Origin of the sequence: Paenibacillus sp. FSL H8-0537 (assembly GCF_038051995.1) — a bacterium.
GTDB lineage: Bacteria > Bacillota > Bacilli > Paenibacillales > Paenibacillaceae > Pristimantibacillus.
In genome coordinates this window covers 5,503,035-5,560,705 of sequence record NZ_CP150290.1, presented here as the reverse complement: position 1 = coordinate 5,560,705, position 57,671 = coordinate 5,503,035, and the positions used below count along the sequence as shown (strand labels likewise).

The following is a 57,671-nucleotide window of genomic DNA, read 5'->3' as shown; positions in this document are numbered from 1 at the left end:
TCCTCGGGTCATGCATCCTCATCGTATTAATGAAACGGCGAAGCGTTACATGCTGCACGAGCCTGTGCTCAATGTGCTGAGAGATTTATATGAAGAGGAGCCGATCGCCGCGCAAAGCATGTTCTACTACAAGCCGCCGGGCTCGCGGGGACAGGCGCTGCATCAGGACAATTTTTATTTGAAGGTGGAGCCGGGCAATTGCATTGCAGCATGGACTGCCATTGATGCGGCCGATGAGGAAAATGGAGGGATGCTGGTTGTGCCAAAGACGCATGATTATGAACTGTCCTGTCCGGAGGAGGCGGATGTGACGGAGTCGTTTACGAAGCATTTCGTCAAGCCGCCGAAAGACAATAAGCCGGTTCCGGCGCGAATGGAGCGGGGAGATACGTTGTTTTTTAACGGCAATCTCATTCATGGCTCTTACCGCAACAAAACGAAGGATCGATTCCGGCGCGCCTTTATCTGCCATTATGCCAATGAATCTGCGACGCATATTAGCCATTTTTACCACCCGCTGTTTCGTGCAGACGGCAGTGTCATAGAACTTGAGAACAATCCAGACGGGGGGCCATGCGGCATTGAATATGAAGCCAATTACCCGCATTGACCGTAAGCTCAGCGTTCATATGTCCTGGTGGGGCATGGAGCAGGTGCCTGATTTTGCTGCCGATACGACAGCGGAAAAAATAAAGCAGATCGCGGTCGCAGGATTTGATGGTATTAATGGCTTTATTCCTCAGCCGAAGCATGAAGCGGAGTGGAAGGAACAGCTGGCGCAGCATCAGCTTGAGCTGAGTGTCAATGCGTATCCTGCAAGCGCAGCGGATATGGCAGCCTTTTTGGAAAAAGCGGTACGCTTCGGCGGCATTCCTTTCATTAATGCACAGGTTATGACGCCATTCGTAACAGGAACAGAAGCCGAGAGCTTGCTTGGAGCGATTAAGGAGCTGTCCCGCCAAGCGGGTATTCCGGTTTATGTCGAGACTCATCGGGGAACGATTACACAGGATTTAATACGGACTGCCCGCTATGTGCGAAATTTGGAGCAGCTGGATCTGACGATCGATTTTTCCCATTATGTGCTGGCTGGAGAAATGCGGAGTATTCGGCCTGAGGCCGAGGAGCTGCTCCAGCAGCTGCTCGTGCATACGAGCAGTATTCATGCCCGCGTATCAAACGGGGAGCAAATTCAGATTGGCATGGAGTATGAAGAGGCCAAGGCGATGCTGCCGCATTTTGAACGCTGGTGGCGCAAGGGGATGGAGCATTGGCTTCTGCGTTCGCAGCCAGAGGACAGCTTTCCATTCGTCTGCGAGCTGGGACCACCTCCTTATGCGATGACCCGCGTTACAGTTGAGGACACAGGTGAGGGGACAATGGTTGAGTTAAGCGACCGCTGGCGTGAGTCGCTGCTGTATGCCGAGCGGGCACGTAGGTTGTGGGATTGTTTAGATTGAGTCTAGAATGCAGCGTGTTGATGAAATAGTGGAGTGAAAAAACGAGCGTCGGTACAAGTAGAGATACTTGCTGTACTGACGCTTGTTTGTGTGCTTATTCGGGGGATTTCCTGAATGGATAGATAGGTTTCCAAAAGCAGATTTTCGCTTCGGCGATGCGCAGCTGCGTAATATACTCAAGGGGTGGATCAATTTTTTGTTAATGTGTCACTCTGAAATGTGTTCGAGGACTGTAGAGGCGCTATTTCAGCGATTTTGATCATTTGAGCGCGCAAGCGGACAGGAAAGCCGTTATTGCCTTAATAATCAAGTCAATGCAGGTATCTTGCATCTATTAACGTCATCTGAGTCCGCAGGCACCCTAATAAACCGTCGATTGTAATAATTAACGCCTCCTGAGTCCGCCAAGTCAAGATGATATTGCTTCCTAGTTATTTTGTAATTCATATCGAAGTCTATAGGTACGGGCGCGCAGTTGCCCGCTCGCTATTTCTATTATTTGAAGCTCAACTAGTTCATGCAATATACGTCTGGCCTGTCGGTCACTTACCCTAAGATGGCTCGTGAGTTCCAAGGGGGATATTGGACGCAAAAGGCGGCGGGCAAACCGAACGGTTTCAGCTTCAAGCCAGGATAATGAGTAAGATACGTCAGATGCAATAAATTTTCCGATAAATGCTAGAACGAGCTGCTGACACTGCTTTGGCTCGTCGACGATTGAAGGATAGGCAATGGGGAGAAATGTCCATCCATCTAGTGACAATAAGCAATGGCGTCGACATAAATCCTTAAAGCGCCTTACATCAAGATCTCTGGCATGAGGGCCATACCCTTGGATTTCTATCCCGCCCTTTGCTCCGCCTGGAGGCATATAGGCAAGATCCAGATAACGGTAGCCATTACTGAAATCACGCACCTCCCACTCAGGCAGCAGGTGGTTAAAATGACCGACGGCGGGAAACCACACGGACCTAAGGAATTCTTCCGTTCCATGGCCGAGTCCTTTATGAAGGAGCTCCAGCCTGCGAGGATTCTTTTCATTAATAAGATTGTTCTGCATCCATTCATGATATTGCTGCTCAAAGCGTGACATTGTGCTTCTCCTCCTTCTGCAATTGATTAGATTTGTCTACTTGTAACCCATAACACCGCATTAAAAACAAAAGCCGCTTCCGCACATTGACACCCTAATTACTCGATCAGGATGTTCAATATGTGGAAGCGGCGTGTTCTTCACGACCTTTATGCTGTTATTATAGCTTGTATATTTCAAATGAACAATAAATCATTTCTTCTCAATGGATACACCTGGCGCAGCACGATTCCATCGCGCTCAAACTCGCGCAGCTTATATTCTACATTCCAAAATGCTGCTTCAGCAGCCTTTCGTAACTCCCCATATCGATTTGCTCTTTTGTTAAGACGCCATCCTTCCATACCGTAAGGGATGTATTTGTTAAAGTTACGCTCCCACCATCAGTTATTTGTGTAATCAACGGATGCTTATTAAATCGGGATTCCGGATGCTCGAATACGATTTTGCGAATGGCATTGCATTCCGTTAGGTCGGTCAGCTGCTTTTGAGAATCGAAGGCGTAGCCGATTTTCCAATCGCTATCCTTATGCATGAGCTTCATCTCAAAAAGGTAGTCTCCATGCTCGCTGTCTTCTTTTTTAATGCGAAATTGTCCATTGCTCGACGTTACCGTTTCGCCTGATAAAGGAACAGGCTTTAAGGGCAAATTTCCTCCAAAGCCCGAATCCAGCAGATAGATTTGCCCTTCGTGAGTGAGCAGAATCGTTAAATGCGTTCTTCCCAGCGTGAAATACGCTTTTGTATCATGATTGTAGACAACCCCACGCGTTAGAACAGCGTTAAAGCCATTTTCGATTAAAAAAAGGTAAAGAAGCGCGTTTATTTCATAGCAAAGCCCGCCTTCTTGATCCCTCAATATTTTTTGAACGATATATTCTTTAGTAATGACAGCGGCGGTCTTGCTAATGATATTAAAATTTTCAAAAGGCACGGCTTTTGCCGTTCTCTCGAGTACATCGGCTAAGCGATCGAAAGGGATAGCTTCGCTTTCCGCGAGTCCTACTCTTTTGCGAAATAAAGCGTTAAGTGCATTCATCGTCCATGCCTCCAAAAGATTTCTCAAGCGCTGGCGCAGCTTGGAAGTGGGGGATTATGTTCACGAGTCTTAATCCGTTATTTGAAGGATAAACCTAAATCGCGGCCAGAACAATATGGAATGCTGCAAACTGTATGAATACAGTTTTTCTGGATTCGCATTGTGCCGGGAATGTCCCTATACTTATAGATTAATAGACGGGTTAGAGCAGAGGAGGGAAAGCAGATGAATATTCGTAAACTGCAATACTTTATTGCAGTAGCGGAGGAGCTTCATTTCAGTCGTGCCGCACAAAAGTTGAATATGACGCAGCCGCCGCTAAGTCAGCAAATGAAGGAGCTGGAAGAGGAAATAGGCGTAAAGCTGCTGGAACGCAATAAGAGACAGGTCCGACTTACGCCAGCGGGAGCTGTCTTTCTAGAGGAAGCCAAAATGATTTTAGCCCAATTGGAGCAGTCTATTAAAACGACCCAGCTGACCAGCCAAGGCATTATCGGACAGCTAGTCATTGGCTTTGTGGATTCAGCAGCGGGAGATAGCTTGGTGCATATATTGAAAGTGTTCAGGAGCCAATACCCGAGAATCAAGCTTACTTTACGCGAAATGACGTCCGCTGAGCAATGGCTGGCACTGCGTGACGGAACGATTCATATCGGCTTTCTTCGTTTTATCGAACCGGCTCAGCATATAAGCTATCGTACGCTAGCAAGCGAGTCGCTTGTTGCCGTATTGCCCGAAGAGCATCCATTAGCGAAGCTTCCGGAAATGACTATCCACGCCTTGGAATTAGAGCCATTTATTTTGTTTCCGCGACAGCTCGGCGCTGCTTTTTATGATTTGATTCATGAATTTTGTGCAAAGCATGGCGTTTATCCGAATGTTGTACAGGAAGCTACTCAGATGTACACGATCGTCAATTTAGTGGCTGCGAATTTGGGTATTTCCATCGTTCCGTCTTCTGTTTCTGTCTTTCAGCGCAGTGGTGTCGTATACCGCTCCTTCAAGGAAAGTGTGCCGCCGATTCCCCTCTATACCGCTTGGAGAACCGACGTGAACAAGGCTGCCTTATCGGCCTTTCATCGAACAATGGAAGAAGTGGCCCCGATAGAAAATGAATCGATATAAGTGGAACAAAAGGTTGGAAAACGGTAGCAAGGATCTCGTTTTAAGGATGCTCACTCCACCAAAAGAAACCTATCTGAGCTAATGGCTAAATATGATTAAAGGAAGTCAACCCGTTTTTGACGGATCGCGCTCAATTAGCCCCTCTAGTATCTCGTCGATTTGCTTGAGTAAATCAGGGGCTAGACGGATGCCGGCGGCCTTGACGTTTTCTTTGATCTGTCCCGGATTCGATGCTCCAATAATCGCGGCGGATACTTGCGGATTTTGCAGCACCCAAGCGATGGCAAGCTGCGGCAATGTCAGTCCGGCCTCTTGTGCAGTAGTGGAGAGCTTGGAAACTGCCTGTAATACTTCGGTGCGCAGCCATTGACCTGCTAATTTATCGAAAAAGGGAGCACCCGCCGATGTCGCTGCACGCGACCCTTGCGGCAATGGCTCACCCGGTGAATATTTCCCCGTAAGAATGCCTTGGGCAAGAGGAGACCAGACGACCTGTCCAATACCTTCCCGTTCGCAGGCTTGAACGACTTCCGCTTCGATAACGCGCCATAACATGGAATATTGGGGCTGGCTGGCCACCAATGGAACGCGCAGCTCCCTAGCGAGTGCAGCACCTTTGCTAATCTGCTCGGCTGTCCACTCGCTGACGCCTACATATAACACTTTGCCTTGGCGCACCAAGTCCGAAAAAGCAAGAAACGTTTCTTCAAGAGATACTTCCGAATCAAAGCGATGGGCGTAATAGACATCGATGTAATCCGTCTGCAAACGGTTTAGAGAAGCGTTACAAGCCTCCATCATATGTTTACGGGACAGTCCTCTGTCGTTAGGGCCCGTTCCTGTCGGATGGTACACCTTGGTGCATAGCTCGATGCTTTCTCGGCGAATGCCTTTCAGAGCTTGCCCGAGTACCGTTTCCGCCCTCGTCTCCGAATAAACATCCGCTGTGTCAAACGTCGTAATTCCCGCATCCCATGCGGCATGAACACAGGCGCTAGCCGTCTCATTATCTACTTGCGCTCCATGAGTGATCCAGTTTCCTAAAGCCATTTCACTTACGACTAGGCCGCTTGCGCCTAATTTTCGATAGTTCATTTTTCATGCCTCCTTTACATCATGCTGCAATCGTAGCAGACCTGAATAAATAGGTGAAATATGACTTTCCCTTGCTTTTGATTCGAAAAAAATATAACAGGATCGTTGCGTTCCAGCAGGAGCAGCTTACGGGATAGACACAGCAAACATCCATCATCTAATGGATTGACGACGCAGGAAGGTGATTATTATAATTGAGCTATGATAACCCCAATAATAGCTACAAAATTATATATTCCTGCGCTGCGCTCCAATGCCGTGCTGCGCCCCCGCCTCATTAAATGGTTGAATCAAGGCCTGCACCGCAAGCTGACGGTCATCTCAGCCGCTGCCGGCTTTGGCAAAACAACGCTGGCTAGCGAATGGATTAGAAGCTGCGGAAGGCCTTCATGCTGGCTATCGTTGGATGAAGGCGACGACGATCCGGCCGCTTTTATGATTTATTTGCATGCTGCTCTAATGACGGCTGCGCCAAATGCTGGCGTCGGCATGCTAAAGCTGCTCCAAGCTCCCAAGCCTCCGCCAATTGAAACGCTGATTAAGGCACTGCTGAGTGAAATCGCCTCGATTACTCACCCCTTCCTTGTTGTACTTGATGATTTTCACGTGATAGAAAATAAATCGATTCATCAGGCTATTACTCTTCTTATTGAACATTTGCCGCCACAGATGCATCTTGTCATCGTTGCTCGTGAGCTTCAGCAGCTGCCCTTGGCCCAGCTTCGTGTCCGGGATCAATTAACCGAGGTGCGAGCCGCAGATTTGCGTTTTACGCTATCGGAGGCAGCTGAGTTTTTTGAACAGGTTATGAGTCTGAGCCTGACGACTGAGCATGTTGCCATGCTGGAGGAACGAACAGAAGGCTGGATTGCAGGGATGCAGCTCGCGGGGCTGTCCATGCAGGGACACGGCGATACAGCCAGCTTTATCCGCTCATTTACAGGTAGCCATATATTTGTACTGGATTATTTGGTAGAAGAAGTGCTGCAGAAGCAGTCCGCTGACATTCAGGCTTTTTTGCTGAGAACCTCTATGCTCGACCGTTTTTGCGGTCCGCTTTGTGATGCCGTGCTTCACTCAGAAAACGGGCAAGCGACTTTAGAATATTTGGAACGGGCGAATTTGTTTATTGTTCCGCTCGACAATGAGCGTCGGTGGTATCGCTACCATCATCTGTTTGGCGATTTGCTGCGGCAGCGGCTTGCCCAAAAGCAGCAAGTGAGCTCTTCCTTGGATACGGCAGGCGAGGGCTTAAATGAATGGCATCGGCGTGCGAGCCAGTGGTATGAGCAGCATGGCTTTGTGCTGGAAGCCTTTCACCATGCAGCAGCCGCGCAGGATATTGAAGGTGCCGCCAGACTGCTGGAGGGAGAAGATGTCTCCCTTATTTTTCGAGGGATGGTAGCACCTGCGCTGAAATGGCTGAATTCGCTGCCGGAAAAGGAGCTTAAGGCACGTCCTTCGCTATTCGTGCTCCATGCTTCGGCGCTGCTGATGACAGGACAATTAAGCGGTGTTGAGCAGAAGCTGCTAGCTGCAGAACAACTTCTACAAGCGGATGCTTGCCAAGATATAAAGACTCGGGATTTAATCGGCCATACAGCATCGATCCGCGCTACGCTAGCGTTGAGTAAGCATCAGCCAGACATCATTTTGGCTCAGTCGCGGCGTGCGCTGGAGTATTTGCACCCAGATAACCATCCTGTTCGCACAGCTACCATTTGGACGCTCGGATATGCGTATCAGCTTCAGGGAGACAATGGCGCTGCGGGCAAAGCTTATGCCGAAGCTTTGGCAAGCAGCGAGCGAATCGGGCATGTCATCATTTCGTTTATGGCGGCTATAGGTCTTGCTAGCATACAAGAAGCGGATAACCTGCTTGTTACAGCGGCCGAAACTTATCGTTACGCACTAAAGCTTGCAGGGGAGCCGCCGCTGCCCGCAGCAGGTGTTGCCTATTTGGGCTTGGCCCGCATTTATTACCAACGAAATGAGCTGAATGCCGCTGAGCAGTATGCTCAAATAGCTCTCCCCCTTTCGCAGCAGTTGGAACAGACAGACCGTGCCATTGAGGTGGAGGTATTTCTTGCACGCTTAATGCTGGCGAGAGGAGACATAAGCGGCGCGGCCGTGCTGCTGGCAAAGGCGGAGCATGTCGCACGCCAGCAGCAGCATGTTTTGCAAATGCCGACCATTGCAGAAGCACAGGTGCTATTGCTGCTTCGCCAAGGCAGCACTGAAGCGGCCGCGCGGCTAGCGGCAAAAAATGAGCTTGCGATCAGCGGGGCGAAATGTGAATTAGCGCAAGGAAATCCAGCCGCTGCGCTTGTGATTTTGGAGCAATGGCGGGAGCGCGCGGAAGCAAAAGGGTTGCCTTATGAACGGCTTCAGGCATGTGTGGCACAAGCCGTCGCATGGTATGAATACGGCGATAAGGACAAAGCCACGGTCATGTTAACCGAAGCGCTGGTGCTTGCCGAGTCTGGCGGCATCATTCGCATTTTTGTAGATGAAGGGCTGCCGATACGCAAGCTGCTGCGGGAAATCGTTGCCCGAGGAGCAGGGTCGGGCTATCGAGCACAGGTGCTGGCTGCATGTGAAGCCGCGGAGCAAGCGAAGCCTCGGCTTCATCAAGCCAATGAACCGCTTATTGAGCCATTAACTGGAAGAGAGCTTGAGGTGCTGCAGTTGATTGAGCAAGGGCTCTCGAACCGTCAAATTAGCGAGCAGTTACATCTCGCCCTAAGCTCAGTCAAAGGCCATAACCGAAACATATTCGACAAGCTGCAGGTCAAGCGGCGAACTGAAGCAGTAGCCCGCGCCCGCGAGTTAGGACTATTTGAGGTAGAATAGCTGTAATCATTTTACTAGAAAAGAGGTAAACGATGTCTCATGCAACGAGCAAAGCCAAAACACTCGGTCATTATTTGAAGTCGCGGCGCGACCGGATTTTGCCCGAGCAGGCGGGCTTTAGCGAAACACATAATCGGCGCAGAACGCAGGGGCTTCGGCGGGAGGAAGTGGCGATGCTCGCTGGTGTCAGCACCACTTATTATACGTGGCTGGAGCAAGGACGGGACGTTACAGCGTCCAAGGAAATCATCGAAAGTATAGGCAGAGCACTTCAGCTTACCTCGGACGAGGAAACCTATTTGATGGAGCTGTGGAATCCCCATATGCCGGAAGCCGTTTCCTCGCTGACTACGACGCTTAATCCGCAGTGGCAGGATATTATTGGACAGCTGTCGTATCCGTCCTTTATTAGCAATGAGAAAACGCAGGTGCTTGCTTGGAATGAGGCGGCAAGCGTTACGATTGCGGATTTTGCATCATGGCCAGACTCGGAGCGTATTATGCTCCGCTTGATGTTCTTGGATGAAGGCTTTCGACGCCGCTTGGTCAACTGGGAGGAGTTCGCACGCTTCTCTGTGGCTGTGTTTCGAACCTATTATGACAAACATCAAGGCGACCCTTGGTTTAAACAGCTAATAGCGGAGTTGCTGGAGGAGAGTAAGCTGTTTGAGGAGATGTGGGAGGAACACCATATACAGCTCAAAAAAGCAAAACGTGTTACGATCCAGACGCCGGGCGCAAAGTCTCCGATAACCTATGATATCCTTTCGATTGCCAGCATTGCTGATCAGCCTGGACTATTCATGTGTATTTATGCGCCGAATGTGCCAGCTTCCCTTACGTCAACCTAGTATTAATCTTACTAGCATAATCCTACTGTGGTTGCCTCGACTCAGGTTAATTACAATGAGAGCATGTCAAGTCACTCATGCTGTTCATTATGACGAAGAAAAGAGGTTATCGACCGATTATGCAAACAAGAAAACTGGGAAGCGAAGGGCTTGAGGTATCCGCCCTGGGCCTTGGTACGATGATGATGCCGGATAATGAGGAATCTGTAAATACGATTTTGGGAGCACTGGAGCTTGGGGTAACTCTTTTTGACACAGCGGATATTTACGGGCAGTTCGAGCAGCAGCGCTTCGGCGGCAATGAGAAGCTGGTTGGCCGGGCGCTCAAAGGGCGGCGTGATGAGGCTATCATTGCAACCAAGTTTGGGATTACCCATACGCATGGTCCCAAGGGAGATCCGGCTTATATAAAAAAATCCGTGGATGCGAGTCTGTATCAGCTCGGCATTGATTATATCGATCTCTATTATCAGCATCGCGTAGATCCAAATACCCCAATTGAAGAGACGGTGGGTACGATGTCTGAGCTGGTCAAGGAGGGCAAAATCCGTTATATTGGCTTGTCGGAAGCGCCGCCTGAGCTCATTGCCCGTGCCCATGCTGTACATCCGATTACGGCAGTGGAAACGGAATATTCGCTTTGGAGCAGAGAGGTAGAAGGCGAAATACTGCCGCTCGTTAAGGAGCTCGGCATTGGATTTGTTCCGTATAGTCCGCTCGGCCGCGGCTTTCTGACCGGACAAATAAAAAGCCTGGCCGACTTGCCTGCAGGCGATTATCGCCACCACTATCCACGCTTTCAGGGCGACAATTTCGCCAAAAATGTGGAGGTGGTTGCGCTGATTGAGAAGCTGGCTGCGGAAAAAGGCTGCGCTCCGTCCCAACTCGCGCTTGCCTGGCTTCTAGCGCAAGGGGAGCATATTGTGCCGATACCGGGCACGAAGCGGCTCGATCGCGTGAAGGAGAACCAAGGTGCCCTTCATGTTTCCTTGTCGGCCGCTGAGCTTGCGGAAATTGAACGCATTTCGCCAAAAGACATTGCCGCTGGCGGCCGTTTTCCCGGTCAAACGTAACGCTGACTCAGTCGCACCGCAGTACGTGAGCAAGCCCGCGAGAGCCCTCGAATGAAATCGAGGGCTTTTTGTCTTTTGGCGATAAGGCGTTCAAGTCACCCAGCGTTATTTTCACAACCATACTTAAGTAGCTACCTGTCAGGCTCCGCGGCACCTATACTTATGGCAAAAGAATGCGCGGGAGGATGTCTATATGGAACCATTAAACGCTAAGAAAACGATGAAAGCTGTATTTTGCACAAAGTATGGAGCACCGGAGGTTTTACAAGTCAAGGAAGTGAATAAGCCGGCTCCGCAGGACGATGAAATTTTAATCAAGGTGTATGCGACCTCTGTGACATCAGGGGATTGCCGAGTTCGCGGCTTTAAAAGTCCGTTTTTATATCGGCTCCCCATGCGGCTCTTCCTTGGAATAACGCGACCAAGACAGCCGATTTTAGGCGTGGAGCTTGCCGGAGAGGTTGAAGCGGTCGGCAAGCACGTGACAAAATTCAATATCGGCGATACCGTGTACGCGTTCACAGGTATGCGTTTTGGCGCCCATGCGCAATATGTCTGTCTCTCGGAAATGGACCTGGTTACGCATAAGCCAGCCAACATTTCTTATGAGGAAGCTGCTGCTGTCCTATTTGGCGGGTCGACGGCGCTGCATTTTTTTCGCAAGGGGCATTTGCAAAGCGGTCAAAAGGTGCTGATTTATGGTGCTTCCGGAGCGGTAGGTACGTCCGCAGTCCAGCTTGCCAAGCATTTTGGAGCCGAAGTGACAGCAGTATGCAGCACCTCTAATGTGGAATGGGTGCGGGTACTCGGCGCAGATTACGTCATTGATTATGCGTTGCAGGATTTTACAAAAACAGGCGAGCGTTACGATATCATCCTTGATGCGGTGGGCAAAACCTCGAAGACGCATGCCAGAAAAGCGCTGGCGCCGAATGGCAAATTCGTATCGGTAGAAGGTCAGGGAGTTGCGAGGGTGCGTGTGGAGGATTTGCTGTTTCTGAAGGAATTAATTGAAGACGGCGAGCTCAAAGGCGTAGTCGACCGGAGCTACCCGCTGGAGCAAATCGCCGAGGCGCATCGCTATGTGGATCAAGGACATAAAAAAGGCAATGTGGTCATCGCTATGCAGTAGGCGGAGAAAATGGACTAAGTGAGCTAAGCGCAGCAAGGCAGTTGTTTTACTTCCCTATTCCTTGTACATTGGTTAAAAAGGAAGGGGAGGGCTATGGCTATGGAATCCGAGCAAAATGTGCTATATGCGTTTAAATCCATTCAACAGCTGGCTTGTGGTCCGAGCCAGCCCGAGCACTTATTCCAAACCCATTTTCATTGGATGCTGATTGGCATGGCAGGGGCTGGAGCTGTGAGCATGGAGCATGGCCGAATGGAGCTGGCCCCAGGCACGGCTATTTTAGGCAATCCGGGGGATTGCCTTTTGCAAGCCGAAACTAAAAATGGAGACTGCCGTGTCTTTTTTATAGAGTTTATGCCCCTTTCTATTAGGATGTCGGTGCAGGATGGCAGCTTAGTGGAGGCCGGGGCCGTTTATTTGCAGATGTGCAAGCATGCTTCCAATGCAAGCGAGCTTATCGCACTGGCAGAGCAGCTGTTTTCGACTGCAATCACGCATCCTGAAGTGGCACAGCGCAGCTTAACGGCACACACGCTCATTCAGCAGATGATGCTTTGGTGGGAAAGAGATCATCAAGTGGGCCTTGATCGGCGCTGGACAACCGAGCAGTCGGTTTTGGCTGCTTTGCGTTTTATGGAGTCGCATTACACCGAAGCGCTGACGAGAGAGCAATTAGCTGAAAAAGCCGGAATTGCCAGCACCTATTTCTCTGTATTATGCAAAAAAGTGTCGGGACTCAGCCCTTCTGATTATTTGGAGCGGCTTCGCGTGCATCGCGTGTCTGAGCTGCTGCTGCAAGAGCACGGGCATAAAAGCAAGCTTGATGAATTGGCGCATCGTTCCGGCTTTCGTGATGCCTGGTATATGAGCAAGCGGTTTCGCAAGGTGCAAGGGATGAGCCCGACAATGTACAAGCAAGCTTTTGTTCCAGAGCGTATAGCTTCCCTTGAGTATCCCTATACCTACCATTTCATTGCCCTCGGGGTTATGCCCTGCATCGCCCGTTTCAGCAGCAGCAGCCATGAGGTTATCCCGCCTGACGTTCGCGTTAAGGTGACGGAGCTGCCTATACTTGCCTCGATCGAAAGCCAGAAAAAATGGCTGGAACTAAGCAAGCCCCAGCTCATTGTGACCAGCAGCATGGAGAGCGTACAGGAGAGATTTCGCTCGCTGGCCCCAGTTGTTCATATTCCTTGGCTAACGTTGAGCTGGCGGGAGCATTTGAAATGGATTGCACGTCTGGTTGCAAAGGAAGCCGCAGCAATTCGTTATATCGAGTCATTGGATCAGCAGGCCGAGCAGCTTCGCGAAAAGCTGCTCGGCAGGGTTGCTCCAGGTATGACGGTCAGCCTGTTTAAGATCGAAAATAACCGCTGCTACTTATATGGCATAAGGGATGCCGGATGCATTTTTTATGAATTTCTCCGCCTGCTGCCGCATCCGGCCATTCAGCAGCGTTTGGCCCAAAATCCTAACTTTCATAGCATGGAAATTTCGATGCGGCAAATGGCCGATTTTGCTGGCGATATCAATTTTATTATTTTGGTGCCCGATGTGGGCGAGCAAAATGATTTGCTGCGAATGAATGAGCATTGGCGGCAGTTTGAACTGAAAAATGAGAGACCGGTTATTTATTTGGATTACCGCGAGTGGCTGCACTATGATCCCGTTCATATCGCCGATCAACTCACGAAAGTGATGCCATTGTTTCAATGAGCAGCATACTCGTTAACAATATGACCAACAGCTTTTAATAATCGGATATAGCGATGCTCCTTATTCCTCCTTATAATTAATAATGATTATCGATATCACAAGCATAGAGGGGAATATGAGAGATGCGCACAAAAATGATTTTCATCGCCAGCCTGCTGGTGATTATGATGGCAGTATCGGCATGTGGACAGAGCGGGGCGGCTAATCAGAGCAAACCTGTACAAACGGCGGAGACGGCGGCTCCAGTAGAAGAAGCGCAAACCCGCAAGGTGGCCACCGTAAATGGCGAGGTGGAAATACCCGTTAACCCGCAGCGGGTTGTAGCAACCTATTATCTTGGCGAATTGGCAGCACTCGGCATTAAGCCCGTTGGTGCAGTGGAACGCCAGCTTGGGGAAGCAAGTCCCAATCTGGCTCCGTATTCGGAAGGAATTACGGGCATAGGCGATTTTCCGCCGAATTTGGAAGCCATTGCCGCGTTGGAGCCAGATTTAATTATCGCAACGGATTTTGACAATATTGCATATGCGGATTATTCCAAAATCGCTCCTACTATCGTCATCCCATGGAGTACCGATGATGTGGCAACGAAGCTGCGCGTGATTGCCTCATTTTTGGACAAGGATGCCGAGGCAGAGGCCTATATTCAGGAAATGGACGCCAAGGCGGCTAAAGCAAGAGAGGCGATAAAGGATGATATTTCTAAAGAGGAAACAGTAGCCATTGTCCGCTTTTTTGGCAAATCCATTCGAGTATATGGTGGACGCGATATTGGTTATGCTCTGTATCACAGCTTGGAATTGACGCCAACGCCACTAATCAAACAAGCGATGGAACAAAATCCAAACTTCACGAGCACGGAGGATGTATCACTGGAGAAAATCCCGGAATATGCAGCAGATCGTATTTTTGTACTAGTGTCCGATGAAGAGGCCGACAGCCAGTATAATGAATTGCAGAAATCAGCCATCTGGGCTAATCTTCCGGCAGTGAAAAATAACAAAGTATACAAAATTCAAGCTGACAAATGGTTTGCTTATGACCCTATCTCAATAAACGTCGCAGTTGAGGATGCTGTTCGCATATTGACTGGGGAAGGCGATAAAAAATGACAAAGGAACTGGAGTTATATGATGTCACGATTATCGGCGGCGGGCCGGCAGGCTTGTATGCCTCATTTTATAGTGGAATGCGGGATATGAAGACGAAGCTGATTGAGGCGAAGGGGGAGCTTGGCGGAAGGCTGCTGATTTACCCGGAAAAAATGATTTGGGATGTCGGCGGGCTGAAGCCTACCCGTTGCGAGCAATTGATTGCTCAGCTTATCGAGCAAGCACAAACCTTTGATCCAACCATTGTGCTCGGCCAGCAAATTACGAATCTCGAGCGGCTGGAAGACGGGACGATGAGCGTTACTTCGGACACGGGGGAACAGCATCATACGCGTACGCTTATTTTGGCGCTTGGGTATGGAGTAGCGAAAGTGGCAAAGCTGGAACTGGAAGGCGTGAGTCGCTTCGAGGTGACGAATTTGCACTATACGGTGACGGATTTACAAAGCTTTCAAGGCAAACGCGTGCTGCTCTCTGGTGGCGGCGATACAGCGGTGGATTGGGCGATGGAGCTTGAGTCTATCGCTGCCAGCGTTACAGTGGTACATCGGCGCGAGCGTCTCGGCGGACATGAGAAAAATGCGAGATACGTAGAGGAGTCCTCCATTCATGTATTCAAGCCATTTGCTATTGCACAGCTGCATGGCCATGGGGATGCGATTGAAGCGGTCACTATCGCACGTACAGATGCAAATGGCGAGCTGACGGAGGATACGCAGCGCTTAGAAGTCGATGCTGTCATCGTCAATCATGGCCAGCTCAGCGATTTTGGACCAATTGTAGACTGGGGCCTGGATATGGGGCAATGGAGCATTGCGGTCGACGAGAAAATGGGGACGAATTTGCCCGGCATTTTTGCAGCGGGAGATACTGCGAGCTTTCCCAATAAGCTGTATTTAATTGCTGGAGCTTTTAATGATGCGGCGATTGCAGTCAATGGAGCCAAGCTTTATTTGGAGCCGAAAGCGCCTTCTATGGCCTATGTTTCTTCGCATAACGCAAAGTTTAATGAGCGGAATAAAGCGCTTCTGAATAAAGAGTGCGATTAGAAAATAAGGAACGAATCTAAAAAATCGTATGCTCACAGGGGGAGGAACACATCCCTTTTGTGAGCATACGATTTTTTTGAATAAAAGCCGATGATAAGTTTCACCGCTATAATCGGCTTATATTTCACCCTCGAAACGGAAGCTTTGCCACCAAAGGACGGCTACAGCCGTTTACGCTTGGTGCAGACTCTGTTCCGCTGCTAGTAGCTCAACGCACGATCTTTTTTGCCACTCAAAGCAACAAAAGCTGCAAAAAGCAGCAGGACGGCTCCTGTGAACATAAATCCTTGAAGGGTACCAAAGGGCAGCCAGCCCAGCAAGGAAGATCCGACCACGACTCCTAAGGAGAAGCAGGCGTAGAAGTAGCCGTACGCTTTTCCGCGCAGCTCAGCTGGTGTGGCTCTAATAAGCATTGTGTTTATCGATGGAAACAGGAAGGCGAAGCCTACTCCGTATAGGCCGAGCACGCTATAAAGCGTTAGTGTCGTCGTTGATTGGCTAATGAGCAGCTGGCTTATTCCCATTAAGCCAATGCCTAGCGCCATCGTGATGGACGGGGCAACGCGGTCAAAAATACGGTTGGTCGGAAGCACAAAGATAAGTACAGCAATGATGCCAAATGTGCTCATTAATGTGCCGCTTAATCTTGAATCATAGCCTAAGGACTGCACATGCAAAGGCAGCAAGTAAGCGATAACGCCTTGAGAGAACATGAGGAAAAAGGCGCCCCCATACGCTTTGATCACTCCAGCATTCCAAACCGAGCCTGATAACGGAACCGCAGCCTCGCCCTTCTCTTTCTTCGAAATTTTATATTTGCTAAGAAAAATGGCCGACAAAATCGCAAGAGCAAAGCCCAGTACAGCTACGCATGTAAAAACGAAGGGCACGGACGTTTTGCTAGCCATGATGCCGCTGAAAGCAGGGCCGATAATAGCAGCTAGTCCAACAAAGGTACCGGTAAAGGCGACCTTTTTGCCTTGTTGATTGTTGATCGTCGTATTGGCCGAGAAGGTGAAGGCAGCAGGGACGATTAATCCGGCGACAAAGCCGTGAATAATTCGAACGATGATCAGGAATAAGGGTTCTTCTACAAAATGATAAAGCAGCAGTGCACAGCTGGATAACACGAGCCCGGCCATTAATAGCTTGAAGGGCCCAATCCGATCCGTCAAAATGCCCGATAAAATGTTGCCGAGCGTATTGGATAACGAATACAGCCCAATGACGAAGCCTACAATAAACGAGCTGGCTCCGACGGAGGCCGCAAATGTGCTCATGACTGGAAGCTGGGAAAATAAATCGAAGAAGGAAAAAAACACAATGCTGTATACGAGCACAGCGTAGTTAAACGTCCGTAAGCTGTAATTAGCCTGGACCTTCTTCAGTTTCCAGTCGAGCACAAAGTTGCCGAATGGCACAAAAGCGGCGATGACGGCAGCGGCAGACCATAGCAGGCTCCACTTCACCCGAATGGCGGCATAAAGGATAGCTGCTGCATATAAACAGAAAATCCCCCCGTGAATGCTTCCCACTATCGTGACGGCTTTATCGAACCCCCAAATATATTTCAAGGGCATGGCGATGCCTAGCAATACTAATAAAGAAATACCATCTAACAAACCTGTCATACGTAAAAAATAGATTGGATGTGACCGCACTTGTCATACTCCTCATTTATATATTGAACGGAATACTCTATTCTACCACTTTAGGAGGGCAGTAAAATAGGATAGACACTAAAGATTCAAAATTTGGAAAAGAGGAGACGAAGCTGGAAATGAAGCGGATCAATATTGCCTCCTCTCCAAATCATCGACGTAATCTTTGGCTTCCTTGAGGCCGACATTGTGTACTTCCCGATATTCCTTGATTGCCTGAATTCTTTTTCCTGCGGAAATCAGCATAAGCAAGCGTTCATCTATATTTGCAGCGGGACTAACAGGGGGCATAGACGGAGATAATGGGGGCCTTGTCAGGTTTGGCCGCGGTAAATCTGCCATTCCCTCCCGGCTGTTCGACCATTGAAGCTCTAATTTGATTTCATTAAGCTGCCTTTGCAGGCTGACTATTTTTAGTAGAAGCAAGAGTGACAGGATTAAGGCGCTGACAGCGATTATTTCCACAGTCTCCACTTGAAATCCCTCCTTCTCATATGATTATTCATTATAGCACAACATCTGAATGCTCTTTTTAGCAGCAGGATATGACGCAAGGACAGCGACATGACTGGGAGGAGCGCTTCAGTCAAATTCCCGTTTCTATTGAGGGGGAAGTCGATATTCAGGAGTTTGGCACGAGAGGAACGAAGCGAAATTAGAACGTGTTGAAGACTAGGAGAATATAGTCGACAGCGCGGTATTTACATTGCAAGGAATAAAATGAAAAAATATAATTACCCCTCTTACTTTATGGTAGAATTGTCGATAATAATATAATATAGCTTGGTATAATGGTACATAAAGAGCATTAGAATCTATCATTATTTTGAGTGATAAGCTATAGCGATATAATCGAGGGGGATTTTTGTGAAAAGATGGCTTGCTGCAATGATGGTTTTCATTTTATTTGTATATCCGATGCTGCTGCCTCCAAAGGCATATGCAGCCGGCACGATGTTCACATCCGTTGCTTCACAACTGAGCACGACGATGGCACTGGATGCAAACGGCCAAATCTGGGCGTGGGGCAGCAACATTTCTGGTCAATTTGGAGACGGGACAAACGTTTCCACGCGTACTCCCAAAAAGATTACGGTCATGGATAATGGGGCACCTGTGACGTTCAAGGAAGTGAAGCCAGGCTTTAACTCTGCCCTTGCCTTGGACACGGGCGGCCAGTTGTGGTCAACAGGAGATAATGGAAATGGTCAATTGGGACTTGGCGCTGGGACTGCGAGTACGATGGTCTGGACAAAGGTTGAAGTGATGGACGGCGGTACGGCTGTCACCTTTAAGAAAATCGCCTCCTTGCGCTTTACTTCGCTTGCTTTGGACAGCGATGGAACGCTTTGGATATGGGGCTTTAGAACGTCGACGCCTGATCCTTATGTCCCTACTAAAAAGGAATTGACGGACGGCAACGGAGACCCTGTCGTATTTGAAACGCTGGAGGGAAATGAGGAGAACGGAATCGCAATCGATTCGACGCAGCATATTTGGGAGATTTTCCATGTCCAGTACATGCCCGCGAGATTATCGGTGATGGATGGCGCGGTGGAAGCCGAATTTCAATCCATCGCAGCTGGAGCAGGCTTTGGTACGGGTACGTTTCTGATGCTTGCTATCGACAGCATCGGCAGCGTATGGACCTGGGGAGGAAACGATCAAGGGCAGCTTGGTGATGGACAAATCTCCGGCGATAGATGGTTCCCAGAGAAAAATCCGGTGCTAGACAACGGGACCCCGGTCAAGTTCGCACAAGTTTCAGGAGGCAACAAGCATGTTTTGGCACTCGATGAAAACGGTGATATGTGGACATGGGGAATGAATGTAGCAGGGCAGCTTGGAGACGGCACGACAATCAATTCTGCTCCGCAAAAGGTAGCTGTGTCGGATAACGGAACGTCTATTCAATTTGTCTCTCTAACTGCTGGCTTTGATGTATCATATGGTCTTGATCAGGACGGCCGCTTATGGTCGTGGGGAAACCAAAATATGCTTGGTGATGGGGGAAATGGCACCGGGTCGCAAGCAACGCCTAAAAAAATATTTTTGCAGCCTACGGTAACGCTGCAAACGTCGGTAGCATCGTCTACCTATCTCCAGCCCATTACTTTGACCGCTTCCCTTACCGGTGATCTCGACATTCCGACAGGGAACGTTGAGTTCAGAGACGGGGGCTTGCCGCTCGGCTCCTCTTCACTTGCTGCGAACGGAACGGCAACCTTAACGGTTTCGTCACTGCAGCCGAGAACTCATAATTACACTGTACATTATGCAGGTGATGACTATTATCTAGCGAGAACAACGAATAATTTTGCCTTTCAGGTGACGATGCCAGATGCGCCGGTTATTTCTATAATTCCATCAACGACCGCACAGACGAATGATCCGGTAACGCTGAACGTGACCACTTCTACCTACGGCATTGGAAATTCGCTGTACAGCTTGAAATGGCTGCCGGGCGATCATAATGCTTCCGCATTTGCGGGTGCTGGAACCGACATATTGGCTTCCGGAAGCTTTGATGTAGCCATCAATGGCAGCTATACGGTGTATGCCAAGGATTTAGCGGGCAATGAAACGGTGAAAAAAATAGAAGTAGTGAACATTGTTCCACTACCAAATGACAGCCTCATCAGTCCAGTGGTTGCCAGCTTCGATAAATATACGGGAGCGGCGGCGAATGCTGATGTATCAACGGGGCTGACACTGAACGGCAACACGCTTAGCAGCGTTGCTAACGGCGCAGCGGCGCTCGCTCAAGGAACGGATTATACCGTAACAGGCAGCACTGTAACGATTTTGAAATCATACATGATGACGCAGCCAGTTGGTACAACGAGCCTGACGTTTGCGTTCAGTGGAGGAGCAGATCAGACGCTGGCGATAACGGTAGGTGATTCTACTCCAAGCCCGACGCCGACGCCGACACCGACACCGACACCGAGTGCAACACCAAGTCCTACTCCTACGGCAACACCGATTTCGTCACCAAATCCAGCTTCGACTTCTTCTAATGTACAGCCTAACTATCAAATTATAACGGATTCGTCAGGCAGAGTTGTGGTCATCGTTGATCCTACTTTACTGGTAACCGAGAAGAAACCGGATGGAACGAATGTTCAAAAGCTAATGGTCCCGGAAAGTATTTTGAATCAGGCTGCTGGCCAGTTAAAGGACACAGCAAGACCGATTATTATATTTAGAATCGACAATAAGGAAAGCGCCGTTCAGGTGCAGCTTCCGGCTTCATCGCTTGCGGCTATTGGGAAGTCTTTCCCGAATGCTGTCATCGAGGTCGAATTAAAAGGCTCCAGCATGCAGCTTACGGCTAGCGTACTTGATTTGGAGAAGCTGGCGAAGCGGCTTGGCGTTTCCGTATCCGATTTGAAAATCAATTCGACGATGGAGCAAGTCAGCGATACTGTGCGCAATGAGCTTGTACGGGTAGGAAATGACAAAGGGTTCAGTCTGCTAGGCAGTGTCGTTGATTTCAAAGTAACGGCTGAGGCGAACGGGCAAACTATTGATATTGGCGATTTTGGTGGGACGTATATGGTTCAAGCCATTGTGATTGATCAGGCAGTTGCGGGAGATTTGGTTTTTGCCGTTCATTATGATCCTGCGACTAAACAGGTTTCATATATTCCAACCCAATTGGGCGCAAGAAACGATGGCAGCAAGCAGGCCGTCATGAGAACTCCTCATCATAGCATTTATGCTGTAATCAGGAAGGATAATCCTTCTTTTGTCGATATGCAAGAGCACTGGGCGAAAGCAGAGGTTGAGCAGCTTGCTGCGAGGTTCATTGTAATCGGTATTTCCGATGAGCGTTTTGCACCGAATGACAGCATTACGCGGGCTGAATTTGCTTCCTTGCTAGTGCGTTCAATGGGGGTATCTTTAGAGCATGACTCCGCGTATCAAGGTTTTACAGATATAGCCTCGACTGCATGGTACGCTTCTGCGGTAGAAGCAGCAGTGAGAGCGGGGCTTGTTCAGGGACTAACCTCAGAACGCTTTGGACCTAATGAGCAGATCAGCCGGGAACAGATGGCGGTTATGCTTGCCAGAGCATTGACGATTGTCTCCAAAGACAGAACTGAGCCAGTAGATAGCGGGACTGAGGTTGCATTTACCGATCAGGATCAGATATCTCCATGGGCCGAGGCCGCAGTTGCCGAGACAGCTAAAGCTGGAATTATTACCGGAATGGCAGGCCAAACATTCGCGCCTAAAGACTTTGCAACTAGAGCGCAGGCGGCAGTGATGCTGAATCGTTTTTTGCAAGCAGTAGGATTTATTGGCTAGGACCATTCTAAAACGTTTCAGAATAACGACTAGGCAAAGGCACCTGTAACTTACAGGTGTTTTTTGTTGTTTTTTGACTTTTCATAGCTGCCTGGAAAGCGAAATAACGAACTGAAACACCAAATAGGGCAGGAAACAAGCCGAATTATGTCGAACTTTTTAAAATATAAGCATGTATAAGTTTTCCACTCATTACTCCGCTTATATTTAACCGCTAAACGTTAGCTTTACCGCCAGAGAACGGCTTTCGGCCGTTTACGCTTGTGTAGATGGTTTTGTCAAACAAGTATCCTAGTTTCATAGAGGGGCCAATAAACATATGGGAGAAACATCATTATTGGAGTTTAAAAGGCATTTGTCGAATTTGATGCGGGCACGATTTCCGTTTATATACATACCGACATGGGAAGAGGAACGGGCGCTTTCCGTCATAGATTCCGCAGTGAAAAATGAAGCTTTAATTAAAACGGTTCGTAAAGTATTTATATGGAGCATGACCGATGGCCTGGCTGAGGAGGGGCAACGTGGCAGGGAGGAATCCAAATCCCCACTCCGGTGTTTGGAAATGATCGAGGCCTCCGAGGAAGCAGCTGTATTTGTACTTAAAGATTTTCATGTCTTTCTTGGAGGCGGGGGTAAGCCGGCAGATCATCAGATCATCCGTAAAATTCGCGATCTCATTCCGGCATTGAAGAGAAGTATAAATCCGAAAAATGTCATTATCCTTAGCCCAACACTCACCCTGCCTTCGGATTTGCAAAAGGAAATAACGATTGTCGATTTTGAATTGCCAACCTTTGTGGAAATGAAAAGCATGCTGATCGAAATGGTCGAGGCTAATCAGGCCAGCGGACGCATCGTCATCGATTTAACGCCGGAAGACTTGGAACGGCTGGCGAAGGCGGCGCTTGGTTTAACGCTGCATGAGGCGGAAAATGCTTTTGCTCTGGCCATGGTTGAGGATGGCAAGCTCGATAAGCATGATGTGGAAATTATTTTGGAAGAGAAACGCCAAATTATTAAAAAGTCCGAGATATTGGAATTTATCAAATCGGATTTGAAAATCGAGGACGTTGGCGGGCTGGAAAATTTAAAGCGCTGGCTGCTGAAGCGCAATAAATCCTGGCTGGATTCGGCCGCAGAATATGGACTGCCTGCACCGAAGGGCGTGCTCATCACAGGCGTGCCTGGCTGTGGAAAAAGCTTGATTGCCAAAGCCATCAGCGCCATGTGGAAGCTGCCGCTGCTGCGTCTGGATGTAGGTCAAATATTTAGCGGAATTGTTGGCAGCAGTGAGGAAAACATGCGCAAAGCGATCAAAACGGTCGAGGCGATTTCTCCGTCTATTCTATGGATTGATGAAATTGAAAAGGGTTTTAGCGGCATGACTGGAAGCGGCGACAGCGGGACATCGAATCGAGTATTTGGCACCTTTCTAACCTGGATGCAGGAGAAAACAAAGCCGGTGTTCGTCATTGCCACCGCTAACAATATTCACGCACTGCCCGCAGAAATGCTGCGGAAGGGCCGTTTTGACGAAATTTTTTTCGTGGATATTCCGACTTATAAAGAACGGAAAGATATTTTCAGGCTGCATATTGTGAAGAGACTTAAATCTCCTAAATCGGTGGGCGACTTTCAGCTAACGGATGAGCATCTTGACCTTTTAGCCAGCATGACCGAGGGGTATGTCGGTGCGGAAGTGGAGCAGATCGTCATTAGCGCCATGTTTGAGGCTTTTTCAGAGGATCGAAGCATTCAGTTTGAAGATTTCAGGAAATCGATTCAAACGATGGTGCCGTTATCGGTTACGCAAGCAGAACAAATTCAAGGCATACGCGAATGGGCGAACGTCCGCGCTGTTGCTGCAACACCGCAAGAGGATCGGGAGGAATACAGGCTGGAGCTGGACAAGCCGGAAGCGCCTGCACCGAAGGAAGAGGATGTAAAGCTGAAGCGAGGCGGAAGAGCGATAGATTTTTAAGATTAATACGAGAAGGAGGCTGACCGAATGTCATCCAAACAAATTCGCGTTCGCATTTACCCCGACGGTAAAATCGAGGCAGACGTATTGGGAATCAAGGGAAAGGGATGCACCGACTACATTAGCATTCTTGAACAGCTGCTCGATGCGGAAACGGTAGATTCCGAATATACAGCCGAATATTATGAATCGGAGCAGACGATCACTGCGCAAAAGCAAATCCACTCGACAAAGCAAAATAATACGAAATAAGGGGGGAAATAGATGTCAGTTTCTATTGCGCTTATTCCCGTTGCATTAACATTGCGGATTGTCATGGGGAAGAAAAATTTTGAGAATTTTGCAAATTCAATGAAGGTGAAGGAGCCGACCAATTTTCAAAATGAATTGGAAATTGTACGGACTGTACGGAAAGCAGGCTATGATGCGGAGAAGTGGCTTGGTGTCATTAAAACCCATATCGCCGGGGACAAGCAATTTATGACCTGGGAGCATGAGGCTGGAAAATGGACGGCCATATTTTCAAAATTGGATTCAACAGAATTGGTGAAGTCGTTTATGCACAGCATTAACGATGCTGCTGGACGTAACGTGTTTGATTCTACTGATGTTGGTAACACCGCGGGGTCCGTCAAGCAATTGGCTTCAGCAGCACAGCTGCTCTCCTATCCAACGAATTTTCGTGACGGCGAGCTATTGTTTCGTACCCTTAAAGAGTTTGGAGTCAATCCGCTTCGTCAAGGCGGCGCTATTATTTGCAAGGTGGAGCAATCCGTACTAACCTTTCGCCAGTTCGATGACCATCCATTCTTCGTAGAGATTCAAAACGCCCCAGACTTAAAAAAGATATATGAATATTTATCGGATGTGGATGAGGATTACAAGCGCTGTGTGCAGGATATGGTATATCAAAAGCTCATGCAGCGCGCAGCTGAAAAAAAGATGACGGTTGAAAGTGAACAGGTGCTGGAGGACAACTCGATTGTGATCATGCTGAATGTTAGGGGGGAATAGCATGGAGGTAATTAGCATTGAAGATTTGATCGATATTTGTGCAGAATACTCAGGGCCGTACTATTATGTAACGGAAATGATCCCTCCAAAAAAATTGAGAAATGCCCGAGTATATTTTCGGATTCCGGCTAATGAGACTGTGATTGCGCTTGCGGATACGACTATTTTTGGAAGCTGTAAAACAGGCTTTGCTATCGGAGTTAGTGGGGTATACTGGAAAAATGAGTGGCTCGTAAAATCTAGTCAATCGAGTTTAAGCTGGGAAGAGCTTATTCATAGCGATATTAAAAGAATAAGCACGGATGAATTGGAATTTCGCAAGGGAGTTAGTCTAGGTATATATGGCGTTGCAATAAATCTTCTTGCTCCTCTTTTGCAACAATTACAATCGTACTTTAGTGATGAATACGAAGATGAGAACGGGAACGAAAACGAGGTCGAGTCTTATTCCTTGCCAGGTAACGACGTGAATCACTCAACACACTTTGATCAAGAGGAGGTGTGGATGGTTGCTGTCGCTAATCAGCAGTACGGACCCTATAGCGCTCTCGAACTGAAAAATATAATAGAAGAAAAGCAGCTGCGGCTGTCTGAAACGTTTGTATGGAAGCAAGGGATGGAGCAGTGGGTGCCCGTATTGAAACATAAGGAGCTAGTTCATCTATTCGTCCCTGCTCGGATTGCTCCAATGACAAAAACGTTAACTCAAGCTCGAGCTTTGGATGTAGACAAAGAAGTAGCACAGGCGCTGGATACAGGTTCATTGTTAAATGGAAACGATGCCTCAGAATGTATCGATATCAATAGAGCGTCGATGGAGCAACTGCTTAATCTTCCAGCCATTGGCGTTGTAGGTGCGAAACGTATTATACAGGAACGAGAACGGAATGGCGGCTTTGAGAATGTAGAGCAATTAGGCCAACTGCTTGATTTAAAACCGCATCATGTTGAACATATACGTCCAATGGTCCTATTTCGCCCTTTGCAGCAACATACAAGCACAGGTGCGGGACGAATCGTGGATTATTAAAGGGAGGAGCAAGTGAAATGGCGAAGCTTGATTTGATGCAAAAGAAGCCTATCGCCGTTAGCCGCTTGGAGCAGCGCTAATGGTGCTGCGCGTGCATCGTTTTCTTCCCTCGACCGCTGTTGAAGGGCCCGGCATTCGTTCCTGCCTTCAAGTGCAAGGTTGCCCGATTCATTGCCCTGGCTGCGCCGTACCGTTCACATGGCCGGAAGACGGCGGTATGACGATGGAGGTTGAACAGCTGGCGGAGCAAATTTTAAATGGACCCGAAGTCGAGGGAATTACTTTTCTGGGTGGAGAGCCGTTCGAGCAGGCGGGCGATTTAGCGCGGCTTGCCCGTATTTTGCGGGCTTCCGGCTTGTCGGTGATGACGTTTACTGGTTATTTAGTGGAAAACTTACGGAGTGCAGGCAGGGCGGATTGGCTGGAGCTGCTTGCCGTTACCGACTTGCTCATTGACGGACCTTTCGTGCGGGAGCGTCTCGATACGAGCAGGCCGTGGGTTGGCTCGGCCAATCAACGCTACCATTTTCTCACTGATCGCTACAGCGACCTCAAAGAAAAATTAACGGACATTCCAAACCGTCTGGAAGTACGCATTACACCGGATGGCAGAGTGATGATTAACGGCTTGGCCGAGCTGAAGGATTTAAGGGCTTTATTGGATTTGTGAGCGACTTTGCAGCTGGCAAATGACAGTCGCTATTAATATGTGCAACCTCTTAACGCTTGGGCTCCCAAGCGTCTATTTGTGTTCAAAGGCATAAAAGCGGCTCCATGCAGCAACTCTTTTTCATCGTATTAATAAATTTTCAATGCTATAGCTATATTTTTATAATATCGGGATAATAGTGGTTAGCATAGGAAATATACAAATCGATCACATCGGGGGCTGCAAGGATGAATCATGTTGAGTCGGAATGGGCGGAGTCCCATTTTCCACTATATACGGCTGCCAGCATTCATTCGCTGTACAGCACTTCAAATATGCCTGTGTATAAAATACACGAGAACGCAGCCTCGCTTCTGGCGATTGCCAGCGGCAAAGGCACGCTCACAATGAATGATCAGACATATGAGCTGACGGAAGGCAGCATAATATTACTCCCTTCACAGAGCCATGCGGCTTTAGTTACTAGCGCGATGCAGCCGCTGCATGCATATAAGCTGGTAATTGGCACAATGGAGCAGCCGCGCTCTTTGCCTACAGGTGCCATCGTACGAAAAAGCGAGGTGGCTGGAGGCGGAAATAGCCTATTTATTCCTCATGCGCCGGCCATTGTCTCGCAAATGGAGGAGCTGTATGTCCATCGGCTGCCTGCACATGAGGCACGCCATATGCAAAATCAAATTCTTTTTCACCAAATATTGCTCTATCTGCTGGAGCAGCAGGACGCCAAATATATAGCGAGCGATAAACCGTCAATGGAGCGGAGCATCACTTATTTGGAAACCCATTTTAATGAAAAAATAACGCGGGAGCAGCTGGCCGCAATGGCTGGCGTCAGTCCGTCCCATTATTCGACCTTGTTTAAGCAGCTTAACGGCTTTTCTCCTAATGAATATTTGTCGCGGCTGCGAGTTCATCGTGCGAAGGAGCTGCTAATTAGCGGATCGGGCACGCTGCGGGAAATTGCGCTTAAGGTAGGCTACCATGATGAGTTTTATTTGAGCCGACGCTTCAAGCAGCAGACGGGCGCTGCTCCTTCAGGATACAGCCGCGGTTCCTTGCAGCATGTGGCGGTGCTGCTCCATCCCTACGCCAGCCATTTAATGCTGCTTGGGCTGGAGCCTGCTGTTACGATTACGGAAAGCAGCGAATATGTGAGCACCGCAAATATCCAGCCTCCGCAAACGATGCGGTTCATCCATGCCGAGAGCTCGCCTGAACAGGTAAAGTCGGTGCTGCTGGATGCCAATGTTGAGCTGATCATTGCAGCGAAGCAGCATTTGCAGCAGTACGGGTTGAGACCTGAACAGCTGCGGGCGATAGCTCCTGTTATAGAAATTTCGTGGATGGATATCGGGTGGAAGGAGCATTTGCGGCTTATTGCCCAAGCGGTGCAGCGGGAAAGTGTGGCCGAGCAGTGGCTGGAGACGTTTGAGCAGGAGGAGCGGGAAGCGCGTGCTCTCGTTCAGCAAAGCCCTGTCGCGAGCGAGATAGTCACGATATTGGTCATTAAGCCAGAGAGGCTGCTTGTTTATGGCGCACGGAATGTAGGATATGTCATCTATCAATCGCTCGGCCTGCGCCCACCAGCAAGAATAATGGAGGAAATGGATAAGCTGGGAGAGCAATTTCATTCCGTACCAATTGAGCTGACAGAGCTTGCGGATTATGCGGGTGATCGAATCGTAGTCATCGTGTTTCCAGATGAGAAGGGCTCGACGCTCCATGCACAGAGAACCTTCGAATCACCGTATTGGCTGGACCTTCCCGCAGTGAAGCAGAGGAAAGTACATATGCTCGGCAAGGACGAATGGGTGCCGTACAATCCGATTTCCATTCAGCTGCAGCTTGGACGTGCCGTAGCCCTATTTACGGGCAGCGAATAATCCAAGCGATTTTTCAAACAAAAAGGCATGGCTTGGTGCATAGGTGACCTCTATAATGATGAAAGCGAATGCGAATGATTTTCATAATCATAAGGTGAAACGGTCGTCGCCTCCTCAGGCGGAGCGGCGCGTTTCAGTCCGAGAAATATAGAGAAAGGATAGAAAATCATATACATTCCTATATTTTAAAAAGGGAGAGAGTCATCTTATGAAAAAGCTTTTTATACCGCTCATGCTTCTTATGGCGGTTGCACTTAGCGCCTGCGGCGGAAATCAAGCGGGCAATGCCGGGGCTGCCGGAAATGCCAGCAGCAACAGCACCAATACGAGTAATAGCAGTGCGTCAGCTGCCCCTTCTGCAGAGGCGGAGTCCGCCACCTTTACGTATCAATCCGAAAACGGTCCAGTTGAGGTGCCGACAAATCCGCAGCGCGTCGTCGTGCTGACGAGATTTTTGACGGGCAATGTGATGGCTCTGGGCGTGCCTTTGGTTGGTGCGGATGAAATGTCTAAGGCCAACCCGCGGTTTCAAGAACAGCTCAAGGACGTCGAAGCGGTATCCGAAGCAAGCGTAGAAAAAATTCTTGAGCTGCAGCCTGATTTGATTATCGGACTTTCGGATATTAAGAACATTGATAAGTTCAAGCAAATTGCACCTACGGTCACTTATACGTACAACAAGGTCGATTTCTTAACACAGCAGTTGGAAGTTGGGAAGCTGTTGAACAAAGAAAAGGAAGCGCATGCATGGGTCGATGATTTCTCGGCAAGAACGAAAAAAGCCGGCGAGCAGATTAGAGCGAAAATCGGCGACGATACGACGGTATCGGTTATCGAAACGTTCAATAAGCAGCTGTATGTGTATGGCTACAACTTTGGACGCGGCACGGAGCTACTCTATGGTGATCTGAAGCTCGGCATGCCGGAGAAGGTGAAGGAAGGTACGAAAACGGACGGTTATTTCGCCGTGTCGACAGAGGTGTTGAATGACTTTATGGGCGACTATGTCATTTTCAGCAAAGATGCGGATGAAGACAATTCGTTCCAGGATACGGCTGTATACAAAAGCGTCCCTGCTGTGGTCAACAACCGTGTTTATGAGGTGGATGCGAAAAGCTTTTATTTCAACGATCCGCTGAGCTTGGAATATCAGCTGGAATTTTTCCTGCAAAGCTTTCTCGGACAATAACGAGATCCTGTTGATGAGAGACCCTTTAGAAAAATAGAATAGCTTTAGCGCGAAAAGCCCTGCTTCATGTGGAAGTTGTCCACTGGAGCGGGGCTTTTGCTGCATTAATTTAAAGCCAAGCCAAATCCTTATAGCTTCATCCTCAGCACTTCCTCCACGATGATTGCGGGATCGGTGAACATGACCAGATGACCAGACTGAGGCGCTTCGACAAATCTGCCGCCCGGCAAGGAAGCTGCGGTTTCGCGATGGGCAGCTATAATAGCTGTCCTTATTTTTTGTTCCGATCGTATCGGCTTCGTTCCCGAAATGACGCAAACCTCCAAATCTCCAAGCGCTAAGGGCTTGGTTCGAAGTCTGGCCAAATCGTCCAAAAATGGCGTCAGCTCAGCAACCAGCGTGCTCGCAGCCGCAATCGTAAAGTCCTCCTTGCGATGATCCGCTGCTACATCGGCAGGCTGGACGCTGCCGGGGCGGCTGCCAAGCAGACGATATAGACCGAGCCGCGCCAATAGCGGAAAAAGCACCCGGCTCATCGCAAACCGTTTAGCCGCAGATTTGTCAAAATACATCGCACAATTTTCATCCGACTGGTCAACCAAAACAACCCCGCGTATGCGTGATGGGTTTGCCGCAGCTGCGGTGCGAACAATAAGGCCGCCCCAGCTGTGGCCCACGAGAATGAAGGGACCAGGGCCCAGCGCATCGAGCAACAGACCGAGATCCTCAGCAAGTCTGGATAACGTTCATGAAGACCTCCATATAGTGAATCGATTAGTTTGCTTATATTAGCTTGGATAAGCAGCATTAACTGAGCAGCTTCATCTCCTTCGCCTGAGCGACTGCTTTTGTACGCCGGTTGACCTTGAGCTTGGCGAAAATATTTTTCACATGTACCTTTACTGTGCTCAGGGCGATGATGAGATGATCGGCAATCTCTTTATTGGATAAGCCTGCGGCAAGCAGGGCGAGCACCTCCAGTTCGCGTTCCGTAAGCGGCTCAGCGATCATGTCCGGCAGCCCCGTTTAGTCTATGAATTCGGCAGGCTTGTCATTAAATTTATAGCCGACGCCGCGGATCGTGCGGATATAATGCGGCTTTGCCGGATTCTTCTCCAATTTTTTTCGCAAATTATAAATATGTACCATGACCGTATGGGTATCTCCCATATGGACATCATCCCAAAGCAGCGAAAAAAGCTGCTCGTTTTTGTATACCCGGTTTGGATTTTTAGCGAGATGAAACAGCAGCTTGAACTCCTTGGCCGATAGGGAAACGGGTTTGTTGTCCACAAGCACAAGGTGGGTGGCGGGATCAATAAGCAATTGATCAAATTTTAACGTTTTATCGGTTACCTCTTCGTGTTTATGCAGCAAATTGCTTCTTCGGATATGCGCCTTCACTCTGGCAATCAGCTCAATCGGACTAAACGGCTTCGAAATGAAGTCATCCCCTCCAAGGCCAAGCCCCAGCACTTTATCAATATCCTCGTCCTTGCAGCTGACGAACAAAATTGGCACATTGCTCGTTTTGCGAATTTCGCTGCAAATTTGAAAACCGTCCATGCCCGGCAGCAGCACATCCAGCAGCACCAGATCAGGAGCATGCTCCTGCGCCGCTTTAAGTGCATCGACGCCATTGTAGGCCGACAGCGTATGAAACCCTTCCCTTTTCAGAGACATAGTCAGCAATTCATTGATTTCTTGGTCATCATCCACTATTAAAATCGTATTTTTAGAAGACATAGGATAGCCATTCTCCTCTTGTATAGCTTGCTGTAAGAGAGCGAGTAGATTTCCCTTGTCTAGCAGCGGAATACCGTGCCGAAAGTCTCAAAAACGCTCTGCCTTAAGTATCGCATGTTCGCCAAAATAAGTCGATTGGATAAATCAGATTTTAAATGAAATTGAGGTTATCTTGACTTTGAATTGATGGTTTAACATTTTGGGCTATTTTATAATGTAGGGGCAGTAGGACTTGATAGGTATAAAGGTTTAGTAAGGTTTAGTTCTGAAGGGAGATAGCCTAGTGAATGTTATTGGGGGAATACGCCGGAAGGGGCTGCTATGGAAAATCGCACTGCTCGGAATCGCGCTGACGATAAGCGGATGCGCTTCGGCCTCGGGACCCGAGCAGGCTCGGGAACGGGCGCTTAGCAGCTCATCTGGCGAGGTGGTCATTGGAGCGGTATGGCCATTTGAGCAGCAGAACGATCAATTCCATGAAGGTCTTCAATTGGCGCTTGAGCAAATCAATCAGAAAGGCGTTCTGGGCGGGAAGAAAATCCAGCTGATGGAAATGGATGATGAAGCCTCTACGACCAAAGGCATGGCGATAGCACAGCAATTTGCCGATAATCCTGCTGTCAGTGCAGTCATCGGCCATCGTGGTTCTTCCGTCACGGTACCGGCATCACGCATTTATGCGCATGCGGGCATTGTGCTGCTGACGCCGGCATCGACATCACCGAAGCTGACTGATGTGAACAGCTCTTATATTTTCCGCAATATTCCTAATGATAATCAGCTTGGACAGGCGCTTGCCATGTATGCAGGAGGAACGAAGCACCGGAATATAGCGATTTATTATACGGATGACGAGTACGGAAGAGGACTGGCGAATGCGTTTGAAGATCAGGCATCCCAGTCGGGACTTCGCGTCATTGATCGTCTATCAGGCTATAAGGATACGGCTGATATTATGCGTATTGTTGATAAATGGAAAACGCTAGATAGCGATCTTATCATGGTAGCCACGAGGGCAAGCGAAGGAATCGCCTTCGTAAAAGCCATTCGCGCCGCTGGCATGACGATTCCCGTTATTGGCGGAGATGCTCTGGATTCAGCGGAATTTGCTCAAGCGGGCGAAGCGGTAGAAGGAACGATAGTCGCTTCGGTTTACCATGAGCTTGGAGCTTCCGAGGTTAATCAAAGCTTCCGGCAGCAGTATATCGACAAATATGGGAAGGAGCCGGGCAAATGGGCTGCGCAGGCTTACGATTCGCTGAGGCTGCTCGCTGACGGCATCGAGAAAGCAGGCTCCCGCAGTCCGCAAGCAATAGCTTCCGCATTGTCCGAGCTGAAGAACTGGGAAGGGGTTACGGGCCAGCATTCTTTCGATGCTCAGGGCGACGTCCAGGGAATGAGCATTGTCATGAAAAAGCTGGAGGCAGGAACCTTCAAGCGTCTGGATGAGGTGCTTATTCCGAATCCGTTGTAAGGTATGTGGCAACGTTAGGCTTCAACACTTGGGAGGTAGCGATGAATAATCATGTTTTTCGTAAAGTGGCGGTTGAGCGGCTGTCTTCTCCGGAGCAGCTCGACAATTTGGTTAGGGTAACCTCGCCTCGCGGCTGGCTTATGCTCACGGGTGTAGGCTTGCTCATTGTCGCCGCCTTGTATTGGGGGATCTTCGGCACGATGACCGTCAAAGCGGATGGACCGGGTGTACTCATTCGCCCAGGCGGACTGAAGACGGTTCATGCCTCCGCAGCAGGAGCGATATCCGATATTCGCGTTGTCGAAAATGATACGGTGACGCAGGGTGAGGTCATTGGCCGGATGGAGCAGCCTGAGCTGCTGGAGCAGATCAAGCAGACTAAGCTCGCCATAACGAACCTTGAAGGAGCGGCGGCTGAAGACAGGGCGGGCCGCGTAGCGGAGCTTAAAAGCCTGAAGCAGCAGCTCGAGCAGCAGCAGCTTGGCTATGAATACAGTACAAGAGTGATAAGCCAGTACACGGGCAAAGTGAAAGAGGTTTTGGTGAAAACTGGCAATTACATTGGGGATGGCTCCGATATTATCCGGCTGGAAACGTATGGCGTGCAGACGGATGAATTGATTGCTGTGCTGTATGTGCCGGTCAGTCAGGGCAGGCAGCTGCTTCCGGGCATGGAGGTACGCGTTTCGCCAGGCTCCATTAACCGCGAAGAGTTTGGCTCGCTGATTGGCCAGGTCGTCTCGGTATCCGAGTTTCCAGTAACGGTGCAAGGAATGATGTCTACGCTTGGTAATGAAGGTCTTGTACAGCAAATGGCATCGCAGGGCGTATCGCTGGAAATTCGCGTCAATCTCTCCCCTAACTCCGAGATGGCAAGTGGCTACAGTTGGACGACGGAGCAAGGTCCGCCCGTTCGGCTCAACAGCGGCATGATGGTCGATGGTTCCATCACTGTCAGCTCGCAGCGCCCGATCGCAACCGTTATTCCATATTTTAAATAATTAAGAAGGGCGCGGTGAAAAAGGCGTAGCGGAATGAAAAGGTTGAGCTGGAGAAACGCAAGTGCTCGCTTTTAGCCTTGAATTTACCCGTACAACACGGGTTTATTCATAGAAATTCAAGGCTAATGGCGATCGGAAGCTCTATCTTTTCATGCAGCGCAGCCCTTCTTCACCAAGCCTAGCGGAGGAGAGCGGATTCGTGGCCTCAAAAAGAGTAAAGACGCCAACCGTATTGCAAATGGAGGCCGTAGAATGCGGAGCGGCATCACTTGCTATCGTGCTCGGCTATTATAAAAGCTTCATTCCGCTTGAGGAGCTGCGGATTGCCTGCGGTGTCTCCCGGGATGGAAGCAAGGCCAGCAATGTGCTCAAGGCAGCACGCCAATACGGCATGGAAGCGAAAGGTTATCGCAAAAATCCGGAAGATCTAAAAACGATGGAATGGCCGCTGATCATCCATTGGAATTTCAATCATTTCCTTGTGCTGGAGGGCATCCATAACGATCGTGTTTTTTTGAATGATCCGGTCACGGGTCCCCGTGAAATCACATTCGAGGAGTTTGACCAATCCTTTACCGGCGTTGCCATTGCGATTAAGCCATCCCCTACGTATGTTCGTCAAGGGAAAGCGCCAAGTGTGCTTAGCTCGCTGTCCAGTCGCATTAAAGGGTCGGAAAAAGCGCTCATCTTCGCCATTCTGGCTGGATTGTTTCTCGTGCTGCCGGGATTGGTTATTCCGGTGTTCAGTAAAGTGTTTATCGATCAGGTGCTGCTGGGCAACTTGGAAAATTGGCTGTTTCCGCTGCTTATCGGAATGGGGCTGACCGCTTTGCTTCGGGCGTTTCTGACGTGGCTGCAGCGTTATTACTTGCTCAGGCTGGAAATGAAGCTTGCTCTAAGCTCATCCAGCCGTTTTTTCTGGCATGTGCTGCGGCTGCCGATAGAGTTTTTCTCCCAGCGGTTTAGCGGAGATATTGCCGCAAGGGTCGCCATTAACGACCGTGTCGCCCAATTGCTTTCCGGGCAGCTTGCTGTAGCAGCGCTCAACTGCGTCATGATCGTGTTTTATTTGCTGCTGATGCTGCAATACAGCATAGCGTTGACGGGCATCGCGGTTGGGGCCTCGCTGCTCAATCTTGTATTCATGCGGTTTATTACGCGCAAACGCAACGATCAAAATTTGCGTCTGCTGCAGGAGGCCGGCAAGATGCAGGGCGTGTCCATGAATGGGCTTCAAGTGATTGAGACGTTGAAATCGAACAGCTCCGAGGCGGATTTTTTTGTCAAATGGTCGGGCTATCAGGCGAAGCTGCTCAATTCTACCCAGCAATTCGGCGTATCGAACCAGTTTCTAATGGCCGTTCCCGCTTTGCTGACGAGTTTGAGCGCCGTTGCGATTTTATTTCTCGGCGGTTTTCAGGTTATGGATGGAGCGCTGACCATCGGCTCGCTGGTCGCCTTCCAAAGCCTTGCCGCAAGCTTCAGCCAGCCGGTCAACGAGATGGTTGCACTGGCCGGCTCTATTCAGGAAGCGGGAGGAAGCATGAAGCGGCTGGACGATGTGCTGCAATATCCGATTGATAGACAAATGCAGCAAAACCCAGAGCAGGCATCCGAATCAGAGGGCACGGCGAAGCTTTCGGGGCAAATTGAAATTAACAATTTGACGTATGGCTACAGCAAGCTGGAAGGCCCGCTGATTGACCGTTTTAATTTATCCATTCAGCCGGGCATGAAGGTCGCTCTCGTCGGAGGCTCCGGCAGTGGAAAATCGACGATTGCGAAGCTGATTGCCGGCATTTACGAGCCATGGGATGGTGATATCCGCTTCGACGGCTTGAAGCGCGATGAAATTTCCCGCAATCGGATGGGCAATTCGCTTGCCGTTGTCGATCAGGACATTGTGCTGCTGGAAGGAACGATCAAAGAAAATATTACATTTTGGGATTCTACGATACCAGAGACCGATGTTGTCAGGGCTGCGAAGGATGCGGTGATCCATGATCATATTGCGGAGCGCAGCGGCGGCTATGAGCATATGATTTCGGAAAATGGCGGCAATTTCAGCGGGGGTCAGCGCCAGCGTCTGGAAATTGCACGGGCGCTGGCTGGCAATCCATCGATTGTTATTTTGGATGAGGCGACAAGCGCGCTGGACCCGGCAACGGAGAAAAAGGTAGATGATAGTCTAAGACGCCGAGGCTTGACCTGTATTACGGTAGCCCACCGACTTAGCACCATTCGGGATGCGGATGAAATCGTTGTGCTGGAGCGTGGGAAAATCATTGAACGGGGCACGCATACTTCTCTCATGGAACGAAATGGCTATTATACCCGTCTCATTCAAAATCAGTAGACATGGTGCGAAAAGGAGGTGGAAAAGTGGCTGAAGCGGTACAATTCAACCTGCATTCATTTTTTGAAGGTTACGGTAGTTGTCATGAGGTGGAAGGCAACAGGCCGATTCTAGTAACCAATCAAAATGATGTATGGTATGTCGATTCCGGTTATGTGGATGTTTTCGCCGTGACCCTTGAGCTTGACAATGGCGTGGCAAAAAACAAGCGGCGCTATTTATTCAGTTTGGAGGAAGGGGCTCTCCTATTCGGCTTTGAGGATTATGCAGGAGTGGAGAGAGCAGGCTTGCTGCTGACGGCATCCGTGGGCACGAAGGTATCCCAATTGAACCGGGATGTATTTTTTAGCCGCAGGGAGGAATACGGGCTGAGCGACGAGAAGCTTGCCCCTCTGATTGATCAATGGGTAGGCTGCTGGTCTGCGGCGCTGAGTGTGCGAAATGCCCCGCCGGAGTTTGAGCTGCTGGAACAAAGCGAGCACCTTGAGCTGGCAGAAGGTCAAACCTGGCGGTCTCTGCAAACGCTCTGGGTGAAAATACGTGACGGCGTCGTCTACTGGGTATCCGAGCATCCGATTACAGCGGAGGAGCCCTATTACATACCGGTAACCTCCTCCAGTTGGCTGGAAACGAAGCAGGCTGCCGAGCTCGAATTGCGCAGCACGCTCCATTGGCTGCAAAATGATCAGCAGCTGCAAGGTTTATATGCATTTCATCAATTAATCGCCAGCCGATTGGCTGCCTTATTGACCAAGGAGCGGCTGCAGGAGCATGAACGCCTGCTCCGGCGGACGGAGCATGACGATTCGCTAATGGATCATGCGCTCAAGCGATTGCTTGCCGTTACAGGGCCGGAAGATCAGCGAGCTGCTGTTTTCCATTCAGCCGATCCGCTGTTTATGGCCTGCCGTGTCGTCGGCGAATATGCCAGCATCGTCATTAAGCCTGTAGGCAGAAAGCTTAAAAAGCATTCGCAGCGTTCGCCAATTCAGGAAATTGCCGAAGCTTCTGGCGTCCGCTCCCGCAAGGTTGTGCTCAAAGGGGAATGGTGGAAGGCGGACAATGGGCCGCTGGTCGCATTCATGGAGCTATCCCGCGAGCCTGTTGCCCTGATACCGGCTTCTGCTGGCTCCTACACATGGGAAAATCCGTTTAGCGGCGAAAAAGGTATCGTAAATGCCGAAATGGCGGCGGGCATTGAGCCGATGGCTCATATGTTTTATCGGACCTTTCCGGCTCGAGCGCTTGGCGTAAAGGATATTTTGCAGTTTGGCACGCATCATTCGATTCGGCGGGATCTCATCATGGTTCTGCTCATGGGAGCGGTAGCGGGCTTGCTCGGCATTATGCTGCCGGTTGCTACCGGTATTTTGGTAGATACGATTATTCCTGAATCGTATCGTGGGCCGCTCGTCCAGATGGCGCTGATTCTCGTCTCCGCCGTCGTGTCGATTGCCTTGTTCCGCCTAGCGGGATCGCTCGCCTCCATGCGAATGGAGGGCCGGGTAGAAAGCTCCGTTCAGGCGGCGATTTGGGATCGGCTGCTGAATTTGCCGGTGTCCTTTTTCCGCAACTATACGGCGGGCGATTTGGCTTCCAGAGCGAGCAGCATTAATACGATTAGGCAGCTATTATCAGGTGCGGTTCTAGGCTCGCTGCTGACGGGCGTATTTTCCATTTTTCAATATGCTTTGCTGTTCCGTTACAGTCCAAGTCTTGCTTTAGTGGCCGGAGGTCTTGTGCTCATTTCCATGTCGTTTACAGTCGGCATTGGCCTGCTGCAAATTCGTTACCAGCGCAGGCTGCTGGATATTCAGGGACGTATTTCCGGTACGGTGCTCCAGCTGCTGAACGGCATTAGCAAATTTCGCATGGCGGCGGCGGAAAACCGCGCTTTCTTCTTATGGGCAAGAGCATTTGCCGAGCAGAAGAAGTTGTCCTTCAAGGTCAGAATGCTGGATAACTACTCCAGCGTGTTTCAATCCTTTTTTCCCTTGGTCGCTTCCATGGTGCTGTTTTACTTGGTCGTTTCCAGCAATTCCGCGCTGTCAGCGGGACAATTTATCGCTTTCTTCTCCGCCTTCTCCAGCTTTCTAATGGCGATGCTGGCGATGGCTTCCGCGCTGCTGTCGGTCGTGCATATCGTGCCGCTGTATGAGCGGGCGAAACCGATTTTAAAGACGCTGCCTGAAATGCATGACCAGCTCGAAGATCCGGGCGAAGTGAGCGGGGCGATCGAAATTCGGCATATCCAGTTTCGCTACGCTGAGGATCAGCCGCTCGTGCTGAATGATCTGTCGATGAACATTAAAGCAGGGCAGTATGTCGCCTTCGTCGGCGCTTCTGGCTGCGGCAAGTCCACGCTTATGCGGCTATTGCTTGGTTTTGAGCAGCCTCAGAGCGGCTCGGTTTATTTTGATGGGCAGGATTTGCGCTCGCTTGATGTGGGGCTGCTGAGGAGCCAGTTTGGCGTCGTGTTGCAAAACAGCAAGCTGATGTCTGGCGATATTTTCACCAATATTATCGGCACCTCCGATTTGACGCTTCAGGATGCCTGGGAAGCAGCGGAGATGGCAGGCTTTGATGAGGATATCCGCAGCATGCCGATGGCGATGCATACGGTGATATCCGAAGGCGGCGGCACGCTTTCCGGCGGGCAGCGCCAGCGCCTAATGATTGCGAGAGCGATTGCCAAGCGGCCGAAAATTCTCTTTTTTGACGAAGCTACAAGCGCTCTGGATAACCGGACGCAAAGCATCGTCAGCCAAAGCTTGACCAAATTGCAGGTGACGAGGATTGTCATTGCCCATCGTTTAAGTACGATTACGCAGGCTGATCACATTTATGTGTTTGATAAGGGGCGGATTATTCAATCCGGCACCTATGAGGAGCTGCTGCAGCAGCATGGTCTGTTCGCGGAGCTTGCCAGCCGCCAATTGGCGTAACAATTGAACTAAAATTGACTGAAAGTTGAAGGCAGCTTGAAGCTAGGCTTTTATTCTAAAAGGTGTAAGTAGAAACGGAGAATTGGGGAGGAATTGAAACATGAGTTGGACGCAGGAGCAGTTTAATGAAACGGTGCACGCCGTCATTGCAAAAGCGAATTCGGATGCGGAGTTTCGCGCACTTGCAATAAGCGACATTTATGCAGCCATCAAAGCAGCCACCGGGCATGAGGTACCGCAGCAATTTAAAATCAATATCGTTGACGCAACAGGCTACCACAGCACAATCGTATTGCCAGAAGTGCGTAGAGCGGCAGACGAACTGACAGAAACGGAGCTTGAAGCTGTTGCCGGCGGCAGCAAAACAGGGTTCCCAGAGGGTGTTACGCCATTCATTGAACCATCCTTTCATAACGATACAATGCCGGTTGGACCAATCACTTCATTTCCTGTGAATGGTGGCATCATCACAAAATAAGGGCTGCAACATTTGAACTAAAATTGAACGAGAGTTGAGAGCAGATTGAAGCTGGGCTGTTATTCTAATACCTGTAAGAAACAACACTACATTATTGGAGGAATTAAATCATGAGTTGGAATGAACAGCAAGTTACGGATACGGTAAACGCAGTAATTACGAAAGCGAATTCGGATGCAGAGTTCCGCGCGCTTGCAGTAAGCGACATCTACGCAGCAATCAAAGCAGCAACAGGACATGAAGTTCCACAAGAATTTAAAATCAACATCGTTGATGCAACTGGCTACCACGCGACTATCGTATTGCCAGAAGTGCGCGGCGCGGCTGATGAGCTGACAGAAACAGAGCTAGAATCCGTTGCTGGCGGCAGCAAATCGGGAGCTAACGATTTCTTTAATGGCGTAGGCTCTATTGCCGAAAACGCAGCTAACACGGCTATCCGCGTTGGCGAAAATATCGGTAATGCAACAGCTGACCAAATCAGAAATTCCTAATTCCTTTCATACTTAAATAGAGCTTGCATTGGAGTGATATCCGCCGCTGAGGCACGATGTCGCTCCAAATTTATAGAGAAGCGATGAGAGGGACAGCTGCTTGCTAGCCATTGCCCGCTTTTTCCAGCGGAAGCTGCTTCGTCCCAATGCCTAACAAGAGGGTGCTTGTGTGTCGGTTGTGTCTGTTTTGTCATTCAAATGGGTCAAATCTTTCTGGATGATTATGCTGTGCATGTTGTCAGGTATTGCTACTGGCCTGTATGCGCCGGGAATCGCTCATTCGGTAGCGGATTTCGGCGATCTCTATTTATCCTTTTTGAAAATGTGTGTCATTCCGATTATGATGACCGCCATTATTTCCAGCATCGGCAGCTTATTCATCAATAGCGGCGCCATGAAAACAATTGGACGCATGTGCCTCGTCTATGCCGCTGCACTTATCATTTCCGGCATGTTCGGGCTGATTTTTGGAGAGGTGGGCCATCCGGGGGCAGGCTTGCCTGAGCAATCGAAGCAGGTGCTGGGTGCGATTGTCAATGACTCCAGTTCCAATGGATCGCCAGTGGAAGAGGAGAAATCGCAAGGCATTTTGTTGTTTTTGCTCGACATGATCCCGTCCAATATTTTTACAGCCCTGATGGAAAATAATACGCTGCAAATTTTATTTTTCTCCGTCATCGTTGGCGTAGCCGTCGGCATGATGCGAACGAGACAAGGGGAAGATGTGCTGCAGCTTGCAGACGTTTTGTTCCGTGCTTTTCAGAAGGCGATTTCCTGGTCGATGTACGCGCTGCCGTTTGCTTTATTCTGCATGATGGCCGGACAGTTTGCTACTTTGAACTTGGACATTTTGCCTGCCATGCTGAAGCTGATTATGATGTTTTATCTCGTTAGCATCGTACTAATTATCGTTTCCGTCGCCGTACTGTCCCTACAATTGCGCCAGCCTGTCAGGGTGGTCATCGGCGCTTTAAAGGAGTCGCTCATTTTAGCATTTGGCACGAGAAACAGCATTGCTACCGTTCCATCCTGTATGCACGCTTTAAGCAAAGAGCTTAATTTGCAGTCGCACGCGATTCAACTGGTTGTACCGATTGGCATGATTATGTGCCGTTACAGCATGGTGCTTATCTATACGCTGGGCATTGCATTTACCGCTCAATTGTATGAATACGATTTTACGATCATGCAGTGGATGCTGGTGCTGGTGGGGGCTGTATTGACTTCTATCGCAGGTGCCGGTTCTCCGGGCGTCGTATCGATTGGCATGATTGCCATTATAGCAGGGATGCTGAAGCTTCCGGCCGAAGTAACGATCATTTTATTGCTGGCGATCAACCCGATTATCGATCCCATTATTACGGCGGCTAATGTATCCATTAACTGCGCTACGGCTTCACTTCTGTCAGCCAGAAAGGAAACACATGTACAAGATCAAGAGATTAGCGCCTGATGACAGGTTGAAATACAAGCCGCTCATGTTTCAGTGGCTTTATTTGCAATTGGAGCAGAGTATCAGGAACGGCCAAGGGCAAAGCCGCTTTATGCTGATTGGAGCAGAAGTGGGGGATGCTCCGGTAGGTTTGGCTGTGCTGGAGCTGCGGGAAGGGGCAGGAGCACAGTGTGCGATGCTGCAATGCCTGTTCGTTGACAAACGTTGGCGCAGGAAGGGAATCGCCTCCTCCATCATGGGAGAAGTACGGAGCTTATGCCTCGAGAAGCAAGCCCAAAGCCTTGAGGTTTATTATTATTCCGGAAAGTCCTCTACGGAGACGATAGAAGCGTGGCTGAAAAAAGAAGGCTGGACACAGCCGTTATGCGATGCGGTTGTTTTCCATATCAATAGCGATATTGCCCGCGCAAGCTGGCTGCGGGAACGTCCTTTGCCAAGCGGCTTGGAGCTGTTTCTATGGGCGGAAAAGAAGGAACACGAGCTTAAACAATCGATTGAAGCAGCAGACGCTGTTTTTCCGGATTTTCTGTCGCCGTTCAAAACCTTTGCGCCTCTGGAGCCGGGCAACAGTCTTGGACTAATGTCGGAGCAGGGAATTAAGGGCTGGTCGATGACGTATCGGCTGACCGAGGATACGATTTTGTACGATGCGGTCTACATTGCACCTGAATATCAGCAGGTAGGCTTAGCTTTCCACATGCTGGCGAGGTCGATTCGGCTTCAATTGGAAGCGGGTATTCCTTACGGCATTTTTACGGTCAACCGGGGGACACCTGTTATGATGAAGCTCGCGCGGCAATGGCTTGGGCCTTATTCATGGAAGACGAGCGAGAAGCGTATTTGTTATTTGCCATTGAAGTAGGGATTCGGGGGAAAAAGCATGAAGGAAAATGAACAGGCTCATCGTATAGCAGTAACGGGCATAGGGGTATTGTGTGCGCTGGGCAATGAGCCGCAGGCCGTTTTTGAGCGGATGTTTGCGTCAGAGACAGGGATTGGGAAAGTCACTCGCTTCAATACGGATGCGTTGTTAAGCTCGCTTGCCGGACAATTGGACGAATCGTGGCGGGAAGCGGCCTTCGCGGATACCGCAGAACAGTCGATGGACTGGTGTGCGCGATATGCGATTGCGGCTGCCAAGCAGGCACTGCATAGCAGCGGGCTTGCTATAGCGCAAGGAGATGCTGCTGGGCACCAGATCCCAGCCGCAAGAATTGGGCTGTCGCTTGGTACGTGCAACGGCGGCATATTATCGCTGGAGAAGCAATGGGATTTGTCGGCGCTGGATGAGGAGAATACAGCGAACTATCCTTTTTATCAGCAAGGGGATGATACTGCACGGCAGCTCGGCGTGCAGGGACCGGTGGCGACGTTAAATACGGCATGTGCCGCTAGTGGCAATGCAATCGGCTATGCCAGCGACATGATTCGCTGGGGATATGCTGATGTCATGCTCGCAGGCGGTTCAGATCCGCTGTCGCATAGTGTATATGCCGGATTTAATGTACTCCGGGCGCTTAATCCGCTGCCATCCTCGCCGTTTGGCAGCCGCTTTGGCCTGAATCTGGGCGAAGGCGCGGCATTTGTCGTGCTGGAGCGGCTGGACGCCGCAGCTGCGCGCGGGGCGACTATTTATGCGGAGCTGTGCGCATATGGGCTGAGTAATGATGCCCATCATATGACAGCGCCGCACCCGGAGGGCGCTGGGATGCAGCGGGCGGTAGATATGGCTCTGAGCCTGGCGCAGGTTGCCAAACAGGATATTGAATACGTGAATGCGCATGGCACCGGAACGCAGGCGAATGACCGCGCTGAAATTAGCGGTTTGAAACGCAGCTTTGGCGAGCAGCTGACCGTTCCGGTCAGCTCAAGCAAAGCGTATTTCGGGCACAGCCTAGGTACTGCTGCTGCACTAGAGCTTGTGACCTCGCTTTATGCGATCAAGCAAGGCTATGTGCCAGCAACGCTGCATTTTGACACAGCGCGCGAAGGCTGCGAAGAGGCAGATATCATTCAGCACAGCATGCGCCCCATGCGTCCAAAGTATATCGTCAGCAATAATGCTGCCTTTGGTGGACACAACGTGTCATTAGTGCTGCGTACTGACTTGAGCGAAGCCGCGGCGCCGCATACGGAAAGCCCGGCGCAGCTCGCCAAGCGGCGGGTTGTCATTACCGGGCTTGGTGCTGTTGGAGGCGGTCATATCCATCAGGGAAGCATCGTGAGTTGGCTTGCAGAGGACGCCTCCTCAGAAGCATCAGGCGCTTCCTCCTTTTCCTTGAAGGAATATGACAAAAGCAAATATGAGCGCAGAATGAATCAGCTGTCGCAAAATACGATTGGCGCGGCCCTTGCTGCACTGGAGGACGCACAAATAACCGAGGTGGAGAAGGAAGAGCTCGGCTTTATTTTTGGCACAGCCAGGGGCAGTACGGACAGCATTTCGCAATATTTGGAATCGGTGTTTGTGAAAGGGCCGGAATATGCGAGCAGCATCTATTTCCCCCATACCGTCATTAATTCAATTGCCGGGCAGACAGCGGAGAAGCTGAAGCTTCTGGGCTTCAACAGCTCCTTCAGCACGGGAGGCAATGAGGGCCTGACCGCTGCGCTGTATGCAGCAGGCAAAATCCGCGAGAGCACGCTATCCTCCTGCCTTATTGGAGCGGGAGATGAATGCTCGGCGCTGTCGAGCAATATTGACCGTGCGAAAGGCTTGCAGGCGAGCCGCTTCCGCATGGTGGAGGGCAGTGTATGTATGGTGCTTTGTGATGCGGAGCAAGCCGTGCAAAGGCAGTCCGGCATTTATGCCGAACTAAGCGGCTTTGGCACTGCTTATGGAGCAGTGCCAGCTGGTCCCCAACTTGAAGCGACGCTTTGCAGGGCGGTAGCGGAAGCATTAAATGAAGCGGGAATTGGTATAGCGCAGCTGGACCTGATTTTGCTGAATACGGTCGGCAGGCCTGGCGAAACGGAGGGCGAGCGTCAAGCGCTATCCTCATTAAGCGCAGCTGATCAGTCGCCGCCCATCATTAGCTTCAATGAATACGCCGGCTTTGGCGAATCCTACAGCTCGATGCTGCATTTGGCGGCGGCCGCGGAGCTTGTGAGCCGTGCAGCTCCCGCAAGTGGAGCAGCCAGCGGCGCATATGCCCGCCTTAGTGTGCCGCAGCAAACGGCCCAGCTTCAGCATATTTTAACGGTAAGCTCGACGGTCAACGGCAGTTATTCGGCGGCAGTTGTAAGCGCATGGAACGATTGACAGGCGCCTGCACCTAGCACTATTTTCAAAATTAAAAAAGGTTAATATCCAAGGAGGCGCATACGTATGAGCGTAGAGCAGATTTTAGACATGGACACCATTAAGCAGACGATTAAGCAAAAACTGCTAATTGACAGGCTTAAGCTTGAGGATATTACGGCGGAGGAAATCACGGACGATATGATTTTATTCGGTGAAGGGCTGGGCCTGGATTCGGTAGAAGCGTTCGAGGTAATGGTGGGCATGGAGGAATTGTACGGGGTAATGGTGGAGCAAATTCCGGCAGATGAATTAAAAATTCATTTGAAAAATGTCCAGTCCATTGCCGAGTTGATTATGGCAAGCCAGCAGAAGGGAACGCAGGGCCCATGACCTTTCGTGATCACGTCATACTGATTACGGGCGTAACACGAGGCATTGGCCGGGCCATCGCCCTGCGATTCCTTGCGGAGGGAGCTGTCGTTGCCGGCATTTATGTGCGGGATGATGAAGCAGCGGAGCAGCTGCAAGGCGACGCTGAGAAAGCTGGCGGACGAATTAGCTTGTACAAAGGCTCTGTCAGCGATCAAGCTTTTGTAGCTAATGTGATGAAGCAGGTATTCGAAACGTATGGACGTCTCGATGTGCTGGTCAACAATGCAGGACGCACGAATGATCAAATGGCGCTATTTATGGAAGAGCAGCAGTGGAATGAGGTGCTGGCTACGAATTTTATCGGCACCTGCTACTGTTCTCAGGAAGCGGTCAGCTATATGCTGCGCCTTGGGAAGGGTGCCATTATTAATATGGTGTCCGTCAGCGGCATCTACGGCCGGGAAGCCCAGACGAATTATGCGGCTTCTAAAGGCGCAATTATGGGCTTGACGAAACTGTATGCCCGGCTTTATGCCTCAAAAAATATTCAAGTGAGCGCCATTGCGCCCGGCATGATTGAAACCGAAATGGCTCAAGGCGTTCCCCCAGAGAAACTGGCGGATTTTTTAAAGCATACGGCAGCCGGCAGACTCGGATCAGCCGAGGAGGTAGCGGATGCGGTTATGTATTTGGCGAGGCCTCTGGCTAGTTATCACGCAGGCCAAACGTTGAAAATAGATGGCGGTTTTTTGCGTTAAGCTTGGTTGTAATAGAAGGGGGAACGAAGATGAAAAGCGCATTTTTGCATCATGCTGAAAGTGCCTCGGGCACAGCGATGGCGCTATATTTGCTGCAGCGGGGCATCCGGGTCATGGCGAGCTTCCAGCTAGCTGAGCAGGCGGAGCAGTTCAGGGTAGATGTGCCGCCGCAGTGGCAGGAACAAATTCAAACGATCGTTGCGCCAGACGTACAAATGAAAGCAGTGGAGTCTGTGATAGCGGGCATGGCCGAGCAGATGGAAGGGTTTGACCTATATATTCATGGCCATGATTGGGTGGACGAGCTGGAGGCACTGCAGCATGATCCTGGCGAGTTCGCTTTGAGAAGCTACAGCCTTCTAAGCGAGCTGTTTGTATACAGCCGGGCGGCAGGGAGCGTGATGGCGCGCAAGCAGCGGGGGCAGATCATCGTGCCGATGTTGGCCGATTCGCTGCATTATGATGGCTTCCCTTCATCTCCAGTATATAACCAAGGAGCGCTGGCCTTTGTCAAAAGCTTCGCTAAGGAGCTGTCCCCGTTCCGCGTCAGTGTAAATGCGCTGACATTTGGGTATTTTCGATTGGAGAAAAAAGTGGCTGTTGGCCGAAATAACCGCAAGCCGTTTGATATTTATGCATTAAAGCCGCCAGTGCCGGAATTGGAAGAGCTCGCCCACGGGCTCGGTCTGCTTCTTGATTACGGTCATGGCATGAGCGGTCAAAATACGACATGGGGTTACGGTATTCAGTCTGTTCTCTAGCCGAACATGAGGACGCGGCTTAAGGCTTAAGGTAACCTTTGAAAGAGGCGGGGCATATGGGATACCAGCAGGCTGATAACGATCAGAAAAAGGAAAATGGGCAAGCCGGTGAGCTCTTGGAAGAAGAGCTGGAAGAGGTTGTTGGAGGCTTGGCAACCGTCTCTATTCCGCGCTGCAAGCTATGCTATGTTCGTATCGCTGTGTATGACATGACCGTATGCGCAGTATGCTTTCGCAAAACTCAAGTTTCGCATGGAGGGGAGGATGGCCAGCAATGATCGGCAAATACGATCGTTTGGCCTTCTGCTTGCTTTTGGTGTTGGTAATAGGCATTTTTACGACATCATGTGCAAGCATGACACAACAGGCACATCAATTGGCACCAGAAAAGCAAGCTCATGCGGCAAGCCCAGCCGTCACTAGTCCAATTCCCGCAAGCTCTGCCGCTCCGGCTGATAAAGCGGAGCTACCCGTTTATACAGAGGAGCAATTAAAGACTTATCCGGAGGATATTCGGGACATTTTGAGCAGAGGCAAGCTGCGGGTAGCCCTCTATCAGGAGGATCGCTATCCGTTTTTCTATGCAGATGATCAGGGAGTGCTCCGCGGAAGCGATGTTGATCTTGCAAATGACATCGCTCTTAAGCTTGGCGTACAAGCTGAATTTATCCGTACAGCAGCTTCTTTTAATGAAGTGATTAATCAAGTATCTACTGGAGAGGTGGATATCGGGGTTTCCAAGCTGAGCATGACCTTGGAACGGGCGAAGCGGGTTTTATTTTCCGATGCGTATTTGAATTTGAAACAAGCGCTATTGATTAACCGATTGCAGCTTGCAGCCATTGGCGAAAAAGGGGATGACGTTGATCCGCTAGCGCTCATCCAAGGGCGAGGAGAACGGATTGGCATTGTAGCGGGCACCTCCTATGCGGGCTTTGCGCGTGAGCTGTTCCCGAATCAAAATCAGGTGGGCTATCCAAACTCGGCTCAGCTGTTTGATGGCGTGCGGCAGGGGGATGTGCTGGCCGCCGTTTATGATGCTTTTGAAATTTCGCGTTATTTGAAAAAATATCCGTCGTATTCGCTTCAGCTGCAATTCGTGCAATTGGACGATCACGATGATGACATCGCCATTGCCGTCGATCCGAAGCGCTATCATCTCCAACAGTGGATGAATACCTATCTCCATATGGAGAAGAAGGAAATTCAAAAAAGGCTTGAAAACTATGATATTTAAGCGTAAACGGCCGAAAGCCGTCCTCTGACGGCAAAGCTATCTTTTCGCGTAGAAATATAAGCCCATTATAAGTATGAAACTTATAGATTCTTATATTTTAAAAAAAGCTATGTTATGATGCAGAGGCGGGTGCTATTGCTCCGGCAATTTTATTGTGAAAAAAGGGGTAATCAGCGGTGAAGCTTCCATGAAGAAACGTGTGCCTTTCCTCTACTATTTCGTTCCGATAGCACTAGCTTCATTTATATTCATTATACTAATGACGTTTAATTCTGCACTAGATAAGGATAAACCTGAAGCGAGCAGGGGGAAGCTGTCAATCACAGCCCAGGATCAAATTGCTGGCACTGGCAGCTCGCTGGACGGCGAATGGGAATTTTACTGGAATCAGCTGCTGGAGCCTGATGATTTTACAGCGGGGAGCGCTGGCCAGGCTGGCTACATAAAAGTGCCAAGCTCATGGAGCCAGCATGAGGCTGATGGACAAAAGCATTCAAGCAAGGGCTACGCCACCTATCATCTTATCGTACAATTGCCAGAGGCGGAAACCGAGCTGGGCCTTGTAGCAAAAGGGATAACAACCGCCCACCGCATGTGGATCAATGGGAAGCTCGTTTCTGAAAGCGGGGTTGTAGGCCGCAGCGAGACGGAGGCAGTGCCGTATATGGTGCCGTCCCTGATTCGCTTGGAAGCAGGTCAGACACAGGCAGACATTGTCATTCAAGTGTCCAACTACACCCAGCGAAAAGCAGGCTTGTTTGCTTCTTTAACTTTAGGGGAATACGACAGTCTGGATCATTATATGAAAAAGAAGCTCGTATTCGAGAGTATGTTGATTGGCTGCATGCTCATTATGGGGCTTTACCACATCGTTTTATTTATCCTCTTGCGTAAAAATTGGGAATCTTTATTTTTTGGCCTTATTTGTGTAGTCCTGGCTATGAAAAACAGCTCCCAATCCCAATACACGCTATCGGTCTTAATTCAAAGCCTAAACGATAATGTCTTAGTGAAAATCGAATATTTGGGCTTTCTCGGGAGCGCCCCGCTATTTGTGCTGTTTTTCTATTTCAGCTTTCCGGGCCAAGTGTCAAAACGGATGCGAAATATACTGTGGATTCCAGGCGGACTGCTGACCTTGTTCATTGTTGTGACGCCGGTTCAAGTGTTTACGAAGCTGGCCTTGGTGATGCAGGCCTATGCGATTGTGATTGGTTTTGTGCTCATTCAATATGTATTCAAGGCTGCCATTAGACGGCTGTCAGGCGCAAATTTAATGCTGATGGGCACCGTTGTTTTTTTCATAACGGTCGTCAATGATATTTTGATGAGCAATGACACGATTCGAACGGGCATCTATTTTCCATATGGGCTGCTGTTTTTAATTATTTGCTTATCCATTATTGTGTCGATCAAATTTTCCAATGCCATTAAAACGAATGAGCGCTTATCTGCGCGCCTGCTTGATTTGGATAAGGTTAAGGATGAGTTTTTGGCCAACACCTCTCACGAGCTGCGTACGCCGCTGAACGGCATTATTGGGCTGGCGCAGTCGCTGCTTCACAGCATGTATGATCGGATAGAAGACAGCCAGCGTGTGCATTTGAACATGATTGTATCGAGCGGTCAGCGCATGTCCTATTTAATTAATGATATATTGGACTATGCTCTATTAAAAAATAATGATATGCGCCTTCATCTAACGAAAATCGATTTGTACCAGCTGGCACAGGTGGTGCTTACGGTCGTCAAGCCGCTCGTAACCGGCAGAAATTTAGAGCTGCGCAATCATATCCGCTCCGATTTTCCACCTATTTTTGCCGATGAGAATCGGCTGCAGCAAATTTTGTTTAATTTAATAGGCAATGCGATCAAATATACGCCTTCCGGGCATGTGACGATAACCGCGCAGCATTTCCGCGACTATGTGGAAATACATGTGGAGGATACGGGAATTGGCATAGCTGAGGACAAGTTCGAAGTCATTTTCAACCCGTTTGAGAAGCTCGAATCGATTGATGATACGGGCACGGGGCTGGGCCTGAAAATTACCAAGCAGCTTGTAGAATTGCACGGTGGAGAAATTACGGTATGGTCAAAGGTCGGTCAAGGCTCATTATTTAGCTTTACCATCCGTCATATGGGGGTTAAGGGCCTGCCGATATCGCTGCTTGAACAGCAACAGGAGCGGTTGAATGGGCATGCGCTCATCGCTGTTGAAAAAGAACGGACAGCAGTGGCCGCCCACGCAGGTACAGGGAATAGAGGCGGTTCAGAGCTGCCCGCATCTTCACAGCGGCCGTATCGCGTGCTCATTGTGGACGATGAACCCGTGAATTTGCAGGTCGTTATTCAACAGCTGGCGCCGTTGAACTGTGTATTCGAGTCTGCTACAAGTGGTTCTGAGGTGCTGGAGCGTATGGAAGAGCTGCATGAAATGGATTTGGTTATTGCCGATTTGATGATGGTCGGCATGTCCGGCTATGAGCTATGCGGCCTGATTAGAGAAAAATACAACTTAATCGAGCTGCCCATATTGATTATGACCGCAAGCAGCAGGGATCATACGATTAAGGCCTGCTTTAGCGCTGGAGCGAATGATTATATCTCGAAGCCGATTGGCCGCAATGAGCTCGTAAGCCGTGTCCGAACGCTGCTGCTGTTAAAAAGGTCCGTTCAGGAAGTAAGCTTCAATGCGCAGCAGCTTGCCGAGTTAAACGAGCAGCTTTCCGAGCTGAATACGAATCTGGAACATCGCATTCATGAGCGAACGGTGGAATTGGAGCGGAAAAACAAAGATTTAAGCCGGCTGGAGCTGTCCCGCAGGCGTCTGCTCAGCGATATTTCCCATGAGCTGCGTACGCCGATGACGGCGATTCAAGGCTATGTAGAAGCGATTGTATCCGGGCTTGTGGAGCAGGAAGCGGATAAAAAAAGGTACTTGCAAATGGTGCTCGTCAAAGCGCTTGGCCTAAACCGTTTAATCCATGATTTATTTGAGCTGTCGCGGCTGGAATCGGGCAAATCCGAAATGATCTTTCTCATGATGACGCTTCAGGAGCTGGTCGCCAAAATTGAGGATAAATTCATGCTCGATGTTGTGCGCGCCGGACTGCATTATGATTTTCAGCTGGCATTTGATTCAGCTAAGCTGGCCGAATACCATGTCGTTGTGGATATGGACCGAATTACGCAGGTGCTGACCAACCTCGTGTTTAATGCGATTCAGCACACGGGGGCCGAAGGGCAGATTCGCATTCATTGTGCAATCGAAGAATGGGAAGGAGATGACGATTCCGTCGGTCAGCTCACGATACGTGTTCAGGATAATGGGGCAGGCATGCAGAAGGAGTCGCTGCCATTTGTATTTGACCGCTTCTTTAGAGAAAGGCATGATCGGCAGGCGGTTCAGGGGAGTGGAATCGGCCTTGCGATTGCCAAAGAAATCATCCATTATCATGAGGGAGAAATTCATGTGGAGAGCACGCTGGGGGTAGGAAGCACCTTCTATTTCACGCTTCCGCTGTACGTTTTAGAGTAGTGGGTGGAACAAGCTTCTTATTAATTCTGTGAAAATGTTAATCCTACAGACCTATTTAGCTGTGTTATAATTTTGCCCAGAGAAAGAATGCTGGGAGATTGCTCCAGCTAGGGCGTGTTTTGTGGTGAGGTGCTGCAGCGGTTTGCTGTTATTGCTTCAAGTGAAATACGACCATAATATTCTGGGAGGTACGTATGATTAGAGAAAGCAGGCCGGTTAAACGGCTAATATTCGCTATGGTTTTGGGAATGCTTCTGCTATGCATCGGGCCCTTGGCAAGCGCTGCGGATGACGCGAAGATTAAACTCGACGGCAAGCAAGTAGTGCTGAATGATTCTACGTTTATACTGGATGGAAGATTGTATGTGCCTGTAGCTCGCATCGCTGAACTGTTCAGTGCCAAGTCGAGCTGGGATAGTGACAATGAGGAAGTAACGATACATACGGCAGTGAATGATAAAATCGTCCTCGGAAACGGAGTGCCCGTTGTCTATTTCAACGATGAGCGGTATGTAATGGATGCGGCTCCCGTGTTCAAGGAAGGCAGACTGTATGCGTCCCTGCGACAATTAGCAGAAATGCTGCATGCCGATTTGCAAGTAAATGCGGGATCAGGCGATATTGAGCTCGCTACAGTGAAGCCCGCAGTAATATCGGATAAATACGGAATAGACGAGATTAGCAAGGAAACGAGCAGCAGCAAGTCGGAGCTGCTTAAGCGCAACGGGCTGGATAGCAAGGCGAAGCTTAAAGCGGGTACGAAGCTTAAAGTGATCATTCCTTCGATCTTTGATCATGCTGCTGACCCGTTCACAGAAGCGGACTTGACGCTGCTTGCCAAGATTACAATGGTTGAATCGGGTTATGAGTCATACCAAGGACAGCTTGCCTTGGCGAACGTTATATTGAACAGAGTGAAGGACTCCCGTTTTCCAAGCACGATTCGTGAAGTGATTTATTCGGGCAGACAGTTCCCGCCAGCTCACAATGGACTCCTTGATAAAAGCAAGCCAAATGAAGGCTCCCTGCGCGCAGCTAAGGAAGCGCTGAATGGCAAAAACAACGTGCAAAATGCAATCTACTTCTTTAATCCCAATGTGTCCAAAGGCGCCTTCTGGGACAGCCTGGAAGTCATTACGACGATTGGCAATCATAGCTTTGCAAAATAGGAACGACACATATAGAGAAGTCCGTTATGGCTTATTAGCCGTAACGGACTTTTTTTGAAATATAGGAAGGGATATGCTTTTTCCATCCTTTCCTATATTTATCGGACTGAAACGCGCCGCGCCGCCAAAGGACAGCGACAGCCGTTTCAGCTTGCTGTATGGACCTAAGCTGATTGGAAACATGATTATGTTAGTTGAGTTTACCGCATCAAAGTGGAAAAGGCTGGATTGTTATGGGGAATAGCGTTAAAATAGATTTATAAAATGAAACTATGTTTCACTATATGAAACAGGAGGCGAAATATATGGCTTATCATTTTTATGGCATTGACCATATTCAGCTTGCAGCCCCGGAAGGCTGCGAAACAGAGGCAAGGAGCTTTTTTAACGGTATATTAGGTTGGACGGAAATTCCAAAGCCGGAAATGCTGAAAAAACGCGGCGGGGTCTGGTTTCAGTGCGGCACCCATCAAGTACACATTGGCGTACAGCAGGATTTTGTCCCAGCAACGAAAGCCCATCCTGCCTTCCACGTACAGAGCCTAGAGGAATTGCGCGATCATTTGCTTCAGCACCACATCCAAGTGATCGACGACGAGGCTAGGGCAGATGAAGGCGTTAAACGCTTCTACTTAAACGATCCTTTTGGAAACCGCCTTGAGTTTCTAGAGTGGCTCTCCTAATCATTTAATAAGCCGAAGGCAGACGTTATACGCAAAAGCCCCTATCCGGTTATAAAGCCGGACAGGGGCTTAGCAACAATAAGATTCAGTTTATGCTATGGACAGCCTTACGATTGGAGAGATGCGATATGCAGCTGTTTATTACGTTCCTTGAAGCGTACATTATGGGAGGAAACGTAGGCGTAATGATCCGCTTCCGGCTCCATGTATAGCTTAGCGCTGTTCAGGGCAAGCACGGCATCGGTAAACGTTCCGGCAATCAGTCTCACCTTGCTGTCATAGTGCACGCAGTCGCCAGCGGCGAAAATGCCCGGTACATTCGTTGCCAGACGGTTGCTGACGTTGATTGCCCACTCGCCCAGCTCAATGCCCCATTCTGCAATCGGGCCGTAGTCGCTCGTATAGCCATGGTTGACGACTACCGCATCCACATCGAGCACCTCCGTTTCGCCCGTCTCGGCATTAGTAATCGTAACGCTGTGAATCGTCTCGCCTTGTCCGTTCAGCTGGCTGACGAAATAAGGCGTACGCACATCGGCGGTTGCCATCATATCCGCGACATGCTTCTCCATCGCTTTGAACTGATCGCGGCGGTGAATAACGATAACCTCTGCCCCGATGCCCGTAAGCTCATTCGCCCAATCGACTGCGGAATTGCCGCCGCCGGAGATCAGCACTCTTTTACCGCGGAACGATATCAGCTCTTGAATGGTGTAATGCAGATTCGTTACCTCGTAGCGGTCAGCGCCCTGAATATCAAGCTTCTGAATTTGCGTAATGCCTCGGCCTACGGTCACGATGACCGTACGCGATAGATGCTGCTCGCCAGTTGTCGAGGTAAGCAGGAAATTCCCGTCCTCTTGTTTTACCACTCCTACGATTTTTTGGTTGAACACGAGAGTGGGGTCAAATGTGCGCGCCTGCTGCTCCAGCCAGGCAATCAGCTTGTCACAGCGCATCGGTGGAATGCCGCCGACGTCCCATATCATTTTCTCCGGGTATGTGTGCAGAAAGCCGCCAAGCTCATTTTGAGCTTCAATCAGCTTAGTTTTCAAATCGCGCATTCCGCTATAGAAAGCAGTGTACATGCCCGCAGGGCCTCCACCAATAATCGTTACATCAAATAATTCCAAGGATTCTGACATTTGAACAAGCCTCCAATTATAATGAAAATCATTATCAATCCACTATTTTCTATAGTAAAGGAGAATAAGGGAAGCGTCAACAACAGGTACGCTGGTAAAAGAAACTTTTTCCTATTGAAGTGCTCCGGTCAGAATCCGTTCAGAGCTATTTGTTATGATGCATGTAGGATGCTGATATCAATAAAGCGGAGGGGAATTTATGGCACTGCAATATTCCTTAATGTTTGAGGAGCGGTTGTTGACACAGTCGATGGTAACAAAGGTTTTAAAGCAATTGGGCTTTGTAGCCGAGCAACTGGTTCCGCTAACCAATGGATTTCGAATCGATGAGTTTAATGAAAGAATCGGATTTTCGGTGACCATAGTCGATACGCTCGATATGTCATTTGGATGGGACTCTGACTATTTGGAGGATGAATTCGTATACAAGCAGCATGTGAGCTTTAAGCTTTACAATTCGTACGATACAGAGCCGGAGGCTTGCGAACTGATGCTCCAAATGGTGTTCAGCCTTCTCGAAACGGTGGGCTCGGATGCCCTTTTGACGTTTAGCGACTCAGAAATTTTTTATCGTAAAAATAACGCCCTTTATGTCAATAATGATTTTGGCTTCTGGGAGCATGACAGCGTGAAAGCTCTAATCGGCACGATGGAGTACCAGCCTTTTAGAGCTTTTGCCCATATATAAGCGGCTCAGATAAGATTTGCAGCATATAAGCAGAAAAAAGACGATCCCGCCCCTTTAAAAAAGGAGAGGGAATCGTCTTTTTATATGGATTAAAGACTTTGAACCTACAACGTCTTCGCAATATCGACCAGCGACTGCGACATGTCATTAATTTCATCCATCGAGGCGTTGACCTGCTCGGTCAGGGCAGCCTGCGTCTGCGTTAAGCTAGCCATATTATGAATGTGCTGGAGAATTTCCTCGATATAATCCTTCATCGTGTTCAAGCTGTTTTCAATGTTGACGGTTGCATCGGCGCTGTGGACGGCCAGCTTGCGCACTTCATTGGCCACGACCGAAAAGCCTTGGCCCAGCTCGCCAGCACGTGCTGCCTCGATCGCAGCATTGAGGCCCAATAGATTCGTTTGATTGGCGATTTCTTTAATGAAATTAGAAATATTTTTTGTCTCGTCGGCACTGTTTTTGGCGTGATTGGCGGCTTCGGTCGATTGCTCTTGGGCAACGGCGAGCTCCTGCGCCTGGGTTGTGACATTGTTAATCCCTTTGACCATATCCAAAATCGATTGTGAAAGCTGCTGGGTTTTCTCATTCATCAGCTTGACGATATCATCTTTATTTTTCTCATAGGTAACATCCCGAATCGTGCCGGCAACCCGAAGTGGAACGCCTCTCGAATCCCGGACTGTTTCTCCACCTGCATGGAACCAGCGATACTCGCCACTTTTTAACTTTAAGCGATAGTCCAGGTCATATGGCGTTTTACCGCTGTAATCGTTCATATGGTCCGCAAATCCTTTAATCGTCCGTTCCGCATCATCGGGATGAAGCCGGCTGCTCCAGCTGCTGAAGACGTTAGGGAAGTCGCTCTCGTCTTGAAAGCCAAGCGTTTTGCGGAATTGGGGCGACCACCAAAATTCATTATTTGGATTGACCACATCGCCAGCGACGACCGTCATATCCCAAGGAGCTTCGATTAAAGCGCGGCTGATCAGATCGTAGCGCGTAACGAGAGCGGCAGTCTCCTGATCCTTCATTTTCTTGTCATGAATATCGAATAAAGCGCCAGCAACGCGGAGCGGAACGCCCTTCGAGTCTCTTACCGTCGTGCCCGTCGCACGGAACCAGCGATATTGGCCGTTTTTCAGCAGCAAGCGGTATTCCAGATCATACGGGACGGTTCCGGTTCTATCATTCAAATGGTTGGCAAATGCAGCGAGTACCCAGTCATGATCCTCTTTGTGCAGCTTGGATGACCAACTGTCCAGTACATTCGGGAAATCAGCCTCATTCTGATAGCCTAGCATTTTACGAAAGGCATCGCTCCAAATAAACGTGTTTTTCGGATTGACCGGATCTCCGGCAATGACCTGCATATCCCATAGTCCAACTTGGATAGCCGCTGTTACAAGCTGTAAACGAAGCTCTGCGTCTGCGGCTTGCTTGATTACCATCTGTAGGGCAGCATTAAAATGCTCTATAATGGCTTTCGTTTCGTCCGAATTTATAGCAGGCACCTCGAATGGTGAAAAATCATGCTGTAAAAATAGCTCGGAGCGTTTTCTAGCTTCTTCTAGCAAGGCTGTCGTCTTTTTTGTCTGTGCATCCTTGAGAAACATAAGGTTGTCCCCCTTTAATTCTGAGACTTTTAATCAAAGTTCCAGGTTAACTCAAAGATAACATTTAAAATGCCTTTTTTCTACAGTATTCGACACATTTTCGGCGGATTAATAGCTGCTTTTTTCTTAAATAATCGAATCGAATGACAACTAGGCTGGGAGTGGCGATCCCAAGGGGAAGAGGGCTCTTTTACATAATAGATTATGATTCAAAGAAAAGCCTTTCAATGGTAATATAGGAGTAATTAGTAGATTAATTTGGGAGGATTGCGGCCTATGAGGTTTGGGCAATCGATTAAAACGAAGCTGATCATTGGCTTTATGGGCGTTATGCTCCCAATTGTCGTATACATGCTTATTAACAATATGTATGCGAAAACAATTGTACGGGAGAAGGTTTCGGAGACGTATCGCAATACGCTGGATATATTCGGCGGCCAGATGGATCAGAATCTGGAGGAAATCAATGAATATTTGTATCAGATGTCGGTGCTTGATTCCGATGTCGGCCTGCTCACCTCGTTTCCGATGGATAGTGATTGGTATATGCTCACGAAGGTGCAGATCGATTCCAAGCTGAATCGGGACGTTGGCGTGTACAGCTTGCTGGACAGCATTTTCGTCTATCATGAGCGGGACATAATATTTGGCACGGATAATGCGGTGTATGAGGATGCGCGGCAAATCATTAAGCAAAATATGATCCAGATGACGAAGGGCGGCCAAGCGCCCCACAATGATCCCGAAACGTGGGAGGTCAAATTTGACGAGCGAATGCCCGGGCATTATTTTCTCATTAACTTTATTGAAGTTAGAGATGGGCTCTACGTCGGTGGCATCATTCGAGTGAAGGATTTGGAGCGGCTGCTGGCGATTCAATGGAGCGATGGCGACATCGGCAACAATGGCATTTATTTGCGTGATGCCAATCAGTCCGCCCAGGCATTGACTGAACAAGCGCCGCGGCTTCTTAGTGGAAAGTCTGCTGCAACTGCGGAGTCGCCGGGTTCCGTCGTCGATCCGGAGACGAAAGAGTCGTATTTGGTGCTGAACCGCGACAGCAGCTTGGCCAATATTGCGTATCGGGTACTGGTGCCGGAACAGACGCTGCTGAAAAGCCTAATTATTTTCCAAAATGCAGCCTTGCTTGCGCCGTTCGGCTTTCTG

46 protein-coding genes and 1 pseudogene (2 of these 47 cut by a window edge) are annotated in these 57,671 nt (G+C 49.4%); 37 read left to right on the top strand and 10 right to left on the bottom strand.

The genetic code is table 11. The annotated features are described in order from the left end of the window. Both MHB80_RS23515 and MHB80_RS23510 read left to right on the top strand, forming a co-directional pair. Positions 1-610: the 3' portion of a phytanoyl-CoA dioxygenase family protein gene (locus MHB80_RS23515; protein WP_341279261.1), read on the top strand. It extends 200 nt beyond the left edge of the window; the window shows 610 of its 810 coding nt (coding positions 201-810); its start codon lies beyond the left edge, outside the window; it ends in the stop codon at positions 608-610. Continuing rightward, a complete protein-coding gene (locus MHB80_RS23510; protein WP_341283059.1) occupies positions 588-1,460 on the top strand; it encodes a sugar phosphate isomerase/epimerase in 873 nt (290 codons plus the stop codon). Before MHB80_RS23515 ends, MHB80_RS23510 begins: the two co-directional genes overlap by 23 nt. Positions 1,461-1,887: 427 nt before the next feature. Here the strand turns inward: MHB80_RS23510 and MHB80_RS23505 are convergent, their stop codons facing one another. Further along, positions 1,888-2,553 (bottom strand): transcriptional regulator, encoded by a 666-nt coding sequence (locus MHB80_RS23505; RefSeq protein WP_341279260.1) that lies wholly within the window; start codon positions 2,551-2,553, stop codon positions 1,888-1,890. A 262-nt stretch (positions 2,554-2,815) separates the two neighbouring features. After that, on the bottom strand, positions 2,816-3,592 hold the full coding sequence (locus tag MHB80_RS23500; protein WP_341279259.1) for an arylamine N-acetyltransferase: 777 nt from the start codon (positions 3,590-3,592) through the stop codon (positions 2,816-2,818). 225 nt (positions 3,593-3,817) lie between these two features. Between MHB80_RS23500 and MHB80_RS23495 the strand changes: the two genes are divergently transcribed. Continuing rightward, entirely contained in the window at positions 3,818-4,717 is a 900-nt protein-coding gene (locus MHB80_RS23495) for a LysR substrate-binding domain-containing protein (protein WP_341279258.1), read from the top strand. A gap of 105 nt (positions 4,718-4,822) precedes the next feature. Here MHB80_RS23495 and MHB80_RS23490 read toward each other — a convergent pair whose 3' ends face one another. After that, on the bottom strand, positions 4,823-5,812 hold the full coding sequence (locus MHB80_RS23490; RefSeq protein WP_341279257.1) for an aldo/keto reductase family protein: 990 nt from the start codon (positions 5,810-5,812) through the stop codon (positions 4,823-4,825). A gap of 201 nt (positions 5,813-6,013) precedes the next feature. On the opposite strand from MHB80_RS23490, the gene MHB80_RS23485 reads away from it, so the two are divergent. The 7 genes from MHB80_RS23485 (at position 6,014) to MHB80_RS23455 (ending at position 15,598) form a co-directional block, all read left to right on the top strand. Then, positions 6,014-8,665 carry a LuxR C-terminal-related transcriptional regulator gene (locus tag MHB80_RS23485; RefSeq protein ID WP_341279256.1) on the top strand — a complete coding sequence of 884 codons (2,652 nt, stop codon included), beginning with the start codon at positions 6,014-6,016 and terminating at the stop codon, positions 8,663-8,665. A 32-nt stretch (positions 8,666-8,697) separates the two neighbouring features. After that, positions 8,698-9,516: a helix-turn-helix transcriptional regulator gene (locus tag MHB80_RS23480; RefSeq protein WP_341279255.1), complete on the top strand. Its 819-nt coding sequence runs from the start codon at positions 8,698-8,700 to the stop codon at positions 9,514-9,516. 119 nt (positions 9,517-9,635) lie between these two features. Continuing rightward, positions 9,636-10,589, top strand: a complete 954-nt coding sequence (locus tag MHB80_RS23475; RefSeq protein ID WP_341279254.1) for an aldo/keto reductase — start codon at positions 9,636-9,638, stop codon at positions 10,587-10,589. 220 nt (positions 10,590-10,809) lie between these two features. Further along, complete coding sequence (locus tag MHB80_RS23470; RefSeq protein WP_341283058.1) at positions 10,810-11,721, top strand: NAD(P)-dependent alcohol dehydrogenase; 912 nt, start codon at positions 10,810-10,812, stop codon at positions 11,719-11,721. 99 nt (positions 11,722-11,820) lie between these two features. Beyond that, complete coding sequence (locus tag MHB80_RS23465; protein ID WP_341279253.1) at positions 11,821-13,437, top strand: helix-turn-helix domain-containing protein; 1,617 nt, start codon at positions 11,821-11,823, stop codon at positions 13,435-13,437. A gap of 122 nt (positions 13,438-13,559) precedes the next feature. After that, on the top strand, positions 13,560-14,549 hold the full coding sequence (locus MHB80_RS23460; protein WP_341279252.1) for an ABC transporter substrate-binding protein: 990 nt from the start codon (positions 13,560-13,562) through the stop codon (positions 14,547-14,549). Then, positions 14,546-15,598 carry an NAD(P)/FAD-dependent oxidoreductase gene (locus MHB80_RS23455; protein WP_341279251.1) on the top strand — a complete coding sequence of 351 codons (1,053 nt, stop codon included), beginning with the start codon at positions 14,546-14,548 and terminating at the stop codon, positions 15,596-15,598. The genes MHB80_RS23460 and MHB80_RS23455 overlap by 4 nt, the downstream gene beginning before the upstream one ends. A 200-nt stretch (positions 15,599-15,798) precedes the next feature. Here MHB80_RS23455 and MHB80_RS23450 read toward each other — a convergent pair whose 3' ends face one another. Then, positions 15,799-17,259 carry an MFS transporter gene (locus tag MHB80_RS23450; RefSeq protein ID WP_341279250.1) on the bottom strand — a complete coding sequence of 487 codons (1,461 nt, stop codon included), beginning with the start codon at positions 17,257-17,259 and terminating at the stop codon, positions 15,799-15,801. A 129-nt stretch (positions 17,260-17,388) separates the two neighbouring features. Next, on the bottom strand, positions 17,389-17,733 hold the full coding sequence (locus MHB80_RS23445; RefSeq protein WP_341279249.1) for a ribosomal protein L7/L12: 345 nt from the start codon (positions 17,731-17,733) through the stop codon (positions 17,389-17,391). Positions 17,734-18,126: 393 nt separating this feature from the next. Between MHB80_RS23445 and MHB80_RS23440 the strand changes: the two genes are divergently transcribed. From MHB80_RS23440 to MHB80_RS23405, 8 genes are all read left to right on the top strand, one after another. Then, entirely contained in the window at positions 18,127-21,573 is a 3,447-nt protein-coding gene (locus MHB80_RS23440; RefSeq protein ID WP_341279248.1) for an S-layer homology domain-containing protein, read from the top strand. Between the two features lie 319 nt (positions 21,574-21,892). Continuing rightward, positions 21,893-23,557, top strand: a complete 1,665-nt coding sequence (locus tag MHB80_RS23435; RefSeq protein ID WP_341279247.1) for an AAA family ATPase — start codon at positions 21,893-21,895, stop codon at positions 23,555-23,557. Between the two features lie 27 nt (positions 23,558-23,584). Next, positions 23,585-23,809: a DUF2997 domain-containing protein gene (locus tag MHB80_RS23430; protein WP_341279246.1), complete on the top strand. Its 225-nt coding sequence runs from the start codon at positions 23,585-23,587 to the stop codon at positions 23,807-23,809. A 12-nt stretch (positions 23,810-23,821) separates the two neighbouring features. Then, complete coding sequence (locus MHB80_RS23425) at positions 23,822-24,571, top strand: hypothetical protein (RefSeq protein ID WP_341279245.1); 750 nt, start codon at positions 23,822-23,824, stop codon at positions 24,569-24,571. A 1-nt stretch (position 24,572) separates the two neighbouring features. After that, positions 24,573-25,601: a helix-hairpin-helix domain-containing protein gene (locus MHB80_RS23420; RefSeq protein WP_341279244.1), complete on the top strand. Its 1,029-nt coding sequence runs from the start codon at positions 24,573-24,575 to the stop codon at positions 25,599-25,601. Positions 25,602-25,680: 79 nt separating this feature from the next. Next, positions 25,681-26,271, top strand: coding sequence for a 4Fe-4S single cluster domain-containing protein (locus MHB80_RS23415; RefSeq protein WP_341279243.1), 591 nt, complete (start codon positions 25,681-25,683; stop codon positions 26,269-26,271). Between the two features lie 227 nt (positions 26,272-26,498). Then, the gene (locus MHB80_RS23410; protein ID WP_341279242.1) at positions 26,499-28,154 is read left to right on the top strand and encodes a helix-turn-helix domain-containing protein; all 1,656 of its coding nucleotides are present in this window, start codon (positions 26,499-26,501) and stop codon (positions 28,152-28,154) included. 208 nt (positions 28,155-28,362) lie between these two features. After that, a complete protein-coding gene (locus MHB80_RS23405) occupies positions 28,363-29,343 on the top strand; it encodes an iron-hydroxamate ABC transporter substrate-binding protein (RefSeq protein ID WP_341279241.1) in 981 nt (326 codons plus the stop codon). A 128-nt stretch (positions 29,344-29,471) separates the two neighbouring features. Here the strand turns inward: MHB80_RS23405 and MHB80_RS23400 are convergent. The 3 genes and pseudogenes from MHB80_RS23400 to MHB80_RS23390 all read right to left on the bottom strand — a co-directional run. Further along, positions 29,472-30,068 (bottom strand): annotated as a pseudogene (locus MHB80_RS23400) (alpha/beta hydrolase); the annotation flags it as partial. 82 nt (positions 30,069-30,150) lie between these two features. Next, positions 30,151-30,354: a LuxR C-terminal-related transcriptional regulator gene (locus MHB80_RS23395; protein WP_341279240.1), complete on the bottom strand. Its 204-nt coding sequence runs from the start codon at positions 30,352-30,354 to the stop codon at positions 30,151-30,153. A gap of 15 nt (positions 30,355-30,369) precedes the next feature. After that, positions 30,370-31,089 carry a response regulator transcription factor gene (locus MHB80_RS23390; RefSeq protein ID WP_341279239.1) on the bottom strand — a complete coding sequence of 240 codons (720 nt, stop codon included), beginning with the start codon at positions 31,087-31,089 and terminating at the stop codon, positions 30,370-30,372. A gap of 283 nt (positions 31,090-31,372) precedes the next feature. On the opposite strand from MHB80_RS23390, the gene MHB80_RS23385 reads away from it, so the two are divergent. The 17 genes from MHB80_RS23385 (at position 31,373) to MHB80_RS23305 (ending at position 53,055) form a co-directional block, all read left to right on the top strand. Next, positions 31,373-32,563, top strand: coding sequence for an ABC transporter substrate-binding protein (locus tag MHB80_RS23385; protein WP_341279238.1), 1,191 nt, complete (start codon positions 31,373-31,375; stop codon positions 32,561-32,563). A gap of 41 nt (positions 32,564-32,604) precedes the next feature. Continuing rightward, positions 32,605-33,564, top strand: coding sequence for an NHLP bacteriocin system secretion protein (locus tag MHB80_RS23380; RefSeq protein ID WP_341279237.1), 960 nt, complete (start codon positions 32,605-32,607; stop codon positions 33,562-33,564). 199 nt (positions 33,565-33,763) lie between these two features. Then, on the top strand, positions 33,764-35,920 hold the full coding sequence (locus MHB80_RS23375; RefSeq protein WP_341279236.1) for an NHLP family bacteriocin export ABC transporter peptidase/permease/ATPase subunit: 2,157 nt from the start codon (positions 33,764-33,766) through the stop codon (positions 35,918-35,920). Between the two features lie 26 nt (positions 35,921-35,946). Continuing rightward, positions 35,947-38,865, top strand: coding sequence for an NHLP bacteriocin export ABC transporter permease/ATPase subunit (locus tag MHB80_RS23370; RefSeq protein ID WP_341279235.1), 2,919 nt, complete (start codon positions 35,947-35,949; stop codon positions 38,863-38,865). 100 nt (positions 38,866-38,965) lie between these two features. Further along, positions 38,966-39,343 carry a hypothetical protein gene (locus tag MHB80_RS23365; protein ID WP_341279234.1) on the top strand — a complete coding sequence of 126 codons (378 nt, stop codon included), beginning with the start codon at positions 38,966-38,968 and terminating at the stop codon, positions 39,341-39,343. Between the two features lie 110 nt (positions 39,344-39,453). After that, complete coding sequence (locus MHB80_RS23360; protein WP_341279233.1) at positions 39,454-39,837, top strand: hypothetical protein; 384 nt, start codon at positions 39,454-39,456, stop codon at positions 39,835-39,837. 169 nt (positions 39,838-40,006) lie between these two features. Next, on the top strand, positions 40,007-41,290 hold the full coding sequence (locus MHB80_RS23355) for a cation:dicarboxylase symporter family transporter (protein WP_341279232.1): 1,284 nt from the start codon (positions 40,007-40,009) through the stop codon (positions 41,288-41,290). Next, positions 41,262-42,152, top strand: a complete 891-nt coding sequence (locus MHB80_RS23350) for a GNAT family N-acetyltransferase (protein ID WP_341279231.1) — start codon at positions 41,262-41,264, stop codon at positions 42,150-42,152. The genes MHB80_RS23355 and MHB80_RS23350 overlap by 29 nt, the downstream gene beginning before the upstream one ends. An 18-nt stretch (positions 42,153-42,170) precedes the next feature. Beyond that, positions 42,171-44,552: a beta-ketoacyl-[acyl-carrier-protein] synthase family protein gene (locus tag MHB80_RS23345; RefSeq protein ID WP_341279230.1), complete on the top strand. Its 2,382-nt coding sequence runs from the start codon at positions 42,171-42,173 to the stop codon at positions 44,550-44,552. 66 nt (positions 44,553-44,618) lie between these two features. Next, positions 44,619-44,924, top strand: coding sequence for a phosphopantetheine-binding protein (locus tag MHB80_RS23340; protein ID WP_341279229.1), 306 nt, complete (start codon positions 44,619-44,621; stop codon positions 44,922-44,924). Next, positions 44,921-45,664, top strand: a complete 744-nt coding sequence (locus MHB80_RS23335; protein ID WP_341279228.1) for an SDR family oxidoreductase — start codon at positions 44,921-44,923, stop codon at positions 45,662-45,664. Before MHB80_RS23340 ends, MHB80_RS23335 begins: the two co-directional genes overlap by 4 nt. 29 nt (positions 45,665-45,693) lie before the next feature. Continuing rightward, positions 45,694-46,425 (top strand): hypothetical protein, encoded by a 732-nt coding sequence (locus MHB80_RS23330; protein WP_341279227.1) that lies wholly within the window; start codon positions 45,694-45,696, stop codon positions 46,423-46,425. Between the two features lie 56 nt (positions 46,426-46,481). Continuing rightward, entirely contained in the window at positions 46,482-46,703 is a 222-nt protein-coding gene (locus tag MHB80_RS23325; RefSeq protein ID WP_341279226.1) for a hypothetical protein, read from the top strand. Beyond that, positions 46,700-47,662, top strand: a complete 963-nt coding sequence (locus MHB80_RS23320) for a transporter substrate-binding domain-containing protein (protein WP_341279225.1) — start codon at positions 46,700-46,702, stop codon at positions 47,660-47,662. Before MHB80_RS23325 ends, MHB80_RS23320 begins: the two co-directional genes overlap by 4 nt. A gap of 187 nt (positions 47,663-47,849) precedes the next feature. Further along, a complete protein-coding gene (locus MHB80_RS23315; RefSeq protein WP_341279224.1) occupies positions 47,850-51,203 on the top strand; it encodes an ATP-binding protein in 3,354 nt (1,117 codons plus the stop codon). A gap of 194 nt (positions 51,204-51,397) precedes the next feature. Next, positions 51,398-52,372, top strand: coding sequence for a cell wall hydrolase (locus MHB80_RS23310; RefSeq protein ID WP_341279223.1), 975 nt, complete (start codon positions 51,398-51,400; stop codon positions 52,370-52,372). A 305-nt stretch (positions 52,373-52,677) separates the two neighbouring features. Further along, positions 52,678-53,055, top strand: a complete 378-nt coding sequence (locus MHB80_RS23305) for a VOC family protein (RefSeq protein ID WP_341279222.1) — start codon at positions 52,678-52,680, stop codon at positions 53,053-53,055. Positions 53,056-53,162: 107 nt separating this feature from the next. Here the strand turns inward: MHB80_RS23305 and MHB80_RS23300 are convergent, their stop codons facing one another. After that, positions 53,163-54,200 (bottom strand): NAD(P)/FAD-dependent oxidoreductase, encoded by a 1,038-nt coding sequence (locus MHB80_RS23300; RefSeq protein WP_341279221.1) that lies wholly within the window; start codon positions 54,198-54,200, stop codon positions 53,163-53,165. Between the two features lie 199 nt (positions 54,201-54,399). On the opposite strand from MHB80_RS23300, the gene MHB80_RS23295 reads away from it, so the two are divergent. Further along, on the top strand, positions 54,400-54,888 hold the full coding sequence (locus MHB80_RS23295) for a SitI3 family protein (protein WP_341279220.1): 489 nt from the start codon (positions 54,400-54,402) through the stop codon (positions 54,886-54,888). A 104-nt stretch (positions 54,889-54,992) separates the two neighbouring features. Here the strand turns inward: MHB80_RS23295 and MHB80_RS23290 are convergent, their stop codons facing one another. Next, positions 54,993-56,504, bottom strand: a complete 1,512-nt coding sequence (locus MHB80_RS23290; protein WP_341279219.1) for a PAS domain-containing protein — start codon at positions 56,502-56,504, stop codon at positions 54,993-54,995. A gap of 276 nt (positions 56,505-56,780) precedes the next feature. On the opposite strand from MHB80_RS23290, the gene MHB80_RS23285 reads away from it, so the two are divergent. After that, a protein-coding gene (locus MHB80_RS23285) for a histidine kinase (protein WP_341279218.1) crosses the window boundary here: on the top strand, positions 56,781-57,671 show its 5' portion. Its footprint extends 873 nt past the window's final position; 891 of the gene's 1,764 nt are visible here — the first part of the coding sequence; it begins with the start codon at positions 56,781-56,783; its stop codon lies off the right edge, out of view.

Bases quoted from the DNA above. Each gene is read 5' to 3' on its own strand.
- MHB80_RS23510 (WP_341283059.1), top strand. From the start codon at position 588: ATGAAGCCAATTACCCGCATTGACCGTAAGCTCAGCGTTCATATGTCC.
- MHB80_RS23505 (WP_341279260.1), bottom strand. From the start codon at position 2,553: ATGTCACGCTTTGAGCAGCAATATCATGAATGGATGCAGAACAATCTT.
- MHB80_RS23500 (WP_341279259.1), bottom strand. From the start codon at position 3,592: ATGAATGCACTTAACGCTTTATTTCGCAAAAGAGTAGGACTCGCGGAA.
- MHB80_RS23495 (WP_341279258.1), top strand. From the start codon at position 3,818: ATGAATATTCGTAAACTGCAATACTTTATTGCAGTAGCGGAGGAGCTT.
- MHB80_RS23490 (WP_341279257.1), bottom strand. From the start codon at position 5,812: ATGAACTATCGAAAATTAGGCGCAAGCGGCCTAGTCGTAAGTGAAATG.
- MHB80_RS23485 (WP_341279256.1), top strand. From the start codon at position 6,014: ATGATAACCCCAATAATAGCTACAAAATTATATATTCCTGCGCTGCGC.
- MHB80_RS23480 (WP_341279255.1), top strand. From the start codon at position 8,698: ATGTCTCATGCAACGAGCAAAGCCAAAACACTCGGTCATTATTTGAAG.
- MHB80_RS23475 (WP_341279254.1), top strand. From the start codon at position 9,636: ATGCAAACAAGAAAACTGGGAAGCGAAGGGCTTGAGGTATCCGCCCTG.
- MHB80_RS23470 (WP_341283058.1), top strand. From the start codon at position 10,810: ATGAAAGCTGTATTTTGCACAAAGTATGGAGCACCGGAGGTTTTACAA.
- MHB80_RS23465 (WP_341279253.1), top strand. From the start codon at position 11,821: ATGGAATCCGAGCAAAATGTGCTATATGCGTTTAAATCCATTCAACAG.
- MHB80_RS23460 (WP_341279252.1), top strand. From the start codon at position 13,560: ATGCGCACAAAAATGATTTTCATCGCCAGCCTGCTGGTGATTATGATG.
- MHB80_RS23455 (WP_341279251.1), top strand. From the start codon at position 14,546: ATGACAAAGGAACTGGAGTTATATGATGTCACGATTATCGGCGGCGGG.
- MHB80_RS23435 (WP_341279247.1), top strand. From the start codon at position 21,893: ATGGGAGAAACATCATTATTGGAGTTTAAAAGGCATTTGTCGAATTTG.
- MHB80_RS23430 (WP_341279246.1), top strand. From the start codon at position 23,585: ATGTCATCCAAACAAATTCGCGTTCGCATTTACCCCGACGGTAAAATC.
- MHB80_RS23425 (WP_341279245.1), top strand. From the start codon at position 23,822: ATGTCAGTTTCTATTGCGCTTATTCCCGTTGCATTAACATTGCGGATT.
- MHB80_RS23420 (WP_341279244.1), top strand. From the start codon at position 24,573: ATGGAGGTAATTAGCATTGAAGATTTGATCGATATTTGTGCAGAATAC.
- MHB80_RS23415 (WP_341279243.1), top strand. From the start codon at position 25,681: ATGGTGCTGCGCGTGCATCGTTTTCTTCCCTCGACCGCTGTTGAAGGG.
- MHB80_RS23410 (WP_341279242.1), top strand. From the start codon at position 26,499: ATGAATCATGTTGAGTCGGAATGGGCGGAGTCCCATTTTCCACTATAT.
- MHB80_RS23405 (WP_341279241.1), top strand. From the start codon at position 28,363: ATGAAAAAGCTTTTTATACCGCTCATGCTTCTTATGGCGGTTGCACTT.
- MHB80_RS23395 (WP_341279240.1), bottom strand. From the start codon at position 30,354: ATGATCGCTGAGCCGCTTACGGAACGCGAACTGGAGGTGCTCGCCCTG.
- MHB80_RS23390 (WP_341279239.1), bottom strand. From the start codon at position 31,089: ATGTCTTCTAAAAATACGATTTTAATAGTGGATGATGACCAAGAAATC.
- MHB80_RS23380 (WP_341279237.1), top strand. From the start codon at position 32,605: ATGAATAATCATGTTTTTCGTAAAGTGGCGGTTGAGCGGCTGTCTTCT.
- MHB80_RS23365 (WP_341279234.1), top strand. From the start codon at position 38,966: ATGAGTTGGACGCAGGAGCAGTTTAATGAAACGGTGCACGCCGTCATT.
- MHB80_RS23360 (WP_341279233.1), top strand. From the start codon at position 39,454: ATGAGTTGGAATGAACAGCAAGTTACGGATACGGTAAACGCAGTAATT.
- MHB80_RS23350 (WP_341279231.1), top strand. From the start codon at position 41,262: ATGTACAAGATCAAGAGATTAGCGCCTGATGACAGGTTGAAATACAAG.
- MHB80_RS23345 (WP_341279230.1), top strand. From the start codon at position 42,171: ATGAAGGAAAATGAACAGGCTCATCGTATAGCAGTAACGGGCATAGGG.
- MHB80_RS23340 (WP_341279229.1), top strand. From the start codon at position 44,619: ATGAGCGTAGAGCAGATTTTAGACATGGACACCATTAAGCAGACGATT.
- MHB80_RS23335 (WP_341279228.1), top strand. From the start codon at position 44,921: ATGACCTTTCGTGATCACGTCATACTGATTACGGGCGTAACACGAGGC.
- MHB80_RS23330 (WP_341279227.1), top strand. From the start codon at position 45,694: ATGAAAAGCGCATTTTTGCATCATGCTGAAAGTGCCTCGGGCACAGCG.
- MHB80_RS23325 (WP_341279226.1), top strand. From the start codon at position 46,482: ATGGGATACCAGCAGGCTGATAACGATCAGAAAAAGGAAAATGGGCAA.
- MHB80_RS23320 (WP_341279225.1), top strand. From the start codon at position 46,700: ATGATCGGCAAATACGATCGTTTGGCCTTCTGCTTGCTTTTGGTGTTG.
- MHB80_RS23315 (WP_341279224.1), top strand. From the start codon at position 47,850: ATGAAGAAACGTGTGCCTTTCCTCTACTATTTCGTTCCGATAGCACTA.
- MHB80_RS23310 (WP_341279223.1), top strand. From the start codon at position 51,398: ATGATTAGAGAAAGCAGGCCGGTTAAACGGCTAATATTCGCTATGGTT.
- MHB80_RS23305 (WP_341279222.1), top strand. From the start codon at position 52,678: ATGGCTTATCATTTTTATGGCATTGACCATATTCAGCTTGCAGCCCCG.
- MHB80_RS23300 (WP_341279221.1), bottom strand. From the start codon at position 54,200: ATGTCAGAATCCTTGGAATTATTTGATGTAACGATTATTGGTGGAGGC.
- MHB80_RS23295 (WP_341279220.1), top strand. From the start codon at position 54,400: ATGGCACTGCAATATTCCTTAATGTTTGAGGAGCGGTTGTTGACACAG.
- MHB80_RS23290 (WP_341279219.1), bottom strand. From the start codon at position 56,504: ATGTTTCTCAAGGATGCACAGACAAAAAAGACGACAGCCTTGCTAGAA.